We start from the raw sequence: 57,671 nt of genomic DNA, 5'->3' as shown, positions 1-57,671 counted from the left end.
GTTTTTAGTATTGACAGGCTTTTTCCTTTTGGTCTTAACAAACTTGCCTCCGAAATCTAAATCTCTACACACCTATGATTTTGGAGATAATGCATGTCAATTTATGTAGGTAATCTATCCTACGAGGTCACACAAGAAGACCTCAATTCTGTTTTTGCCGAACACGGTACTGTAAAACGGGTTCAGTTACCTACTGACCGTGAAACAGGACGGCCACGCGGCTTTGCCTTTGTAGAGATGGGCACAGAAGCAGAAGAAACAGCTGCCATTGATGCTCTTGATGGAGCTGAATGGATGGGACGCGATCTCAAAGTGAATAAAGCGAAACCAAAGGAAGATAGAGGTGGTTCTTTTGGTGGTGGCGATCGTCGCGGTGGCGGTGGCGGTGGATACAATAGATCGCGCTACTAAGCTTTAAGATCAAAAATTAAGTTTTAACGTCTAAAGGGCAGAATCATTATCTGCCCTTTTTGCGCTCCGGTCTACTGGATGGCTTTTATTGCCCAGTACCAATTAAGTAGGAGATGATAAATGACCCAAGTATTTGTGGGCGAAAATGAAGGAATTGAGTCAGCTTTACGTCGATTTAAGAGGGAAGTCTCCAAAGCAGGCATTTTTCCAGACATGAGAAAGAATCGTCACTTTGAAACACCTTTGGAAAAACACAAACGCAAAGAAGTCGCAAGACACAAACAACGCAAGAGAAATTTCCGTCCTAATTAATAATTAGCGATACCTCCGGTTAGCGTAGCTAACCCACTCTCTCATTAGATTCTTAGCTGTCGAAAAGGCGATCGCTGTACTCCAAAGGAGAATCTAATGAGCAAGTTTTGAACTTCGGCAACCTTTCCTGATATCAGCTATCTATCAAAATCATTATAAATTTGTTGGAGTTACTGCTGTTTTATATTAATCAGAATTTCCAGGGTTAACTAATTAGAAAATCAGTCAAAAATATTCTTAATAATAAGCTGTACCCAATACTGCTTGGTTAAAGGGAAAAGGAGTGGAAGGCAAGATATATAAGGTTTTTTCCCTTTTAACCCTTTCCCTTTCCCCCAAAACCAGACATCAATTTCTTCTAAGCACGAGCACGTGTAATCTGAGCACTATCAAAGTCTTGTAGCCGAGTCATAGTTCCACTGTTCTTATCAACAATAAACACAGCATTAGGAGTCTCATATCTCATAGCTCCAAAGGCGAGGAGTTGACCTGTTGCAGAGCAAACTAAGCTTTGTAAGCCATTATTCCATGCTTGACCATTAAGTTTCAATTGTCCTAGTCTGATAGGCTTTTTTTGATTTGGATCTACCTGTACCAGAGTTGTCTCACCATACTCACCAACTACAGAGCTATAAAGTATTCCATCTGGACACTCAGCTAGATTGCTGATCCGCTCATCCTCCAGGAATTTAACCTTACTAATAAAACTTATCTCTCCTGTTTGAAGGTCAATATCTACCAATTTGATTGGTGGTGTCCCGTTCTTCTTACCTACTAAACCAATGAGCCGCCCATCGTTAGTACCTAGCAAGCTTCCAAGCTGTTGATTTGGTTTAAGTCCTGAGAGTATCAAAGTTCTTACAGGCGTACCCAAAAATGTAATACGAGTAAATGTCGCCTGTCTCCGACTAATCGCAACCGGAGTAATGGCTACAACAAGTGTGCCATCGCTTAAAGAGGTAAAACCACTCAATATCTCATTAGGCTCTAATAGAGGTGTACTTTTATCCGTAAGTACCTGAGCCTTTCCTGTCATTAAGGATTGCAAAACTAGTCCTACAGGCTTAATATCTGTGCTTACACTGTTTAGGGCAGTGTTCTCTACTAATTCAGTGGTGTTTACCTCTGTAATAGCCGTTTGGTCAATAGTAACGATCGGGCTAGAACCTATACCGACAATATTTACACTTGGTGTTTCTGCCAAGGCTTTCTTGGTTAGATAACTCAGTCCAGATACTACAGTTCCAGCAAGTGCCAACTGTCCAAACCGTCGACGTGATAGCTTGTAATTCATATTTTCCTTCCTAAAATTAATGATTTTTATTAGGTAGCGGTGCGAACATAAACAGATAAGGCTAATATATTTGCGTCCAGGTTGCTACTGAGGGTGTTCCATTGTTGTCACTAATAAAAAGCATGTACCAGCCCGGTGGTGCAATATTTCGATTGTTTATGACCGTGACCTTAACAGAAGTAGCGTTTCTAGAAATAATGGGTGCATCCACTAACCTTTGTTCTGTATCGCAAGAATGGGTAGTTGCCATTGGTCTAATAAAACTAACCCATTTAATATTCGCAGCTTGGGGTGTCTGAATCGTAAATTGCTGCCCGTAGGTCACTGTTTGAGGAGCGCTCCGAATAACTGGACGCGATCGCGACATATACGCAGGACTGTAGATTTCTAATCGCAGTTCATTGACCGTCCGTTGAGGGTTCCCTCCAGCTGCTGCGACCCTACCATCTGGTAGCAGCAAGGCTACCGAGTGATATACGCGGGGAACAGTTTGTTTAGCTACTACTGTCCAGGTATTTGTCGCTGGATTGTAGATTTCTGCTGGCAGCATTGCTTGTGTTGTGTCCTCATTCATTTTGCTACCATTGCAAACAAACACTGTGCGATCGGGCAACAAAACTGCACTGTGATGCATCCTGGCATAGTTTAAAGGCTTTGCTGCTACGTAAGTTGGATTACTAGCTTTTAAATCGACAATATTTACCCTCTTGGTTGCTGTCTTACCACTACCTCCACCAAGAATCATCACCTTTTGATCTTGTGCAGGTGGTAAAAGCACACTGGCAGCTTGATCGCCAAAAGCTATGTCTTGCAGCCCTGTCACCACTTTTTCTGTAATGGATTGTGTAAATGTCTCTGGCAGGGTTAATATCCTTGGTGTCACTCCAGTAACACCCATCTGAGCACCTGAATAAAAAATTTTACCACTACTTAGTAGAAACAGATGTGCGTATGCTGGTAAGGCACTAGTTGTTGGAAAAGCGTTCCAACCATTTGGAAAGAAAGCAGAATAAATTTCTGGTTGTCTATTGAGCTTGCCATCTTTATCCGGCCCAGACACTGCTAAGACTCGACCGCTGCCTAGTGTTAACACAGTAGGATACCAGCGACCATTATTCATTGATAATATCTTGACCCATTTCTCAGCAATGGGATCGAACATCAGAGCATAGGGTGAACCATAAAATGGGTCATAGCGCAAAGTTCCACCTGCAACTAATAACTGACCATCAGGCCGGAAGGAGTGACCAGCGCAAAAAAGATCCATCGGTTGATTGTTACTATCCAATGGAGGCGCTTGACGGGAAAAGGTTCCCTTGTTTATATCCCAGACCACACTGTCATAGGGAGTATTTAACCGATTGGGATCGTTACCTGAGCCACAGAAAAAGAATATTTTACCAGTACGAAGTAGAGCCGCATGTATAGGTAGGATTGGAGCCTTGTACGACAATACTTGCCATTTATCTGTAGTAGTAGCTAGAGCAATGGAAGCCCCTAAATCTGTTGCCTCTTGGAGGTTAGTGTTGTTATTAGGTTGAGTCACTTTATTTACAAAAATCCCTACGTAAACTTCATTTTTCGTACTTTATTTTATTAATTTATTTCTCGATTTATATCTATACTTCTTTAGGCTTATTTAGCCTTAATATATGATGTTTTTCATAATCAGGAAATGTAAATTCAGCTGTTATCAATAGTAATTGTGCTATTAATCATACATCCTCTAGAGTATGTATATTAAGCCTTAACTACATTCCTACTCTCAATAATACTACATCTCATCCACGAAGTTTTCTTATAGGATATTTTCTCACAAGAGAAAATAAATATCTTTGGTTTTGCGGCCTAAATTGGTGAAATAAACGAAAATCTCTAGTCACTTTTAAACAATTAAATAAATTACTAAAAAGCTTGTATAGTAAGGGTTTTGTAGGTTCCAACTAGCAATATTAATTTGTGAATGTATATTAATCAAGAATAATTATCCAAGACCATCTCTATCCTACAACTATTTTATGTAGCGGATTACTTCAGCAACTGACCAAGCTTGAGCGATCGCTCCTCTGGGTGTGTGAGGTGAATCGCCATCAAAAATCTCAGAAATAGAACCAAGACAAGCATCAAAGAAAAAGTGATCTAGCAAAGGTTGCCAATCAAAAGGCAACGATTGTTGTGGATAAAAACGTTGCCAAGCCCGAATATACGGCCCAATTAGCCAAGTCCAAACAGTGCCTTGATGATAAGCGCGATCGCGTTGCTGTTGATTGCCCTCATATTTTCCTTTATATTCTGGATCTCCTGGATCGAGACTGCGAAGACCATAAGGAGTGAGCAAGCTGGTAGTTGCCAAATCTAATATCTGACACCCTTGCTGTTCGGAAAACCCACAATGGTGTAACGACAGTGCCAAAACGGCATTGGGACGAATTTGAAAATTCCGGCGATCGTCTGGTTCAATAGTATCGTACAGATAACCTAGCTGAGGATTCCAGAATTTTTGCAGTGAGGTTTTCATATGTTGTGCTTGGTTAGCATAACGCTGTGCTTGCTTAGTGAGACGCACTGGTGAGCCATATTCCATTTGGCTCAAGCGCTCTGCCCACTGACTCAGCCAACATAAAGCAGAATACCACAGTGCATTGATTTCCACTGGCTTCCCATAACGGGGTGTGACGGGGTGTGTCCCAATTACCACATCCATCCAGGTGAGAGCTACACCACGAGCATCCCAACTAACTAGTCCGTCGGTAGCATCCACCTGGATATTGAAATGTGTACCACCGACAAACGCTTTATAGATTTGCTGTACTACAGGGAATTGCTCTGCCAAAAAATCCCAGTCTTGGGTAGCTTCTAAATAAAGTCCTAAAGTTTCAATCCACCACAATGCCGCATCAATACTGTTATAAATTGGTTCGCCATTGAGATCGGGAAATGCATTCGCAATCAAACCGTGGCGACAATAATGCCCCAAAGTTCGCAATACTCCTTTTGCGAGGTCAAAACGCTGTGGAACTAATGCCAACCCCGGTAAAGCGATTAATGTATCGCGTCCCCAGTCATTAAACCAGTGATAACCAGCAATAACCGTAGGGCCTGCAATTGAGGCTCGATAGACGATAAAGCGATCGCTTGCTTTGAGTAGTTGTTGCCAGATTGGAAATTGGGCATAAGAGGCAGAGGTGCCAAGGGGAAAAGGGGCAGAGGGGAAAAACTTACTGCAACTTCTCCCCTGCTCCTTTGCCCCTCTGCCCCCCTGCTCCCCTGCCCCTCTACCCCCCTGCTCCCCTGCCCCTCTACCTCCCTCTCTCCATCCAAAAATCTGTGAGAGCCTTTCTTGCTCTGCCTCCACAGCTTCTGCGAAGGTTTTGACGGTGAGAACATCTGGTACTGAGTCGGGAAAACCTACTCGTGCTTCTAAAGTTACCGTATCTCCTGGTTGAAGTGTGACTATCAAGTAACCAGGACTGTGGAGGTCTTCTTTGTCGCCTAATCCCCGTTTTGTCTCCTCAGACAATCTATAATCCCAATACCAAACTGCATCTGGTTGATAATTTCCTTGTGTCCAGCGCAAGTGCCAAGGTATGCCGAAGCGCCCAGAATTGATTGCTTGTAAACAGACTTGCTGTTCCCCTAGCAATTGTGAAAACTGTAATTCTTGACTAGCAATCTGCTGGTGATGAAAGTCACGTTCTGCTATCAACAGTCGCAACCGTAAAATCGCTGTTTCAGTTCCCTCATAGCGATACTGGATTAAAATTCGATGGCAAAATTGGGGATTGGGGACTGGGGACTGGGGACTGGGGACTGGGGACTGGGGACTGGGGACTGGGCATTGGTTATAAATTATTCTTCCCTGCCCCTGCTCCCCTGCCCCCTGCTCCCCTGCTCCCTTGTCCCCTTGTCCCCTTGTCCCCTTGTCCCCAATCCCCAATCCCCAGCCTTCATTCCCCACCAAACCATAGGGCATCACAAATTGTCTGGTTAATTGCCAGTTATCTTGACCCCAAGTCCATTTAGGAACTGGGTTAATATCAAAACAGCGTAGCTGTTCATAGCCTGTTCGCTCAATCTGACCGTTACCCCAAACATTTGTCCCCAGTGCCACAACGCGCCCTAATATTTCCAAGCTAGCTTCTAGGTGCGAAAACAGCAGAGTCCTTCCAGAAGGTGGGTTTGTGGCGGCAAACAGCCAACCATGATAAGTACGCGTGCGGACATCAGAAACTGTACCGCTGGCAAAACTTCCTAAGCCGTTGGTAAGCAACCATTCTCTTGTATCTAAATCAGACATTTGCTACTCAAAATCGTTATGAGTATGATATAGTCGTAACAGATCGTAATTAAACTGTGAGAGCGTGGATGGGTAAATTTTACTTGACCCAAATTCCAACGCTACTAAACCGATAAAGGAGAATTAGGTTAATGTCCCTTACTTATGGAACCGAAGGAAGCCTCCGCGTTGGTCAACAAGCTCCCGATTTCACAGCGACGGCTGTGGTAGACCAGGAATTTAAGACAATCAAACTTTCCGATTATCGCGGCAAGTATGTCGTTCTGTTTTTCTACCCACTAGACTTTACCTTTGTTTGTCCTACTGAAATCACAGCATTTAGCGATCGCTACGAAGAATTCAAGAAAATCAATACTGAAGTCCTTGGGGCTTCGGTTGACAGTGAATTTTCTCACCTCGCTTGGATTCAAACAGATCGTAAGTCTGGTGGCGTTGGCGACCTGAATTATCCTCTAGTCTCCGACATCAAGAAAGAGATCAGCGCCGCTTACAACGTTCTTGACCCAGCAGCAGGCATTGCCTTGCGTGGTCTGTTCATCATCGATAAAGATGGTATTATACAGCACGCCACGATTAACAATCTAGCTTTTGGTCGTAGCGTTGATGAAACCCTGCGGACATTACAAGCAATTCAGTATGTTCAGTCTCACCCTGACGAAGTTTGCCCAGCTGGTTGGCAACCTGGTGATAAGACCATGAATCCTGACCCAGTGAAGTCTAAAGTCTACTTCTCTGCTGTCTAAATTTCGCTAGCTAAAAAACTCTAATCCAGCTTTTTGGAGTTGAAAGCAAAATCAATGAAAACCACAGATAAACAGAGATACACATTAAACAATGTCAACCTCCGTAAATATCTGTGGTTTTTTCTAAAATAGTATTTAAATAACCAAGGTTAAAAATATGTTGACTTCAACTGACTTTAGTGGCTTATTAAATGAGCGATTCTTCCGTAATTTTTTACCAGTTCCAGCTAGTAATCAACTTAGATTGGGAGTGGGAACACCTGACTTTCAATTGCCAGATATTACCAACGGAACTTTAGTAAAGTTGTCTGATTATAAAGGCAAACAACCAGTTTTACTTGCTTTTACTCGCATTTTTACCGAAAAGCAATATTGCCCTCTTTGTTTTCCTCACATCAAAGCCTTGAATAAAAACTACGAGCAATTCAAAAATCGCGGTATAGAAGTTTTAATGATTACTAGTACCGATGAAAGGCAAAGTCAAATAGTTGTCAAAGATTTAGGCTTAAAAATGCCACTTTTGAGCGATCCTAGTTGTCGAGTATTTCGTACATATCAAGCAGGGCAGGCACTAGGAGCGCCTTTACCAGCACAGTTTGTATTAGATAAAGAAGGAAAACTGCGCTACTGGCATTTATTTTCTTTTTTGGATCGTAATGCTAGTGTTGAGACATTGTTAGAACAATTTAATTGACTATAAATATTCAAAATAAATTGCGTTTAATGTTGAAAACTAGCTATTAGGAATTGGAACTCTTAAGATTTGAATGGTAATTTAGACCCTAATCATAATATCATCAAATCTTAATAGTTTCATTTGTTTGAAAAGTATTACGAATTACAAATTATCTTTGAGGATAATACTGAGGATTCGCAACCTGGGGCTGATAACCGTTTGTAGGTACTGTACTTCCCATGCCGTTAGGTACAGGAGTGGCAACAGGAGGCTGATAAATGCTGATGGGCGCAGTGCCTGTTGTAGCGTTAGGTAAAGCAGGATTCGCAACCTGGGGCTGATAACCATTTGTGGGTATGTTTGTAGTGGTGTTTGGTGTGACAACATTCTGGCTAAACTCTTGGTAGGCTGCACGAGAAATTGAGCTAATCAATTTTTCGGCGCGGGGATCGTTTGCTGGACGTTGTACCATTACAGACGCTATGTAGCGCTTGCCAGTTGGAACCACAATTAAACCTGTATCTGCCAACATTGTACCGATATCACCCGTTTTGTGGTATGCTCTTGCACCTGTTCCCAAACCTGCTGGTAGCAGAGTGTCTTTTTGGGTGCGACGCAAGATATCAAGCATGAGATCGCGTGATGGCATACTGACTAAATTTCCTTGACTCACAATTGCCATCAAATTCCCTAGTTCTTTGGGGCTAGTAGTGTTTGTCCCTTGCAAATCTGGGAGTTGATTACGAATTGTTGTGGTTGTCAATCCCCAGCTACGGAAACGCTGGTTTAAAGCGTCTATTCCTCCTAGTCGGGCAATCAGCATATTTGTCGCCGTGTTATCGCTGATTGTAATCATTTTAGTGACTACTTCCAAAGCGGCGTACTGAGTTCCTGGTGGTTTGTATTGCAGATTTCCTGAACCGCCAGCGACCATATCTTGTTGCATGGTCAGCATATCATCTAGGCGAATCTTCCCCGCGTCTACATCCTGGAAAAAGGCAATCAAAATCGGCACTTTAATCGTGCTAGCCGCCGGAAAACTCGTAGAGGCATTGATATCTACATAATTACCAGTATCCAAATCTACTAAGAAAATTCCCGGTGTAAGATTTGGGTTGGTGGCCGCCAAATTTTGCACGGCATTTTTCAAAGAGGTAATTTCTTGAGATAGGTAGAGACTCGAAGCTGCGGCTGGGGGAGTTTGGGTAGGTTGTGGTTGCGATCGCGCCACATTACTAACATTATTATTAGATTGCGACGCCGAATTTGTGCTGATGCGATTGGCTGGGTCTAATACTGACAATACAGTGCCCACAATTGCACCCATCCCAACACCCACAATCAATAACCGCAAAACATACAATACGGTTTTGGCCATTGGCTTTAACTGGGTTTTTCGCGATGAGCGTCTGCCTGTTTTTGGCTTTTCCATCCGCACTGTTTTAACCATCACAGCACCCGGTCGAAAGGGAGGAATTTTTCCCTTAACACTAGGTATTGGTTTTACTGCCGTTGGCATAACTAACCCCGATTTTACCCTACGTGTAGCGCCAATTGGGGGAGGACTGATTTGATTTTTTGGGCGTGTTAGTGCCCCTTCTTGTCCATTTGTAGTTTGCTGCTGACTGTTAGCTTTAACTCTTTTCTTTACCACTTTTTGAACTTTTTGTGGCTGCGGGCGGCGATTTAAGGGTTGACGCCGCGAGAAAGCTGTTAGTTCGCCACTTGATTCTGACACCGTTACTCCTTGTGACCCACTTGACTGTTTTCTTGCAGACTCTTGACCCCAAACTTAATTTTTAAGCAATATTAATACTCAAATTCCACTTTGCCACTAAGTAGCATTTTTGTGTTTAGTTTAAGCCATATTAATTATTTTGGGGAGATGATTGCGTATATATTAAACGAATAATTACAAGTTTTCACTATTCTTCTGGTTTTTCAGGGCCCATTCTACCTGCTGCAAAATTCCTCGCAGCATGGCCACCTCCCCAGTTTTCAAGTGAGCGCGATTATACAATTGGCGAAATTTTCCCATCCGACTAGCTGCCGTATGGGGATATACATAACCAATTTTCAGTAATAGTGATTCTAATTGCTGGTAGTATCCTTCCACAACATCCAAAGGTGCGAGTTCAGTTTGAGGTAAGGTTTGAATGTCAAGTTTTTGGGCAGATTGTGACAATTCATAACAACAAATTGCTACAGCAGTAGCTAAATTGAGGGCGACATAATCTTGACTTGTGGGAATGCCAACAAACCTCTGTGCATAATTTAATTCTTCATTGCTTAATCCCCGGTCTTCTCTGCCAAAAATCAGGGCTGTGGGTTTTTCTGGTTCCTCCAGTAACCAGGGTAGTGCAGTGCGAGGATTTTCTAAAGGTGTTTCTAAACTACGAACGCGACCAGTAGTAGCGATCGCCCGTACACATCCATGCAATGCTTCTGGTAAGGTTGCCACTATTTCCGCAGATTCTATAATTTCCTGAGCGTGAACAGCCATCATCAAAGCTTCCGTCGATAGCGGATCGCATTGGGGGTTCACTAATACTAAATTATATAGCCCGAAATTTTTCATTACCCTGGCGATCGCGCCGATATTGATCGGCCCAGCTGGTTCTACCAACACAATTCTTAATCCAGCCAAGCCCATTTTTTGCCTCCTGCGATCGCACCAGTACTTACAAACTAATTTTCAGCATCGTGGTTCTGCTGAAGAGTTTCCTTGAAATCATTTTAGCTGTGTAAGTGAATGCCTGCGTCAGGTCTGAAGAGTTCAGTGCAATCTTTGCCGTTGGGCTAGTCGTTCGTCGTTATTTAGAAGTTACCTGCTTTAATCATCACTACTAAGTGTTCAATACGTTCATATTCATCTAGTTCTTTCAACTCCGTGGGTGTGAGCTCACCTGCGTTACTGCGTGTTAGCAAGGTACGCAATCGTTCTTGCATTTCGGGAGTAGGTTTAAATTCAGCAATTTGTTCGGGAGTGGGGTTGCTAGCCAAAAAATCTAAGATATATCGGTAAACTTGTGCTGGTACAGCTGGTTGTTGGAGACTCAATGCAAGTAGTTCCGGTAAGCGATCGCCTACTTGTGCTAATTGTTGAGATAATTCCTCTGATACTTCTAGAATGATTCTTGGCATGGGGATTGCATTGGCAATTTACTATTATTAAATGATATATCTCGGATATATCTCGAAATCTTTCATTACTCTGGCGATCGCTCCGACATTACTCACCCCAGCTACTACCAAGACAATTCCTAATCCAGCCAAGCCCATTTTACATTTTATTGCCTTCTGCCTCCTGCCTTCTGCCTCCTGCCCCCTGTACCCTGCCTTTCTTGGCAATAACAGACTAACAAAATATGTCTCACATTCTGGTCGAAAATCTCAGGAAGACTTTCTTTGTGTCTGAACGTTCCTCTGGGCTTTTCGGTTCAATACGAGGACTTGTGCAGCGAAAAACTAAAGAAGTTTATGCCCTCAAAGGAGTTTCGTTTTCCCTGGAACGGGGAGAACTTGTAGGATACATTGGCCCAAATGGGGCTGGTAAATCGACTACGATTAAAATTTTAAGCGGCATTCTCGTACCTTCTAGTGGAAAATGCCTAATTGGCGGACGAACTCCTTGGAAAGATCGAATTAAGCACGTTAATCGCATCGGTGTAGTGTTTGGTCAAAGAACGCAACTCTGGTGGGATTTGCCAGTGATTGAGTCTTTCGATTTGCTGCGGGATATTTATCGCGTTCCCCAATCAGAATATCGTCAGACACGTGAAGAAATGATTGATTTGCTTGGTCTTGAAAGCTTTCTCTTTACTCCGGTGAGGCAGTTAAGCCTTGGTCAAAGGATGCGATGTGACTTTGCAGCCGCAATGCTTCACAGACCGGAAATTCTTTTTCTTGATGAACCTACTATTGGGCTTGATGCAGTTTCCAAGCTTGCAGTCAGAAAATTTATCAAAGCGTTGAATAAAACTCATCAAGTAACCACTATCCTGACTACTCATGATATGGATGATATCGAGGCATTGTGCGATCGCATAATTATTATTGGTGGAGGTGAAATCCTTTGTGATGGAACTTTAGCAGCATTGCGTTCTCAAGTTTCCTCGCGTCGGTACTTAAGAATCGACTTAGCAAAGGATGATTTCTTTTTTGAAGAAGAAGGAGTCAGTATTATCTCTAAAGAAGGTCGCACTGTAACTCTCGCCTTCGATCCCACAAAGCTTTCTGCTGCATCTTTGATTAGCCAAGTTACCTCACAACACGAAGTAGAGGATCTTTTTGTAGAAAATCCACCTATTGAAGAGATAATTGCGGAACTTTATGCAATTTCAGCAGGAATTGTCCCATGAAAGCATATTGGTCACTGTTTGTTGCTAGATTTACACTGCTGTTGCAATATCGTGCTGCTGCTTTGGCTGGCATTGGAACTCAGCTTTTCTGGGGGTTGGTAAAAGTAATGGTTTTACAGGCATTCTTTACTCATACAACCTCTGCTCAACCTATGACTTTTCAACAAGCTGTAGGATATGTGTGGCTGGGACAGGCGTTTTTGATGGCAATTGTCCCTTGGGGAGGTGATAGAGATATTCAAGAACTCATCCGAACTGGTGCTGTAGGATACGATCTTCTTCGACCCACAGACCTTTATAATTTTTGGTTTACTCGCGCTTTGGCACTTCGCACAACGCCCCTGATACTTCGTAGCATTCCGCTTCTTGGTGTCACAATTTTCCTTTTTCGCATTTTTGGGCTTGATGAATGGTCGCTTTCTTTTCCACCCTCCTTTGCTTCTTTTGTTGCCTTTTTTATCTCTTTTATTGGCGCAATTTTACTTTCATCTGCATTAACTATGCTTTTGACTGTATCAATGATGTGGACAATTTCGGGCGAGGGAATTAATAGCATTCTACCTACTCTTGTTAGTATCTTCTCTGGCATGATTGTTCCGTTGCCACTTTTCCCTGAGTGGAGCAAGCCTTTTGTAAATGCACTTCCTTTTTCAGGACTAATAGACAAACCTTTTCGTCTTTTTACTGGAAACCTTCAACCAAATTCCCTGTTTTATATATTACTGCATCAAGCTTTTTGGATAGTTGTCATTATTATCCTTGGGCGTATTCTTGTGAGATATGGCATCAGGAAGCTTGTAATTCAGGGAGGATAAGTCAATAATTCGTAATTCTTAATTAGTAATTAGTAATTTTTTAAGCATTAAAATAGGTTAAATAGTTTATTTTAGATAAGAATTACAACGCGACTATGAATGATTTTTTGCTTTACCTTCGATATATTTCTGTATCTTTCAAGTCGCAAATGCAGTACAAAGTTTCTTTCTGGCTGCAAGTCATAGGGCAGTTTTTAGTAACTGCTGTTGAATTTTTTGGAGTCTGGGCACTTTTTAGTCGTTTTAATAGTATTGGTACGTGGACTTTAAATGAAGTTGCTCTCTTTTATGGAGTAGTTAATATTTCTTTCGCTTGTGCTGATGCCCTTGGAAAAGGATTTGACTCATTTACAACAATAATTAAAAGTGGAGACTTTGACCGTTTACTTGTTCGTCCACGCACCACAGCACTTCAACTGTTAGGTAAAGAGTTTACTTTAAAACGAATCGGAAGACTTTTTCAAGGAATTGTTGTAATGTGGTGGTCACTTTCATCTCTCCACATCCCTTTAACTTTTAAAAATTTATGGCTTTTAGGGACTTCATTTCTTGGTGGGGTTGCGCTCTTTGTTGGCATTGTTATTATGCAAGCAACCATCACCTTCTGGACTATTGAATCTCTCGAAATTATGAATATCCTCACTTATGGAGGAGTCGAAACGGCTCAGTATCCTCTTGCAATTTATAGCAAGTGGTTTCAGCGATTCTTTACTTTCTTGATACCGCTTGCTTGCGTCAGTTATTTTCCTTTGCTTGCAGTACTTGAAAAAGAAGATGCTTTTTTAGTGCCTTTGTGGTTTTGTTATGTATCGCCAATCGCAGGCATTATCTTTCTAATAGTTGCGCTCCAGCTTTGGAAAATAGGAGAGCGATACTATTGTTCTACTGGGAGCTAAACAAAATTTTAGGTGTGTACTCAGACGTATTTTAAATGGACAGATTTACTTTTGTTGACACAGTTTGGTTTTATTGCACCGATTTACTTAAATGGGGAATTCCCCATATTTATGCTGATTTACGTGTAATTACATACGCATTGTCGAAAAAATGAAGTATAAAGTAACAGGGCAGAAAGAGAGTTAAAAACAAAAATAAAGATTCTTTTTAGAAAAAGTATTTTCGCCATCCTCCATTTCGATTGCCCAACTTTCACGAAACATAGTTGGAGATCATAGAATCTATGCAGCACGTATTTAAGCAAAGTTTTATACTTTCAGTCACTACTGCGATCGCTTTATTATTTGCAGGTTGTGGCGAAAGTAAAGTTGCTCAATGTAACAAAATCATAAAAGTTGCTAATCAGGGATCTACTCTAGGTCAGGAATTCGCTAAAAATCCCAATCCCGCAAAAGGTTCCAAAGCTCTAACTGAACTTTCTGGTAAGATAGATCCACTTGCCAAAGAGATGAAAGCACTGGAAATTAAAGATGAAAAATTGCAAGGTTTTCAAGGACGCTTTATCACACTTTATCAGAACATCAGCAAGCAATTGAATAATGCAGCAACAGCCATAGATAAAAAGAATCTACCAGCAGCAAAGGGCTTTTTGGTATCTCTGCAAAAGAGTAGTAGCGAAGAAAGTTCAATAGTCAATGAAATTAATAGCTATTGCTCTGGTAAATAACCAACTCTTGCTCCTACCTCTGCAATTATCAGTGCTGGATTAGGTAATCCTATGGGATTAATTACCACTCCAGACCAATAGGTGCGAATGGCTTGACCTTGACGCAGATTTTTGATTTTGAGGGATAGAGCATGAGTTACTGAGGTTAGATATTGGTCAATGAGTTACTCTGCATCACGATAGTTCCGGTTGGATAACGACTAGTTTCAGACAATTCCAAAGTCACGAATAATCCAGAGATACCTGTGTCATAAAAGTCGGCAGGCATCCAGAATTTATCTAGCACCTTTCCCTGGGGATTAATTTTCAGAGTGCCACAGGGAATTTTTTCGCCATCAGCGATCGCCCAAAGTCGATATACTTTTCCTGTGGGGGGAGCTGGCAGATTTTGCACGGCTAGAATCCCCTGTCTTTGTCCTAGATTCACCACAAAGCTACCCGTAGCGGTATCCGACACATTCACAGCCTTGAGAGAGAAAAGTTGTGTCTGGGACTGTTGCAGTAGGGTATTGATATCACTAGCCATACGGAAATCCTGTCGCAAGCGATAGTTATCCATTCCTAAATATAGAATTAGGAGTGCCGCGACACTACCCATGACGGTGTACCAGAAAAGCCGAGATGGTTTGGGCTGGGAGGATTGGAAAGTCGTGGTAGCGGCAGTCAGAATGGCAGATTGGAGATGAGGAGGCGGTTCAACGCTGTTTAAGCTGTAAACAACCTGGTCTAAAGTTGCCTGAAGCCGCTTCACTTCTACCACTAATGCTGGATTTTCTGCCAGCAGTTGCTCGAAAACTTCTAGTTCGGCGCGATCGAGGTCGCCTACAACATAGCCTGCTGCCAAGGTTTCGATTGCTTGAGGAGTAAGGGGTTCAGTCATAACCTTAGTCAATGGAGTGTTGTAAAATTTGCTTCAGTTTCAGGAGTCCCTGGCGAGTCCAGCTTTTCACGCTTCCCAGGGGTTTATGCAGTTGTTGGGCAATTTCTGATTGGCTCAGTCCGGCATCATACGCCAGTTCAATCACCTGTCGTTGCCGATCTGAAAGCTGGGTCAATGCCTGCCGCACTTGCTGCGATCGCTCATTGAAAACAGCCTGCTCAACCGGAGTAGGCGCGGGGGGTGCAGCAGTAACGTTCTGCCCCCAACGTTGCACCAAATTAAGGGTGCGACTGCGCGATCGCAGTTTGTCGATCGCCCGCGATCGAGTCATGACAATCAGGTAGCGCATCAAACGATCGTGGTGAGCCGGGTCAATCGGACGCTGCCATAATGACAGAAAAATTTCCTGGGTTAGGTCTTCGGCTTCCGGCTGGCTTTGCAAAACTTTCAGCGCCACTCCATACACCACGCTGCCGTAGCGCTGGTAGAGACACCTTAACGCCGTTGGCAGATGTGCCTTCAGGTCATCCAAAAGTGCAGCATCGCTCTTCGATGAAGGTTCTGATGAATGGGGATCGCGAGAACTTAGATCCATAGATTCAGGTGAATAGACCGAGGCTAATTTCTCTGCAAAAATGCCTAATGTATCTTGCAGCGTGAGTGCCAATCCTGATTTCATAACTTCTTTTGAGCATAGAGCAAACCTACTCTTATCTCTAAAACGATTGATGAAGCTAATTGGATGAGTCTAGCGTCGAAATTTTGGAGAAGCGGGTTATTTTGTTTTGATTTCTTAAGATTAGCTCGCACCCCAAACCAAACGAACCGCGAACATCTGCCAGCGAAGGCATTTGAAGAATTTAAATCCAAAATCAATTTCCAATCGTCTTAAAGGTAGAGACAAGTAAGTAACCTAATTAGCATTCTTTTCAGGCATAAGTTGCAACTAAATTTCTGAAATCATGCTAATTGCTTACCTGCCTACTCCTACAGCTTTTAAAACTCGGCATTGCACTGCAATGTCCCGACGAAATTTATATCGTCAACCCGCAAAGTCCTTCTTTAGGTTGTCATAATTTTGCACCTTTGGCAGTTTGGATTCAACCAATTTGCCTGAAAGTTTGTGCTGCATCCAAGCATTGAAGGTCAGTAAAACCACCCCAGAGGTAATTCTATGCGACGCTCTATTTCTACGATGTTAACAACACTGCTTCTGTGCGCTGCCATTTTGCCTGCTGCGGCGCAGTCCCAAACCGCACCAATCAGCCTCAATCCCTATGCAGTAAATGAACATAGGGCAAACCAGATCGGGCCTTTTAATCTGGCTTATCTAGCCTATCAAGGCTACTTAAAAGACCAAGGCATTCCCAGTAATGGTGTCCTCATTGACGCGATCGCTTCTGGAACGATCGCGGCTCAAGACATTATTGAAGCTGCTGTTAAAGCGAATCGACTACCTAAGCAAACACTAAGCGATCGAGGCTATCGCCATAACCTTGAAAATCAATTGCAAGGATTTACAGCAGACTAAAAAACTGGCGTTACTCAATTAATTATGATGAAAAACACATTTCGCAAGTACCATCGGCTAATTGCTACACTCTTTTGTTTGCCATTACTCTTTACTGCTCTGACTGGCTGCTTCGTTGCCATCGCAGACACATGGTTGCATCAAGAAGAACTGGCTGGATTTTTAATTACTGTTCACACCTTGCAAATCTTCAAACTCGATGCCATTGTGCCAGTTTTAAATGGGCTAGGTCTAATTGGCTTAGTGGCTACCGGAGTGAGCATGACTGGACTGTTTGCTAAACGCCATCAACCAAAACGGATGGAAGAACGCTGATGAAATACATTTCTTATTTTTTCATAGCGATCGCCAGTGCCTTCTTGGCCATCCTGTTGTCGTTGTCATCCTGTAGTCCAAACCATAAGGCAACGACTAACCAACCAATGGCGATGAAAGCTCAACCCAAGGAGCAACCCCAAACTACTCAACAAACTGCCGATACTACGGTCAAAATTCGTAATTTCAAATTTGAGCCAGCGAATTTGGCTCTAGCTGTTGGTAAAACTGTTCAATTTATCAATGTCGATGAAGAACCCCACACGGCTACGGCTACGGATGGTACTTTCAACTCTAAAGCACTGGATACCAATCAAACCTGGAACTACACCGCCACTAAACCCGGAACCTATCCCTATATTTGCTCAGTTCATCCCTTTATGAAAGGGACGCTGACGGTAACAAATAAGAAAAACTAACCAGAGGAATACCAATGCAACGCAGAAAATTTATTGAACACGTAGGCTGGACAGGACTCGGTATTGTCTGGGCTGTTGGTGGAAATGGCTTATTAACTGCCTGTCAGGTGGGAGAACCAAATGCTCAAAAATCATCCACGGCTTCACCGTTTTCCTTCGTTCAAATTAGCGATACGCACATCGGTTTCAAAAAACCTGCAAATGAACACGTGACCGATACACTTCAGAAAGCGATCGATGCGATTAATGCCTTACCTACTCCACCAGCCTTTGTCATTCACACCGGAGATATCTCCCATTTGTCTAAACCAGAAGAATTCGATCTGGCCAAACAACTGCTTTCTCAATTGAAAGTCCCACTATTTACCCTACCAGGGGAACACGATACGATTGGCGATCGCGGCAAAGCCTACGAGGAAGCTTTTAACCGCAAAGATGTCAAAGAAGGCTTACAGGTTTGGGATCGGGGGGGAATACACTTTGTCTCCTTGACCAATGTGCTGGACTTTGGGATAACCGGTACGGGCAAACTAGGTGAGGCGCAACTGGACTTGCTCTCCAAAGATTTGGCAAACCAAAAACAGGATACACCTTTAGTTGTTTTCAGTCATATTCCTCTATACGATCTTTATCCCAAATGGGGATGGGCAACTGCTGATTCGGCTAAGTTGCTTTCACTGCTATCTCGCTTTGCATCGGTAACAGTGTTAACGGGGCACATCCATCAAGTGATTGAGCATAGCGAAGGCAATATTCGCTTCCACACTGCTGCGGCGACTGCCTATCCCCTCCCCGCTCCCGGTGACGGCGATCAACCTGCTCCCGTCAAGCTTCCCGAAAATAATCTTTTGGCAGTGCTGGGATTCCGCACAGTTGAGGTAATTTCCGGGAAGGATACTAGAGTTGACCAACATGCTCTAAGCTAGAAATATAATTCAACAAATACTAAGAGCGATCGCATTCTGGGCGCTTTCGGATATAGTCCAATACGATTCAGTTAAGAATTATTGGTCTTTGAAGACGCGATTATCGCGTCTCACATCAGGTTTTTGGGCTTAACTGAACCGTATTGTTATATGAGCAGTGACAAAAGAAAGTTTTACAGACCTTAAATCAATCCTTATTAACCAACAACGCGAGCGAAGAAGCTCTTTTACGCTTGCGTATCGAGACAGCACCAAACATAGTGCAAGTAAACAGCGAACCTACAATTGTTGAGGGTTCTGGGACAGTATAGACGCTCACCTGATTACTTTTAGATTCTATTAAGGTTAAACGAGTTAACTTATCGAAAGTACGGGAATATTTACCCTTAAAGCTAGTCAAAGCATATTCCTGTGTTCCGCCAAAAGATTTATCAATAGTAGTCTGATTTGAATCAAGAGTTATGTTACTACTCGGTTCAAATACAAAAGCATCATTGTTACCTATAGTTGATAAATTTCCAGAAATCTTGAAATAGTCTAAAAGATTACCAGTATCGCTGTCGTATAACTGATATAAGAACTCTCCACGAGCATTTGCACGTTCAGTCACGGCATCATCAATGGATGTTTTCAGGTTAAATAAGCCACTGAAATCAAAAGAAAACTCTTTGTCAACTATGAAATCATAACCGATAATCCCAGCAAAGCTTTCCGCCGACCCTGTATAGCCATCACCCTGACCTTGAGCTTGGCTGAAGGACAAATTGGAGGCAGAGTTGTTTGTATCGATATTAAACTTAGCCTCAGCGTTAGCATCAGCAGTTACTTGACCACCTGTGCTAATTGCTGTGGTTACATTATCAGTCAAAGTCCTAACATCTGAAGGGCTAGTACTAAAGTTGTTGATGTTGAATTTTGACTCAGAATATGCAATGGTAGCAGCTTGGCTTGGTAAGGTTGCCAATATCGAAGTAGCGATCGCTGGAGTAGCCAATGCAAAAAAACGCTTTACAATTTTGGTGTAGCTTTTCATACAATTTTTTGTTTTGATTTAGAATGTTAAGATTGCAAATTTGTCATGCTTTTCTACTGCCTTACTGATAAGTAAGAACAAGTTATAGGCAAGCAGGATGGTCAGCTTAAGAACTTTTTAAGCCATGTTTGTCTTATGTAGAAGAAATCTTCTATTTCAGGACTAATTTTTATTTACCATCAGCGCAGTTTTATATAAGTAATAACCGTGTAAATAATTTAGTTATTAAGCTCAGTGCGCGTTCAATTGGTTACATATTTATACTAATCGTGCATCCACTAGTTTCTTGTAAAGCTAAAGTAAAAAAGAGCGTTTTTTAATTGGAATTTACGTAAGGATTCCGTAGGGAAAAGTTCACAAATTCAGTAGAGAGGAGTTCATATAAGTTCATATAAGTGATGTTGGTGCCAGAGCATCCTTTGATGAGCAAGCAAGTCACTGTAAAATCAAGCAACGATCGCCTGTACCAATTGTCGAAGTCGGATTGGTATCAATGCGGTTTGCTTAAGATGCACAATCCCAAGATTCTCCTTAGTCCCCCTTAAAAAGCTACGGTGTACACGCAAGTCCTAAAAACCTAGCTTGATAAGACTTTTCTCCTTCCCAGTCCGAAACTGGGAATGCATTGATTGAATCTCTGACTCAATATCTGACTGGAGGTATAAGACCTTGCGCCTCTACGTTAGCGGAGTGCCCCGCAGGGATGGGATATTTTTTAACTAGAAGTCCTTTAGGGGCTGGGATTAAGTCTATATTCAATTTCCAGAGAAGTAAAAAAGGTGATTGAATGCCTAATTCAGAGGGTTATAGTCTGAAAGCAGACGATCTAAAAGCTTACGTTCGTATGGATTTAAAGATGAGGCAGATGTTCCGAATTCCTGTAATTTATGGTAAATAAAATCACCTTCAAATGTTTCGATACGTTCTTCTAAGTCTCCATAGAGTTCCTGAAAGGTGAACTCAGTTGCTAAAGCTAAAGTAATTTGTTCTCGGTCTTTACCAAGTGACCGACCGTTAAATTGATAATCACCTTGAGAATTCTGGGATAGTAGCCGAAGAGCGATCGCTAACAGCAAAGTTTGATAAGCTAGTTTTAACTCTCTACCAGAACCAATTTCTTCTGGGATTAAATCAGGAATGTTTTCGTCTTCATCGATTTGTTCGCTCTGAGTCCGTTCATAGCAGTCTCGATAATACTCAATTTGGCTGAGAAAATAAGCCGGAAAGCCCAAGGAACGAGTCAAAATACACAACCGTTGCTCATCTTCAGCTACCAAAGCGGTTAAACTACGACTAAATCGGCTGTAAAACGCAAAAATTTGTTCTTTATCTTTTGCTCCTACCCAGAGGGTAATCTCCCGTTGAGAAGTTGGGTTTAAGTTAGTGTCAATATCTTGAATTCGTAGTAACAAATTAGCGCTATCATAAAGTTGATTCAAACGCAAATTAGCTGTATTGGCGGCAATTAAATCTGATTGCTTTAATACTTCGCCAATAGACAAATTACCCAATTGCTCAAACTGCTGGCGAGCAAAGGGTATAAGTTTATTCTGAAATTCTTCAGCAGAAATTTTCCACGATTGAGAACGGCTAACCTGTTCCTGAGTAAACTTTTCAGTTGGTAATGTGGAAAGAAAACTTTGGTAATAAGTATCAATATCCGCATCAGTTAGAACCGTGAGCCGAGTTTCGGAGAACTTTGTGGTAGCTCGATCGCGTTGAGCAACCAAATTATTGTATATCTCAGAGAAATCGGACAGACTTTGACGTAAGGTTTCAGTTCTTTGTTTAGCTGTTTTAATCAAATAATTTAACGCCTCGACACGGAGATTTTGGGCGTATAAATCGTACTCTAACTTTAATTGTTCGTTATAGCTGCGACGTAATTCGACGGCGGTTGCTTTAATAGTGCTTTCTAACCGTTTAATTTGTTTCTGAACCTTCTGAATGCGATCGCGAATATTAGTGCTGTACTTGAGCCAAACTATACCTAAGTAAGTCAAAATTGATACCGCAGTCCAAAGCAGATAACTAACTAAGTTAGCCCAAAATTTTTGTAAAAATAGCCATAGTGTTGATTGACTGAAAATTCCGGTCAGAACCAGCAAGGCTAATAAAGCACCAGTAACCAAGGTAGGATAAACGATCAAATACTGTGAACGAAAACGGTTTTCTTCCGTTAGCAGTTCATCTAAGTTATCTGTGGCTTTTTCGAGTTGATTTTCAATGGCTGTTAAGTGGTTCTGAGCTACAACGAGCGCAGCTTCAGCTTGTTCACGAGCGCGAGTGATCGCCATAAAGCGAATTTGTCGAGCTTTTTCGATTTCGGCATTTAACGCTTGACGATAGTCAGCAACTGCTATTTCTAGCTGTTTCTGAGTTATTTGTAACTCTTGCAGTTGTTCTTCAGATTTTCTTTCAGCTAAACCATCTTGTAATTGTTGTTGCCGCAATTTTAAGGATAGAACTTGGTTGAGCAGCTTTTGAGTCTCTTCTCGATCAATTGTTACCTGCAATCTTGAGTCGAGAAATGCTTCAGCCGCACGTAGTTCTGTAACCAGATTTTGGGATTGATCGCCAATGGCATCCGTTTGCAGTTCCAAATACAAAAAGGTCAATATGTTTAATAGCCTAACTCCTTCATGTAAGCCTCTAGGTGTAGCATCAATATAGCTATTTATGCTGCGATCTAAAAAGCTGGTGAGGTTTCCTTGTAGTTGTTTACAACATTTTTCTAACGTGCGCTTATAAGAAAGTAGCTCTTTATTTTCAAACTGCCGATAAGCACGTTGCAATTCCATCCCATATTCCCGCGCCATGCCAGCATGGATGTCAATACGCGGATTAAAATCTTGCCAAACTGGTTTGCCGTTGTCTCGTTCTAATTGCAGAAAAGCATTACTGAAATCTTCGCTGAGAACAAATCCTTTAGCATCTAATAGGCATTTGCGACTTGCTTCGGGAGTGAATTCTGCCTTCGGTAAAAACTGCTCGATGATAATATCGGCAGCAAAGCCAGCACTCAAACGGTTAATAGTTGTTTCTCCTGCGAAAAACAATTCTCCATAACCAAATGAACTATAAGCGGGTATTTTTCCCCGCACTTTTTGTGCGCCAAGCAATAAGCCGTTGGTTTCCGGTTCCACGGTGAGAAAACCTGCCAAAGCATCAGCATAGCTAGGCAAATTATCCTTCAGTCCCCCAATTCGCTCGTCCATCAGCCAGCAGTTATCAAAAGGTGGTACTTTTTGGGCACCTGTAATTACAACGCCACTGATCATTTTGTAATCTAATTCTTTCAGGAAGGCATAAGCAGCACCGTAATCAGCAGTTGTGGCTTGGGTAAATAACCCTGGTAATAGCAATAAAGCTTCTAAGCTGTAAGGAATATCTGTAAAGTACTTAGAAAATAGCCAACGAATCAAGCGTACTATGTCAAAAACTATTCCCCTAGCAAATTGATTGCTGCCTGAAAGCATCAGATATACTCGATGACTGCTGCTGATTTCTACTCCTTGACGTTTCGCTGCGATCGCTTCTTTGGATTGACTAGCCGTTTTCAATAATTCGATCAGTGCAGTTTGCAGTTCGCCAGTCGCTTCACTGAACTGGGTACGAATTTTGGAAACATAAGCTTGTTTACTATGAGTTTGAGCCAGCTCAAAACTCGTGTCAGCAAACTGATCTAACTCGCCACTAAAGCCAAAAGTTTGACCATCCCAAGTTAAATTATAAGTTTGGATTAAACAGGTTTGATCGGCTGGAAATTTTTGCAGTTGCCGTTTAATGGCTGTACAAAAAGCGGCACTGTAAGGATCGAGTGCAAGTAAAATAGTTGGTTTTGGCATGGGGACACTCTCAGAGTGCAAACTATAGGGCTAAATAATCACATCTAAATCTTCCAGGTAAGCTTCAATTTCCTGGATTTCCATTTCTACCTGTTCTTGAATCTGGGCATCAACCTTGCCTCCCTTTAAAACCTGATTGAGGTGATTGATGTAGTTTTGCAAAGTAGATTTGGCTTTGTCTTGGTCTTCGTGGGTAATCTGCTCAACTTTGTTAGCAATTTCCTTGACTAAAGGCAAGTTACTTTTGAAAGCTTTAAATGCTGATTTGCGATCGCCTCCCAATGGCAAAACTCCGCCCTCTAATCTTTTCGCTTGTTCTGTAGAAACAAAATATTTTTTACTCTGATTGACAACCAATTTATAAGGATCGGGTGCTAGCGCTAATGCAAACCAACGCAACGCCCCACCATCATCTTCTGGAGGAATTAAATTAGCTAAGTTTGTCCAATTGCGATGTAAGTGCTTGAAGACTTTATTCGGATCTAGGTAAGCTGACTCCAGTTCCCTCATTCCGTTGAAAGCAAATAAGGGAACACCGACTTCCACCCGAAACAGCATCACTTTATGGGGTTCGCCTGTCGGTACAAAAGAAGGATTATTATTTCCTTTAGGCAAGCGATTAGAAAGAGGTGGATCGCTAAAAATTGTGTTGTTGCTCTCTACTCCGTAGTAATAAAATTCTGTGATTAAGTGCTGCTGTTGAATGGGAATTTCCGAGACTTCATACTGCCACAGAGGAACTGCAAGTTTGCCAAGTTGTTGCAAATCTTGCCCCGCATCTTCGGGATTGCTATCTGCTAAAACCTGCTCAACAGTCATACTGGTGAGAGGATAGTAAGCTTCATTTACAAATTTCAGAATTTCGTTCTTGACATCTTCAGCTTTTTTCTCAGACCAATTCGTTAAAGTTTGAGACTGTTCTCGATGCCAACGGATAAAATCTTCGCCAGTAACTTTGGGACGTTTCGATTGGATATTGATGCGCTGAATGGTGTGAATAAAGGGATTATCGTTACTTCCTTGACGATTGACCTCGTGATAACTCTGTTCTATATCTCGGTAAACTTTATCTAAGTTGCTGTGTAAACGCTGACACTTTTCTTGGATTTGCTCTACCTTAGCCCGTAGTACACCATAGAGTTCAGCCGCTTTATCACACCGTTTCCAATGTAAATAAGTTTTCCACTTTTGGTCAGCCCGTTCTTTGTATCTCTGACAAGCTGCTTGGATCGTGTTTTTATTTGGGAACCAAGTTTCTGCGGCTTCTTTAATTTTTTCTTCCTGAGCTTCTAATTTCAAAGCATTGAAACTGGATTGCGCCTCTTGCGATTTTTGCTGCACACTTTGCTGTAATTCGTCTAATTTTTGGGAAAGTTTGCTCAAAAATTCCAAAACATAAGCTAGCCCATTGGGACGGTTAAGACCGCGTTCCCAGAAAGTTGCGATCGCAGCAGATGCAGTCTGCTCTAAGCGATAAAAACTCAATCCCAGTTCTTGAGCCGTCCGTTGTTCAAATTGATCCAGCTGCCGTTTATAGAGTTCTTTGATTGTCGGTAAAGCTGTGCGATCCTGACGGATTTCGCCAATTCTAAATTCGGGTTTCATCTGTCCGCCGCGATCGCTTTCAGTCAACGCATTCAGGAGAGTAGTCGCTTCTGCTAACTTGCAATCTTCCAAAAAACGGGTGATGTCGCTTTCTAAATCGATTGTTGCGGTAGATGCCATCAACTCATTCTTCAGCAAACTTTGAGCATCTTCTAATTTCATCCGCTCATATTGCTGTACTGGCAGAGTTAGGGTAGCAAAGCCGAAACTACAATAATTGATATTGCGTCCTCGAACTTTTTCACCAGTTGCCAGATAAGCGCGAATATTATCAGCAACGTTAGCAGCGTCTAAACCGATTTGAGAACCAATTTGGATATACAAACCATCTGCAACTAAATTTTGCAAATCGTCTGGACGACCGACTACAGTTCCATTTTTATTAACCCCGTCAATCAAAAATACAGCATCAAAGGGAGGGCGATCGGCTTTGATTTTTTTGGTGCCATAATCAATCTCAATGCTATTAGAGGGTGACAATCCCCAAAAGTGTTCGATTTCCTTGAGAGCGCCATAGGCATTAGACTTCACCAAGTGAGTTTGGGGAATATTGGCAAACACTCTGGGTAAAACAAATACGCCTGTAATATTAGAAAAATTATTCAGATGTTCTCGTGTTAAAAAAGCCGTATCTAAGAATGTGCCACTGCCCGTCCCACCAGCCAAACTGCCAACAATAAAAACTTCGACACCATCCCGGCTGGAAACTTGAAAGTTCTCTGAAAATGCTTGTTTACTAGTGCGAATTTCGCGGACAGTATTGATGGCTTGAGCAATTAAAGCGTCAATATCGCCGACTTTCGCAAATAAGGCGAGCCGTCCCCGGGCCCGAATCTGTCCAGCGCCACTGATTAGGCTGGCTGCGGAAATATCCCTAGGCCACCATTCAGCGATGTGGTCGTTACGTGTTAACGGTAGGGGATTTGCGACAGAAATTGCATAAAGTTCATTAGGTTCTAAGATAACCTTAGTTCCATCAGGTGATTTTTCTCGTTCTTGGATATTTTCAGTAGTATCAATAGAAATAAAACGAATAACTTCTGGAACTGAACCGTAAATATCTATAAATCGCTTTTTAAGTTTGAGTACGACTTCATAACCCGTTCCTCCTAGCCCGATAACAACGGTAGGACGAAAAACAACCGTGGGACGCACAACCGTGGGACTTAACATTCACTTTCCTGTGATATTATTCAAAAGTTTGTCTGCCCACTGCCTGGCTCAGAGGGTCTTTGGTGTTCAATCCAGTTAAATTGCAGTTTAACGTTGCCAATCTGGATGATGTCCTCGTTGAAGAGTTCATCTGTATTTATATTTTTAGTATTGACAAAAATTACACCTTTCAAACACCGTAAATCTATATTCTTTTTGCCTAACCGCCAAACTGTGACTAACTCGGCATCAGAATTTGTCGCAGCAATGGCTGGTACCAAATCACTCAGGCATACTCTAACCTTTTGTAGGTGAGTGAGACTAATCTCTTCGTCTTCCGATGATTGTGGCAGTGGTTCTAGCACTACTAACGCTCCTTCTAAGCGTTTACGGTTGCGGAAATCTTCGACTAATTCCAAGGGGGTTTTGCGTTGAATCAAACAAACTACTATCAGGGCAATTAACAACACCAATAGCAGTAAGAGCAACCAAATAACTATTTTTCGCCATAATTGCATCAAAATATACAGACGGACTTCCGCACTGACAGGAGTAGCAATTGAGCTATCTGGGGTTAGGACTAAAGTGAAAGTGCGATCGCCTGCAAAACTACTATCAGTAATCTGCAACTGCACAGGAATTTTAGTTTCTCCTGGTTGTAAGGATATGGCTGCTGAAAGTTCTGCGATAGAAATATCTTTGAAATTGCCTTGCAGTTGTAAGCTAGCTGTTCCAGATATATTGCTGCGAACTACAAAAGTTTGGGTTTCAGTAGTTTTCCCTGCTTCTATTGAGCCAAAATCTATCTTTGTCGGTTGTATTTGTAGTTGTGACTGAATGGTTACAGGTAAGTCAATTTTAATTGGTGCGATCGCTTGATCTGTGCTGATTAACACCAAGCGCAAGCTACTAGCGCCCCCCTTTGCCTCCGGTGGTATCTGTAAACGCACAGGAATTACTTTTGCTTGATTAGCAGCTAAGTCGATGGTGCGATCGGGTGAAATTAAGCGAATACCACTTTGCTGAGGGTCTTCTAGTTGCAAACTTACCTTAGCATTAACATTACTTATGCCATTAATATTGAGTGGTTCAGTAGTTGTTCCCGGTAATACGGACGGCAAATTTGTAGTAGGTAAATTTACATTAAGCTTGGGTGTAATCAGCACTGGTCTGATATTTTGAGCCAGTTGATTTAGCTGAACTCCTCCAGGATCTCGCAGTACTTTACCCTTGCCACAAAGCGCTGGATTACTAGCAAAGTCATTTAGTTGCTTTTCGTGTTCTTTTAATCCTAAAGACACAAAAAATATGTAAGGCTTGCATTGTTGTTCACGTAGAAATTGGGTATTACCAGGAATAGAATCAGGATTAGGAATACCACGCACATCTTCTAATCCATCTGTCATAAATACGATACTCACAGTACGACCAAGAGCGTCAGCACGTTTATTTAACAGAGCAGAATGTTGCAAAGCCTTTTGCACAGCCTTACCTGTATGAGTACGCACACCCTCGGCTTTAAGAGAGCTAATTATTTGCTTGAGTTTACCTCTGTCTGGGTTACTGTTAATAGTGATATCATTAGCATTTAGAGTGACATCTCGATCAAAGCTATAAATAGTCACTGTGTCGCCTAATCTGGCCGTATTAACAAATTCAGTAATAGAATTTTTGACTGGTTCAAAAATATTTTTTGTTCCACCTACACCACGCATAGAAGCAGAAGTATCTACGACTAAAATCCAGTCAATTCCCCCTTTTGGAGTAATCTGAGCAGATGCAGTATATAAGTTAGGAATTGATATTAGAGCCAAAACAATAATGCTTCGGATTGAACCAAATTTAAACCAATGCTTGAAGTATCTAAAGCTCATTGATGATTCCTCCAAGCATATAAATTCTATATTGGTCTTCCTCAAAGCGGTAACTTAAGAGTTGACATTTAATCCTATTGATTATTAGAAATATTTTATAGCATCCATAGAATTCTCTTGTTTGCAAACTAAGAATCCATAAACCGACAGTTAGAATTTGATACACTGATTCCATCTTATTAACTAAAAAATGTATACTCAAGCTAGTATTAGTATTACAACATCAACATAAAAATTAAATCTGCAAATGCAATATGTAATTCCAAAGTTTTATTTTATATTTAATCATTTATGCAAGATATTAAAGATTATTCGAATACTCAGATAGTAATTAAATCCTGAAAAATTAATTTTTAAAAAATTGCAGTTTAATAATATTTCCAATAGAAACAATTAATATCAAACTTGATTTGGCAAAAGCTATCCAGATAATTATTTTTCTCTGAATAAAATTAATAATAGTGTTTATCGGCATTTTATCAAGTTATATGTTAACCACTATTTTCAAAAATGTCACGTTTTTTCGTAGATATTCAAGTTACTAAAAGCTACCTGTTTAACTCTTGATAGACTCAGTAAATCTATACAAAATAGTTAAGATAATTGCCAATATAATTTTATATTTACGTTTAATTAGCCTTGACAGTGACAAAGACAAATTGTTAAAGCTTGTAGTTATAGCAGTTCTCGTACAAGTAAAATAATTAACCACAGTGCATTTGTACTACTCTTCCCTGGGGTAATGTGAAGCGCATCTGCGTTTAAATTTCAACATTCAATTTGCCGCGATTTTAGGCAAAGCTGCACTAAGAATCATGAATAGCTAACGGCAACAACAAGCGACTGACTACCCGATTATCTGGTAACTGATAGAAATTCAACTCTCCTCCTAGTTCTTGCATGAGGTTTTGGCAGATCGCCAGATGTAAAGCTGGTGGTTGGTCGAGGTTGGAAGGAACAAGCACATCTTTCGGTGTATTATCATCTAGTTCCGTGAGTAGCTGTGGTTCGATCGCACCGTTATATGTGATTGATAATTCTAAAGATGTCTGATGTTCAGCCCCTCCAGTTGTAGAAGAAGAATATTTTATATCTAAGGGTTTTGACGCATCTAAACGGCGACACCAAATATCAATTCTGCTACCGGTTTGAGAACGGTTACAGGCAGTAACCAATAATTCATGGATCACTAATTCAATTTTGACAATATCACCAGCGATCGCCATTGCAGATTGAGCGCTGGAGGGAGGAACGCCTCTAACTAATGAAGAATTCTTGGGTACTTCTTGCTCGTCAATTGGTTGTCCCAAACCATGTACACCAATCCACAGCTTTTGTTGTTTGAGTAAATTTTCAATCCGTTCGAGCGATCGCTTCAGTAAACTGGCTATGGGCATAGTTTCCCAACTAATATGTAGCTGCCAGTGTTCGAGTTTTAGCATTCCACTCATGGAGGTGGCTGTATGGTCTAACTGCCGCAGCAATAGCTGGTAGCGCATCTGAGTCAACTCATTAGCAGGAATGCCCAAATCGTGTATTTGTTTCAGGGAATGGGCCGTTATTCTTTGAATTTCCTCTAGACGACGATGTTTGTACCAGTTGAGTTGTCGTAATTCTTCGGTTGTGGATTCTAAAAGTCGGGTAATTTGCTTTTCACGACGCCACCAAGCTAATTGATAAATCAGAGTTGCTGTTGCACTGAGGTTTTGTTCTGACCAGCGACGCTCTTGATAGTCTACTAGCAATACTACACCTGTAGTTTCATAATCAGCAGTTGTACGTAATGCCATTACCAAAATTTGACTTTTTTCTGGAACATTCAACCATTTCCGGGTTTCTGGAGGTAAATTATCCACCTTCAAAGTCAGATAATTCTCCGTAACAAGTGCCCACTGAATTAAGGCTTCAGCCTGGATAGAAATAGATACATCAGAAAAAATCCCAAATTGGCTATTGTCAATCACTCCAGGAATAATTTCTGCGCGACTTTCACCAGGTGCCCAAGATAGCATTAGCGCTAGGGGACAGCCCAAAATTGAGGCTATTTGTTCGAGTGCTGTACGTTCTAAATGCTTTTTTTCGACCTCAATGCTGTTCTGGGATTGTGTCAGGATGCGTAAGCATTGCTCAAAAGCCTGGGAAGTTTTTTGCTGCTGGGTAGTGCGGTTATGTAATTGCCACTGACGAACAATTACACCAATCTGTTGACTGACAGCCCACAGCAATTCTTTTTCTAGAGTTGTCCAAGAACGATGGCTTTCATGAGTAATTACCAAAAGTGCTGCTGGTATATGCTCGTGAGTACATTTACAAACAAGCAGCGATCGCACATTATTCTCTAATAACAAGGGTCGCCAGTTAAAAAAGCGTAAATCTTCATCTAAGTTCTCAATTTCCACCGCCTGTGTTAAACCTTGCAAAAGCTGCCCATCTAATTCTTTGAGAGTATGAAGAGTAAATGTCAACGGTCGACGATTTTGGGGCTGACTTTGGTAAGTAAATTGATAATTCTTCTGCTCGGCGTCGTACTGCAACAGCAAAAAGCGGGTAGCACCTAATCGAGCTAAAACTCTTTTAGCACAACTGTGTAAAGTTACCTGAAGGTCATGTTCGCTATAGATACCTTGAGCAACTTGGCTAGTCAGTTGAGCATCTTCTTGAATCTGTTTAATTGTACCTTCCATGCTTTCGGTAGGTACAACTAGAGAAATTAAACCAGCAACACCCTGGACAAAATTTTTGTCTGTGTCTGTCCAGATACGAGGTTCGTTGCTTTCCACCGCCAGAAAACCGACTAAGTTCTTTTGCCAGAAAATCGGAGCTGCCAAAAGCGATCGCACCTGCAAGCGTTGCAACAATTTTGCTGTAAAATGGCTTTTTAAAGAACTGCGGGCATCACCAATGGAGACTATTTGGTTAACTGCCAAAGCATAATAAAAATCGCTCAAGTCCTGTACAGTCATTCCCGCTGCTTGCTGACTGCTAGAATTGCGATCCATTTTGACCAGCTGATTGCTCATTCGACACCAAAAGTAGCGCCCTTCGCGCTCAAACCAGTAAACATTTGTCCGGCTGGGGGAGACAAATTTATGAGTTGCTTGCACCGCTGTTTCAAGTCTTTGATTCAGGTTACTGAGGGTGCGTAAATTTTCTAGCAATTCTAATAATGGCTCGTCAGTTCGCCTGGTTTGCTTTTGGTGCTTATGCATCTCATTTTGATAAAGCACTGCCCCCAGTTCACCTAAAACCATCATCAAACGTGCTTTTGTTTCTGCTGTCAGTAGGTAGCCCCAGCGTTCTGAACCCAGTAATACCAAGCCCAAGCAACGGTCTTTGTAGCGAACCGGTAAAATAATCGTTCCCTGGATGTGGAATTTTTCGGCAACTTTTCGCCATTCGGCGGCGCGGATTTCAGTTTGCAAATCAGCTACGCCTAAAGGATGCTGTTCAATTACTACTTGCTCTAATAAATCCCCAGGACTGAGAACAACTCTTTGGCGTAAAAAGCTCATGTCGCGATCGGGTGTGATGCCTCCTTTGCCAAATAATATGTGATTCAGGCGATCGTAAAGAGCAATCCAAATCAGTTTGTAGTCAAACTCTTCCTTGAGATAAGAAATAGTAGTTTCAATCAGAACGTCAACATCATCTTCTTCTCTGAGACTCTGGAGGACGCGCCCCAAAGAGAGGATTTGCTGTTCGGCGGCTATAGGTTTTTGTGGCTGCCCCATCTGATTTCTTGGTTAACATAACTTGTAATATATAAGATGCCCAGAAAAGCACCTTGACTAATATCGCCACAGGTGTTTGCTGAAAGTTATAGCTAACAGGTAGCTGAAAGTTACATTATGGAGTGCGAAGGAAATGGGTGAATCTGCGTCCGATGCTCAAGAAGAGCAGCGACAAGTCTCAGAGGAAAAACGAGAGTCTGCTGAAGATAACAGGCTCTTGCAAGAGAAGGAGCGAGAGTCTGCTGAAGATGTCAGGTTATCACAAGAGGAGCAGCGACAGCTTGCTGAAGAAATGAGAAATTCTGCTGAAGAAACCCAATCCCTTGCTGAAGAAGTCAGGAAAACTGCTGAAAAAATGCGGCGATCTAAAGAAGAACTCCGACAAAGTAAAGAGGAAGCGCGGCAGTATAAAGAGGAACTCCGACAAGCTAGAGAAGAACTCCAGCAAGCTAGAGAGGAACTCCGACAAGCTAGAGAGGAAGCGCAGCAGTCTATCGAATTCGCGTAGTGTAAAGATTGAAATGGATATTTATCAACTTGCTATTCGTCCGCTTTTGTTCAATGTGGTAAAAACCGATTCGGAGTGGTTACACCAGCAGACAATTCGCAGTTTTAGCTGGCTATCAAAAACCCCTGCTAGTTGGGCAAACCAACGCTTACAAAAATCTTTATGTTTGTACGATTCGCGTCTAGAACAAAATTTGTTTGGGCTAAACTTTCCAAATCCGGTAGGATTAGCAGCTGGCTTCGACAAGGATGGAGTAGCTGCGGGCATTTGGTCTAACTTGGGTTTTGGCTTTGCAGAAGTAGGAACTGTAACCTTTCACGCACAGCCAGGAAATCCGCGTCCCCGTTTGTTTCGCCTACCGTTGGATAAAGCTGCTCTCAATCGGATGGGCTTTAATAACAGTGGTGCAGTAGCAATGGCGGCACGTTTGGCACAAGAAAAGCATGAGCTTACCCGATCGATACCCATAGGGATAAATTTGGGTAAATCTAAGATAACTCCCCTAGAAGCAGCTGCACAGGATTATCTCGATAGTTTTCGTTTACTCAAGAATTTGGGAGACTATTTTGTTGTTAATGTCTCTTCTCCCAATACACCAGGGTTACGATCGCTCCAAGATGCTTCTATGCTCAGTGCCATTTTAGATTTATTACAACAAGAAAATACTGCACATAAGCCAATTTTTGTCAAGATTGCGCCAGATTTAGATTGGGTTGCGATCGCTGACATCATAACTCTTGCTAAAACCTACCAACTGGCGGGAATTATCGCCACTAATACAACCATCAGCCGTGATGGACTCAAAACCCAGGTGATTGACCAAACAGGCAAATCACCCCAGGATGAAGCAGGCGGAATTAGCGGTGAACCATTGCGCGATCGCTCCACTGAGGTAATTCGTTTTATTTGGCAGCAAACTCAAGGTCAAATCCCAATTATTGGTGTTGGTGGTATTTTTTCTGCTGAAGATGCTTGGGAAAAAATTACTGCTGGTGCTAGCTTGATTCAGGTTTATACAGGCTGGATTTACGAAGGGCCAATGATGGTACGCCGAATTCTAGCTGGTTTACTTTCCAAGCTAGAACAAAGCGGATTAAATTCCATCAACGAAGCTGTGGGTTTACAAACAAAAATTCCAAAATTCTAATTACGAATTACGAATTACGAATTACGAATTGTTTTACCCTTCTTCCTCCACTGGGAAAAACTCTTTAGTTTTTTCCGAGAATGACCAGGCAATACCATCAGGGTCTTTGCTGCGACTCCACTCAGGAAATTCTGGATCGTTTCGCCGTTTATAAACCGTGCTGGAATAGACATTGAGCCGTTTCGCAAGTTCAGATTGAATCAGAGAGCCAAAAATTAACTGTTTTTCCAGCGATCGTTTAACTTCCTCATCTGTTGGCTGTGGAAGTGATTCGGTTTCTGGTTCTTCCTCCTGCGGGGTTGGTGGTGGTGCTAATAGCGATCGGGCTGTTTTAGTAACTGGTTGAGCTGGAAGTTCTTTAACAGGCTCACTACTATCAAGAATATTGCCGAGAATGCTGGCAGTTATAAAGTAATAAGACTGCCCTGCATCTTCAGAGTTGACTATACTAGCTCCAAATTCCGAGGCTTTACTATCCAAGTAGCGTTTTGCCGTTGTTCCAGGAAAATTGCCCCTGATTGCCAAGTCCATTGGCGTCAGTCTGCCCTGATTTTCACGAACCAATTGATGAAAAATTGGGTTAACTCGATAAGTCCACTGTTGCCATTGATATTCCTGCCAAAGCTTGAAGGCAATTACTAGCACAATTACCGCCAGTAAAATTCTCCAGGTAGTAACTAGGAAAATAATCAAAAACGAGATGGGCAAAAGTAGAACGAGAAAAGCCTTGCCGTTACCTTCTATGGGTTTCTCACTCATGCCGATTTTTGCCAAGTGAATTTTGGGAAATAATATTATTATATTGGCAAAAATTGAGACACTTTTTTGTATCTTTTGGCAAAGTCGCGGCAAAATTTTCGGCAAAAGCTTTATTCAGTAAGTGTTATAGGCTTATTAACTTTTTGCTCATATAAGATTGGTCTGCGATGCCTACGGCGGTAAACTACGCGCAAAAGTTTTTACCAGAAAAAAGAAGGGGGTTGAGATGTATGGCGATCGTAATACATATCAGCTTTTCTTTCCAAAGCAATAATTCTAAATTAGCTTGTCAGACCCTTGACAACAGATAATACGTATACTACATTAATAATACAAGTCAACTTTCATGAGGAAGTTAGCTTTCACCAGTAGCGAATAGCTCAAATGGCAGAGCGCCCACCTTGCCCGGAAGGGCCGACGTATCGAGGGTTATCGCATATAACTAAAACACCCCCGATCAAACTTCTGGAGGTGTAGGTAAAAATCCTACTTCGTTACAGCAAATTTAATGCTGAATTTTGAATTTATATGTAGTGGGTAGCCAAGTGGTAAGGCGCTTAATATCCTTATTCACCCCTTGCCTGCAAAGGCCGACGAATTGAGGGTTATCGTTAAAAACGAGCATTCGCGGGTTCAAATCCCGCTCCACTACACCAAATCTAGTCCTGAATTTTGAATTTTGAATTTTAAATTTTGAATTTTCATGTGGCGGGTAGCTCAGAGGTAGAGCGCTAAACATCCTTGTTCACCCCTTGCCTGCAAAGGCCGACGAATTAGGGTTATCGATTAGGGTTCGAGAGGTCGCAGGTTCAAATCCTGCTCCGCTACACCAAATAATTTTGATAAATTTAAAATCCAAAATCCAAAATTTTCATGTGGCAGATAGCTCAGTTGGTAGAGCGCCGAAAAACATCCTTGTTCACACCTTGCCTGAAAAGGCCGACGAATTTAGGGTTATCGCCTGATAAGCCGGATGTCGCGGGTTCAAATCCTGCTTTGCCACCTTTCATTTTTGCCTGCAAGGGCCGGGAGATGAAGCGATGAATTACAATTTTTTCACTAAAAAGAAGACAACTACACCCCAAAATCAACCTATCCCCGGACGAGAAGCAGAAATGGTTCAGGGACGTTCCGGCGGCTGGATGTTTGATGCTGGTATTTGGAAAATGCTGCGCCGTTGCTTATTGGTTGGCACAGCAAAAAGCACTTACTACGCTGGTAAACAGGAATTAACTGAGGATTTTGTGACAGTTGTAAGACTTGCTGTTGCCGAAAATCCTGGTCGTGTAGCAGAAGAAATTTTGTATGCTAGCGATGGACGCGCCATCAATAACAGCGCGCCTATCTTGGCTTTAGTGTTGCTATCGATGGGTGAAGCACCAGCAGCAAAACAGGCGTTTGGTGAAATTTTCCCGCAAGTTGTCCGCACTGGCAGCCACTTTTATGAATGGTTGAACTACACCAAATCTCTGCGGGGATTTGGCAAAGTAGTGCGGGAAGCTGGTAAAACTTGGCTCTCAAGGGAAGATGTCAAGGGTTTAGCTTATCAACTGTTGAAATATCAACAGCGTCAAGGCTTCTCCCACCGGGATGCGTTGCGGTTGTTCCATGTCAAACCGCCTACAGAAAATCACCGTCAACTATTTGAGTGGGTAGTTAGAGGCTGGGAAGAATTGCCAGCAGATATCCCCTCAGAAGCGTTAGCGCAGATTTGGTGGTATGAGTGGCTGAAGCGGAATCCTACCCAAACCCATGAAGCTATTTCCCAAGGACGCTTAACCCACGAAATGGCTGCACCAGTGGGCAAAATGGACAAGCTTGCTTGGCAGTTGCTATTTCAGGAAATGCCAATAGGTGCAATGTTGCGTAACTTGGGTTCTTTAACCGAACTGGGTGTGTTGCGAACTGACGAAACTGCCAATTTGCTGCGAGTGGAAGCAGTTCTTAACAACAAAGAACATCTGCGTAAAGGTCGCATCCATCCAATTGATGTTTTGAAAGCACTCAAAACATATCAATCTGCTGGGACATTAGGACGCAGTAAGAAAACTTGGAATCCAGTTCCTCGGATTGTAGACATTTTAGAAAAGGCGGTTGAACTGTCTTTTGATGTTGTGCAACCCACAGGTAAAGTATTCATGCACGCCGTAGACGTTTCTGGTTCTATGGGTAGCATGGTTGCAGATATGGGGCTAACTTGCTGTGAAATTGCCACCACAATGGCACTGGTGACAGCAAAAGCAGAGAAAAACTACATGATTCGCGGTTTTGCTACCGAATTCCGGGAATTAGATATTACTGCCAAAGATAGTTTTAGTTCTGCGGTTCGCAAAGCTAGCAATCAAAACTTTGGTGGAACGGATGCATCTGTAGCTTATGACTGGATGATTAAGAATAAGTTTAAAGCTGATGTAGTCTGCTTTTGGACTGACTCGGAAAGCTGGGCTGGGTATAAGCATCCAAGTCAAGCGCTGAAGGAGTACCGCAAAAAGGTAAATCCCAACGTCAAGGCGGTGTATGTCACCTTGACACCTTACCAAATTACTTTGGTAGATCCTGAAGATTCGCTGTCTTGGGATTTGGCAGGGTTCGACCCAGGTACACCTCGGATCGTTCAGATGCTAGCTACGGGTGAATTGTAGAGATTGCTGAAGGGTAAAGGATGAAACACTTTATCCTTCATACTTCATGGCGGGTTATCCTTGTTCGCAACTTGCCTTTCGGGGCCGAAGAATTTAGGGTTATCGGTTACGTCTCCACCATTGTGGGGATTAGCGGGTTCAATCCCCGCACCCGCCTTTGTTTGATTTTTTCCTTACGCAAAGAAGAAAGCGATTTAATTTTTGAATGGTCGTTTTTCTATTTCAGCGATGGGTAAGAGTAGGGTGTCTTCGATGTGCGTAGGCGCAGCCCGTCGTAGACATCGCTATTTTTAGAAGCACAACGATCGCTTATCATCTATTCACCGACTCAATGTTAATTAAATCAATGTCCCCAAAAAACCGATAATTGGTTTCCAAAAGATACCAGTTAACACATAAGGAGCATATTCTAAAAGCGGTAAACTTGAGTGCTTCGAGGGCTTCAGCGGTAAACACTCTAAGAGAAAAGGCACTATACAAGTGAGTCCATAGGCAGTTGCTAAGGCTATATTCCATTTCAGTTCATCTGCTGGTATGGGGCTACAATAAATACCCAGTAGAATGAAAGAGATCATTAAAAACTGCTTACAAAAAAACCAGGATTGGGGCGATAGAAAATAAACTAACTGGAGAAAGCTTTTGTTATCTATTTTTTGTCGCATTCCCATTAATACAGCCCAAGTCGCAGCCCCAACTACGCCATCATCTTTCAGTCCATAAGTTCTTTGAAAGCGTTTAACACCTCTTTCAGTTTCCCTACTAAAATACCCGTCGGGTTCTTTTTTGAAAAATCCTTCTTCATTAAGGATAGTTTGCAGTTCCTTAATAGCATCCTGTAATTTTGGCGACATACTTTTTTGATTGCGATAAAGCTTTGGGTAGAAAAGGCAAGCCCAACTCAGTGGGCCAACGATTCCATCCACCTGAAGATTATTGGCTTTCTGAAAATTTATTACAGCCTCTTCTGTTTCTATGTCAAATTTACCACTAATAGTTGAAAGAAAACCCTGAGCTTGCAATCGCTCTTGTAGTTCATCAATTGATTCCTGTGCAGAGTTTGGCGAAAAGTCTCGGTATAATATGGGACGTTTATTGAATACACAGACTTGTCTTTCTTCTGGGAAATAACGCCGAGATTGTTTTAGTCCAAACAAGAAGGTTAAAAAGCTAAACGCTTTATTTGTCATAATTTTTTAGAAGTCGATTTATCTAGAGCAACTCCTAGCTATTAAAGACTAAAATCGATTTAGATATCTACTAACATTCACTATTAACAGCAACTCAAAAGTTACTAAAATGTTAATACTTGTGGATTTAATAGTTGTTTATAGAATATGTCAAAATTTTGCCGTTAAAATGTTCATTATAAAACATTTAATTAAAGACAAATAGGTGATATTTATGTCAGATCAGTCAGATGGTGGGAATCTGTCGGAAAACTGGTATCAAAAGGTTTCACACGACTGGGATATAGATCGTTTACTGACTGACTTGGAGTCTAAAATTCAAAAGCGATACAGACAAAATACCAAGAAAGACCTGTTACTTGGGTTGCTATGTGGGTATAGCTTGACAAAGATAAGTCAGGACTTGTACAAAGATAACGCTGGTGTAAGAGTAGTATTGAGCAATATCTATCGAGATATTGAAACTTTGACAGGAGAACCCGATAACAGCGTCAGATCGAGCAACCTTATTTATATTCTTGAGAGATATGGATATCGCAGAGGTGTTGCTGCATCTAGTAGCGAAAGCACCTCTATCCCTCACAATCTGCCATCACCAACCTACACAGAATTTATTGGGCGCGAGGCAGATATGAAAAAGCTACTGGAACGCCTTTCGCCAGAGCATGGCGCTCACATGATTACAGTTCATGGTATTGGTGGCGTAGGGAAAACGGCGCTGGTGTTAGCAGCTGCTTACCTGTGCTTAAAAGCTAGTAACGAAAACAGTTCTGATGCACCTAAATTTGATGCGATTATTTTCACTTCAGCCAAACAACAAGAACTGATTCCCGATATGATTTTGCAACGGCAGCAAGGACAGCGTAACCTGCGCGAGATTTTTCGGGTGATTGCCAATGCCTTAAACGACTCTACTATTATTCAATCTCCTCCCAATGACCAATTTGAGCGTGTCCGCCAATGTCTTTCTAAACAGCGAACGCTTCTAATTGTGGACAATATGGAGACTATAGAGGACAGGGATGAGGTTATAGAATTCCTATACAATTTACCCATTTGCGTCAAAGTAGTAATTACTACCCGCGAACGAATTGCCCTGCTACCAATCAGTCTGCGAAACTTGCCTCTGAATGATGGTTTGCAGTTGATTCAGCAACAAGCTGAAGAGAAAGGTATAACTATCCAAGATGCAGACTCTAGCTTGCTCTACGATCGCACTGGAGGAATCCCCCTCGCTATTGTCTACGCACTCGGTCAAGTCTCCAGTGGCTACTCTTTGAACTTCGTATTGGAGCAGTTAGCCTCCGCTACAGGCGATGTGGCTCGTTTTTGCTTTGATGAATCAGTGCAAAATATCAAGGGACAGCCACCCCACAAGTTACTAATGTCATTGGCGATTTTTCCTGACTCTCCCATCCAAGCAGCTGTGGCTGAAGTAGCTGGACTGACATCTGCTCCTGATTCTGTCAATAATGGCCTGGTACGTTTGCAGCAACTCTCATTAGTGAATCTGAACTCAGAGACTAAACGATACGAAATGCTGTCTCTGACTCGTGAGTATGCCTTAGCACAATTAGCTGCTTACCCAGATTTTGAGAAAGAAGCACGGAAACGGTGGGTGAAATGGTATCTAAATTTTGCTTACAGATACGGCGGAGAAGATTGGGAGAACTGGATACATTACGACAGGTTAAAGGAAGAGGAAGGAAATCTACGGGCAGTACTTTATTGGTGTAAAAACCAAGACCATTATGCAGAAGTTAGGGATTTGTGGTTGCTCTTGAACCACTACGCCAATCTCTATGCTTATTGGGACGATCGCCTTGATTGGTTGCAATGGCTGATAGAACAATCAGAACTACGTGGTGAATGGTCATCTTTGGTGAAGTTCATGATCCGCAAAACCTGGCTGTTAATTCGGGAGTGTTCGCCTCAAAGTCTCACACAAGCAGACGAAATATTGCAGCGGGCATGGGTTTTACGCGACCATGCAGATTCATGCGTTCAAGCTGACTTAGCCGAAAGTATGGCTAGACTGCGAATCAGACAGAATAATTATATAGATGCACGCCACTGGCTAACGGTAGAAGAAAAATTAGCGATCGAGGCGAATCTAGACGGGCGACAGCACATCCGCTATTTTATTCCGGTTCTTTATCATCGGGCTGAAATCTTTTATTCAGAAGGGGAATATTTTTCAACCAAGAAGCTATTTCAAGATGTGATGAAAAGTGCAGAAAAAATAAATTGGCATCGGGTGATTAATTCTGCTCAAAATTGGCTTGCTGATATTGCCATCGACCAAGGCGATCGCGATGAAGCTCAAAAGCTATTAATTAAAGGCTTAACTGTCGCCGAAAGTAGCAATAATAAACGGCGTTTGGCTCGTTATCAACGTTCTCTTGCCCGTTGGGAGAGAAGGTGGGGAAGTGTCCAGAAAGCCTGCCAATTATCAACTCAGGCTATTAATAGTTTTGAGCGTTTGGGAATGACAAGGGATGCAGAGGAGATGCAAACTTTACTTGATTGCCCATAATTGTCTGTAAATATCGCATTTCCAGTTGTTTTCTAGCATGGCTGCTGCCCAAATTAGGCAATGGGTTACACCTTGTCGTCAGCGATCGCACTTCTAAGTTTTGCTCATGATAAAATACTTTATTTGTCAATAAAGTGTAATATAACTTAGTAATCATTGGGCGATCGCTATTCTTTTCGATTTAATACTATTAATGCGGCAATCTGCGAAATATTAGCCAGGTTTCATCCCAAATTGTCCACCCAAAGACAGTAGATGAAGTTTTGTGTGAATAACTATAAGGTATGAAATAGCTCTGCATTCCAAAAAGTGAAAAAGGAACAGATTTTTATGACATTTGATTACGATTTGTTTGTCATTGGTGCTGGGCCTGGGGGATTGGCAGCAGCTAAAAAAGCCGCTAGTTATGGTGTACGTGTCGCCATTGCCGAACAAGAAGCTATTGGTGGCACCTGTGTAAATCGCGGCTGCGTTCCAAAAAAGCTGATTGTCTACGCTGCTGACTTCGCCCTCAAAAATCAAATCGCACAGAGTTATGGGTGGAGTGACTGTCAAACATACTTTGACTGGACATTATTTATTAAGTCAGTACATCAGCATATTGACAGCGTTAACCAATCCTATTTTCAGCAATTGCAAAAAGCTGGAATTGAATTAATTTCTCAACGTGTCACTTTCATCGATACCCATACGATCGATATTGATGGACGCAAAGTTACAGCCGACAAAATTTTAATTGCTGTGGGAGGACAACCCCTTAAGCCCAAAATCCCAGGTATAGAATACGCCATCACATCCCGCGAGATGTTTCAGCTACCCTATCTGCCAAAACGTTTAGCAATTATTGGCGGCGGCTACATTGGCGTAGAATTTTGCAGTATGATGCACGCTTTCGGTTGCGAGGTGACGGTGATTGAAAAAGACGAGATGATTTTATCGGGGTTTGACGATCGCATTTGCTCTGCTGTACAACAGGGGTTGATTAAACGCGGAATTAAGTTTTTCACCAATAGCACTGTTCAAGAAATCAAATACTCAGAAGAAGGTTTGTTGTTAACTATTACTGGTGAGAGCCAAGAAATAATTACAGCAGATACCATCTTAGTTGCCACAGGTTACGCTCCAAATACCAAGAATCTTGGTTTGGAAAATGCCCATGTTGAACTTGGCGAAGATGGTGCAATCAAAGTAGATGAATACAGTCGCACCAGTCAAGAAAACATTTTTGCTGTGGGTGACTGCACCAGCCGCGTGCAATTGACTCCAGTGGCTAAGGCAGAAGGTATTGTCTTTGCCGATACAGTTTTTGGGAACAAGGCGCAAAAACTAAATTATGATTATGTGCCCACTGCTGTTTTTTGCCGTCCAGAAGCGGCTAGTGTGGGGATGACGGAGGCGAAAGCACGAGAAAAATTTGGTGAATCTGTAGAATGCTACTGCACCGAGTTCCAACCACTGTTGTATCAGATGATCGAACAGGATGAGCCAACCACTATAAAGTTAGTGGTAAATAGTGATTCTGGGCAAGTTTTGGGCGCTCACATGGTGGGCGAACATGCAGCAGATATCATTCAAAGTTTAGGTGTGGCAATTCGCAAGGGCATTACCAAGGAAGATTTGGATGAAACAATAGGCATTCATCCCACGACAGGAGAAGAATTTCTGTCGTTAAATTAAATCATGTGCAGGACTGAGTGAAAAAGCCACAAATGAGAAGGGGGAAATCTTTCTTCTCATTTTCCTATTTTCCTGCCCGATTATACTTTGACAACTCCAAAAATTAATACCAGTTCAATTAATGATTGCAACACATCTTTGAGTAAAGACGCGATGAATCGCGTCTCTACAAATAGTCTATTTGTCGCATTATTTTTTCAAACTGGTATAAAATATTCAAATTTTTGTATCCAATACAACTATCAGATTTGGCTTTGCCTACTTAAGAACAGTTTCCAGAGTGATTGGAGATTTTTTTATTTGGAAGTTTCTTGTCCTTCTGAGTAAGATTTTGTGGGTATGTCTAAATCGTCTAAAGTATTCATTAATAAGTCATCTTCTGGAATATAGTCTCTCTGTTGGAAATTTACCAAATTGTCAAGAGCTTTAATAGCTTCAAGATCCTTAAGAGCCTCTGATGCAGACTGATATCGCTCTTTGAAGTCAGCCACCACCATTTTACTGAGAATCTGAGCTAGGGAGTGGCTGACCTGAGTGCGTAGTTTACCGCCGTAGGCATCTCTCCATTTGATTTCCCCCTTAGCGTCTCTATCTAGCTCACGGGGTGCTACACCAGTCAAGGCTTTAATCCCAACCATGCCAACTGCATAGATATCACTACTGTACTGTGGACGCCCAAAACATTGTTCGCTTGGTGCGTAACCCTGAGTACCAATACCAATGGTGAAAGGGGTGGACTCTTGAGGATCGAGCTGTTTGATGCCGACTTCTTTAACGGCTCCAAAGTCAATCAACACCAGTTTTCCGTCTGAGTGTCGCCGGATGATATTGCTGGGTTTAATATCCCGATGAATCACGTGGTTTTCATGGACAAATGTTAATGTTTGCAATAAGTCCCTGATGATTTTGATCGCGGCAATTTCATCAATTGCTCTACCTGCTGGAAGTTCTTGATTTAAAGGATGACCAATTATCTGTTCTTGGACTAAATAAAATTCTTCATCTTCTTCAAAATAGGCCAAAAGTTGAGGAATTTGAGCGTGCCTTCCCAATTTTTCTAGTGTTTGTGCTTCTGAGTGAAATAAACGTCTGGCAAGTTGCAATCCTTCTGGTTTGGTGTTGGCTGGTTTTAGTTGTTTGACAACACATCGCGGATTTCCAGGACGTTGGGTATCTTCGGCAATGTAGGTTTCACTAAATCCACCGGAACCGAGAACTTTGACAATTTTGTAGCGTCTTGCCAAGACTTTCCCTGATAAGGCTAAATCTCGTTGCTGGATTAGGTGTTGGAAGTCATCTTGTTGGCTGATAATCTCTTGGACAACGGGTGAAGTTTTATACTTCTGAAAAATGTCTACTAATTGGCGTTTTCTGATGCTTTCTCTGATGACTGAAGTTGCCAAATAGGAAATTCCGGTCATGGCGATCGCGATCGCTGGTACGCTAGTGGGAAAAACTAACTGACCATAGACAAATAACCCATAACTAATTCCTCCCCAAGCGCCAGACAAAGCGAGGCTATAGAAAAATCTATGGATGCTACGTTTGCGTCTGCTAATCATCAAGGCTGAACTGCCAACTAGCATTAGCACAAACAAACCCTGCAATGGTGGACTCTTAATTCCTGGGGCGATCGCTTTTCCTGTCATCAAAGTGGCGATCGCATTGGCGTGAATTTCCACCCCTGACATCGGTTCAGTACTATTACTACCAGCAACTGGATAATAATCATTATGTAACCGATCTGTTGCACCAATCAGCACGATTTTGTCTTTGAACACCTTTCCTTGCTGCAAATAGCTGTTCCAGTTTTGCGGATCGAGTACGTGCCAAAAAGGTTTTTGCTCAAATGTACCCGCAGGCCCCCAAAAATAAATGCGATCGCCTTTTGGTCGGGGATAATTTACTTGCGCTGCCTTCAGCGCGGCTTCATCAAAAGAGAGTCGCTTTTTGGTAAATAAATTATCTTCACCTAATAATTTGGGATACTCACTCGCTAATCGATGAACTTTTCCATCTACTTCTAAAGGAAAATTAACTGAACCAATGGATACTGACTTTGTACGAAACATTTGTTGTGGGTCTGTCAGTTGCGTAAAAGACCCTTGGTGCGTCTGGGAGTTTTCGTAAACGGCTGCTAAGGTAACTTTATTGCCATATTTTTGCAGTACTGCCTGAAATTGGCGATCGTCTGCAACTCCATAGCTGCTTGCTGTATCAAAAACTACATCTAATGCTACAGCGCGGGCACCTGCTTCGATTAATTTTGTAATTACCTGGGAGTATGCAGCCCGTTTATAAGGATAAGATTTCAGTGTTTCTAAGTAGGCATACTGTTTCGGATCTGTTTTATAGTACTGTTCGGGAACCGATATTGACTGGTCGTCTATTGCTAAAATTACGATGTCTTCTGGAGGCGCGATCGGGCCGCGCAGTTGAAAAAAGCCAGAAAGCACCTGATTTTCCATCAATTGAACCGATTCCCCACCAGAAGCGCTCAATAGTGCGCCCCCAATTGCCCAAGTACCTGCCAGTAGATGACCTAAGCGAACCATCCAGCGAGAGTGGCGAGCAGATGCTGTTGAAGTCACTTTTGTTGGTTTACTTGACAGTCTATTGGCAGTAGAGACATAGTTTTTAGTTAAGGTAGATGTAGGTTCTTCTGCCATATCGTGTTACTGATTGATTTTAGTCCAACACTTTTATTTATTCAGACCGCGTTTTAGTGTAAGCACATTGAAATAAGACTTAAATGATAATCTTATACATTTGTAAAGTATCTTCTATTCATCAACAAAATTTTATTGGCAGAGCCAGCCCCCAAAAAATTCTTACTCAACCACTACTTAATTTATTCTTTTTCTGGTGAATGAGTTACAAGTAGTGATTGTCTCATAGATCGGAGTCGGATATACTCTACCAGTGCATTTGGTTCTGGCAAGATTTTACCCTAACCTAACCAACAAGTACGTTACTAACTGGGTGCCTTACCATAAGCAGTCCAAGGCTGTCTTCTGTCTCTGGCGCAATGTTGGTAATCTCCACAAAGCGTGTCCTGATACTGACAGCTTTAGCGAAATATAGGGTTTAATTTATATCTTACCTTAAGCCGATGTGATACCTCTTTAGGAGTAAACTTTAGGGTTATGCAGCGATGAATGCTGTTATTGGGTCAATTTTCTGGGTGGATTTTGATCGCCGCGTGGCTCTTGCTGTGCTGGGTGAATCAGGTTAACATCCTGGATCTCAACTCCAATATTGCAAGCGTTTTTATGTCTTGAAAGAGGTAGGATAAAAGCTATAGATAAAGAACTACGTTATAGATATTAGCAAACAAGGCATTTGAAAATTGCTATAATCTATTGTTCCATCTAAATTCATATATATTATTAGGTGTAAATTTGTATGGGTTCTCCAATGAATCGTCTATCTATTTTTGTAGATGGAAACAATATGTTCTATGCTCAACAAAAAAATGGCTGGTTTTTTGACCCGCGACGAGTCTTAGAATACTTCAAACATGAGCAATCAGAAACAACATTAATTAATGCCTTCTGGTACACTGGCTTAAAAGATCCACAAGACCAGCGAGGTTTCAGAGACGCTCTAATTAGTCTAGGATATACAGTACGAACTAAAATTCTGAAAGAATATTATGATGATACGTCAGGTCGTTACTCGCAAAAAGCGAATTTAGATATTGAAATTGTTGTAGATATGTTTAATACAGTAGACCAGTATGACCGAGTAGTATTATTCAGTGGTGATGGAGATTTTGAAAGAGCAATCGAACTATTACGCTCAAAAAATACACATATAACGGTAGTATCAACAGAAGGAATGATTGCTAGAGAACTACGCAATGCTACAGATAGATATATAGATTTAAATGATATCAGAGATCAAATAGAAAAAACTGAAGGTTAGTAGCTTTAACAATTATTTACAAAAATAAGAGTAAAAGAAAAACTAGGGTTGAAGATATATTAAGCCACAAGTAAACACTAAACACTAAACAACAAACGGCAAATGAGAAACAAAACAGATCGAATCATCATTTTTGATACAACATTGCGAGATGGAGAGCAGTGTCCGGGAGCGACTTTGAATATAGACGAAAAGCTAGTTATTGCCAAGCAATTAGCGCGTCTAGGTGTAGATGTAATTGAAGCAGGCTTTGCGTTTGCTAGTCCCGGAGATTTTGAAGCAGTCAAGAAAATTGCTCAAATTGTCGGGACAGAAAATGGCCCGGTCATTTGTAGTTTGGCAAGAGCGATTAAAGCAGATATTGAAGCGGCTGCGGAAGCATTAAAACCAGCAGTTAATGCCAGAATTCACACATTCATTTCGACTTCTGATATTCATTTAGAGTATCAATTGCGAAAGTCACGGGCAGAAGTGTTAGCGATCGCCGAAGAAATGGTCGCTTATGCCAAATCTTTCATGACAGATGTGGAATTTTCGCCGATGGATGCGGCTCGTTCCGATCCAGAATTTTTGTACCAAGTGTTAGAGCGAACGATCGCAGCTGGTGCAACAACAGTTAACATTCCCGATACCGTAGGTTACACAACCCCTAGCGAATTTGGAGCCATAATTAAAGGCATTATCGAAAATGTCCCCAACATCGACCAAGCGATTATTTCCGTTCACGGTCATAATGATTTAGGCTTGGCAGTTGCTAACTTTTTAGAAGCCGTAAAAAATGGCGCACGGCAACTAGAATGTACGATCAATGGCATTGGCGAACGCGCCGGCAATGCATCACTCGAAGAATTGGTAATGGCGTTGCACGTGCGGCGGCAATATTTTAACCCTTATCTCGGCAGACCAGAAGATTCTCAAGAATCGCTGACAAATATCGACACCCGACAAATTTACAAAACCTCACGCTTAGTTTCCAATTTGACGGGAATGTTGGTACAACCAAATAAAGCGATCGTGGGGGCGAATGCCTTTGCCCATGAGTCTGGAATTCACCAAGATGGTGTATTAAAGAACAAGCTAACTTACGAAATTATGGATGCCCAATTGATTGGCTTAACAGACAATCAAATCGTTTTGGGCAAACATTCCGGGAGAAATGCTTTTCGGACTCGGTTGAAAGAATTGGGCTTTGAACTGTCGGATACTGAATTAAACAAAGCATTTGTCAGATTCAAAGAAGTAGCAGATAAAAAGAAAGAAATTTCCGATTGGGATTTGGAAGCGATCGTTAACGATGAAATCCAACAAGCACCCGATTTGTTCCGGGTAGAGTTGGTGCAAGTTTCCTGTGGTAGCAACGCCCGTCCCACCGCTACAGTTACTCTGCGCACCCCAGAAGGTGAAGAATTAACCGATGCTGCGATCGGTACTGGGCCAGTGGATGCAGTTTACAAAGCTATCAACCGTGTGGTGAATGTACCCAACCAGTTGATTGAGTTTTCTGTGCAGTCAGTAACAGGCGGTATTGATGCCATTGGCGAAGTGACGATTCGTTTACGTTATGAGTCTAAAGTGTTTTCTGGTCATGCAGCCAATACAGATATCATCGTGGCATCCGCGCAAGCTTATGTAAATGCGTTGAATAGGTTGTATGCATCTTTGCAAACTCAAGAAAAGCCAGAGGAAGTAACTGCACAGAAAGTCTAAGATCGGAATCTGTGAAACTGCCAGTTTTTAGCTGATGCTAACAAACTCTTCTCCAACTTTAGCTACGGTGTACACACAAGTCTGAAATAGCTGATTAATCAGGGTTTTACCCCACCCTAACCCTCCCCTTGCAAAGGGGAGGGAACTAGATAGATTTTCTTGTTTCCCCCCTTGCCAAGGGGGGATTAAGGGGGGTAATTCGACTTCTGTGTACACGGTAGCCAACTTTGGGGAGGAGTTATTTGTGATTTCTAAAAAATTGTTGGAAATTATGCTGACAGAAAAACATATAACTATCAGAGAAGCCACCAGCAAAGAAGATTCAGTGATTGCACAACACTTTTATCAAATGTGGCTAGATATTGGTGTTGATGAGAGTAATCTACTTGTGGAGTGGCAGAATATTACCCTCCAATTTCTAGAAGATGCGCGTCGAGATTTGTTTTACAAGGCTTTTATTGCAGAGGTTGATAATACAGTTGTGGGTTCTGTAAGTTGTCAACTTTTTGCAGGTTTATACCCGAATGTTTTCAAAGATGAATACCGCAAATTTGGATATATTTGGGGCGTTTATGTCGAACAATCTTACCGCAGACAAGGAATTGCCAAATCTTTAACTAATAGAGCAATTGAATATTTAAAAGCGATCGATTGCACGCGGGTGGTTCTTAACGCCTCGCCATTGGGTAAACCAGTTTACTCCAGTCTCGGTTTTTCTGAAGGAAATTTAATGCAATTAGATTTGATTTAAGGACAGCAATTTGTTGCCTTGTAGTGATGATCGAGCAACTTAAATTGATGTAAAAAGATATTTGTCAAACTTACGTTAAATAGGATAGCTTAAGTGTTCAGATGTATGTAGTTACTATTATTCTGATTTGTACTATAAGTCAAGTTTATTGAGTTGATTATGAATATTGTTTACTTTTTTGGACTTTTCGATTTACTTGATAAGCATAAAACTTTATTCTGAAAAACGATGTTTATAGTCAGTTAGCTTGTATGAGTAGCGAAAAGACAACAGAATTGCCACTCTGGGTACAAGATAGAGATATAGTTATTGCTCGTGATGAAGAAGTACAGTGGCGAGAAGGAAAACGCCCGGATTATTCATACACCAATGAATTTCTTCATCAAGAGAGTAAATTTCAGCATCCAGAAGGTTCTTTAGAAGCGATCGCTCAAAACTTAGTCCGCACTTTTGAGATGGAAGCTTCTAATAAATCTAATCCTCAACAGTGGCTTTCGATTGTTACCGAGAAGTTTAAAATGAGTACCAATGGCGGACAACAATTCACTGCTCAGGATGTTGCAGATGAAGGTACTTATAACCTGTTTTTGGGTAAAACTGAGCAATATGACTCTGAAACAGAAACCTTTGAATCTTCATTTCAAGTTTTTCATACAGCCTTTCCCAATGGCTTCCTTTGGGAATTAACAGAAGTTCTTTCGGGGCCGCCTAATGTTACCTTTAAGTGGCGACATTGGGGAACATTTAATGGTTCCTATAAGGACTATGCACCCACAGGTGAAACAATCGAAATCGTCGGAGTTAGTATTGCTCGCGTCACTGATGATTTGAAGATTGAGTCTTTAGAGCATTATTTTGATAATAATGTCTTTCTTCAGAAATTAACTGTAGGTGGTTGCCCTTTCCATTCCTAAAATCAGTAGATATAGTGTGCGTTACGCCGTAGGCTAATACCATTTCACTATAACCCTGATACATATAGATTTCGCGTAGGGGCACAACATGTTGTGCCCCTACCAACGTATTTGTATCATAATTCAAGAACGCACCTTGAATTGTTGACAGTGCGTTGCAGCAATCTGATTCGCCTAACTCACGATCGCAGCGATCGCCCACCCATCCAGTGTTATCCTCAAGAACATTAGGAATTAATTACCAAGGCAGATGACTATTACTGTCAACCTGACTTAAGCAACTGCCAAAACATTACGATATTAGTCACCAACATTACGATATTAGTGAGTAATTTTACCACATTAGTCATCAAACATTACGATATTAGTGACGAATATTACAATATTAGTCACCAACATTACGATATTAGTGAGTAATATTACCGCATTAGTCATCAAACATTACAATATTAGTCACCAACATTATAATATTAGTCATCAACATGAAAGCGATCGTGAATAAACTGAAGCTTGTATAAAGTTCAAATATATTATCTCTATAAAAATTAGCATCTAGTTCTTGACTTCAGCAAAACCACTGGAATTGCCTACAAATATTATTAGAAAAAATATAATGATTTGCGAGTTTTTCTGATACAGAATACAGCTTAATTGAGGCAAGCTAGTTCTATAAATATCTTCAAGGAGTACATCCATGCCTCGTACAAAGCGGACATCGCGGATTCTAGAAAAAGCTGAATTGAGAACGTCTGGATTTAAAGCAGTTGATTCAAACATGGATTTTGGTAATAGTTGCGATTTGGAAAATCTGACTCAATCAATTGAGGAGTTTCGCACTATGCTTGATACTTATAACAACGCTTTAGCTGTGGTTGACTCTACTAAAACGAAAATCGATGAAATGGAAAAAAAGCTAAGTAAACTTTCAGATAAGATGCTGAAGGGAGTTGGTTTCAAGTATGGCACAGACAGCAGCGAATATGAAGTAGCAGGTGGCGTTCGTGACAGCGAACGTATACGCAGAAGCAGGTTGACTCGCTTAAAAGGTAGTGCAGGGCAGACATCAGACGAAAATAAGAAATCTGCCTAGTTCTCGCATGGGTAAGCTACAGAAAAAAATAGTTAACCATAGATAAATATACAGCAGATTGCAACAGGCGTGAGATACAGATAATCGTAGGGGCACAACATGTTCATACGTGTCAACTTAACGTTAAAAGGGCGGTTAGAAACCGCGTCTACACAAACGAAACCCGCCTGCGCGGGTTAAAAACATTAATTTTCTCTTAGTCCGCGCAGGCGGACTTTGTTTGTGTAGCCGCGAATTGCATTCGCACAGGCTTAAGTTGACACCAGTGCAATATGTTGTGCCCCTACCCGTGTACTTAATTTACCTAAAATATGCTGTACCTGCATTTCTCACAAGCGGTGCGTAGCTTGCCAACCTAGGCATCGCCAAAATTATTACATTAAGTGATTACCCTGAGTTTGACCGCTTATTTGACCGCTTATTATCAGGTGTTGATACAGAATTAGAGTAAGCAAATGGATATAATAACTTTGACTACTTTCCTGACTCCTTTTTTACCGTACTTACTGAAGGCAGGAGAGAAAGCAGCTGAAGAAGCTGGTAAGAAATTGGGTGAAGGGTTTGGTGCTAATGCCTGGGAAAAAGCTAAGGCTTTGTGGACTAAGCTGCAACCAAAGGTAGAGGCAAAGCCAATGGCGAAAGGTGCAGTAGAAGAATTGGCCAATTCTCCTAATGATGCAGATGCGAAAGAAACACTCCAGAAGCAACTCAAGAAATTTCTGGATGAAGATAAAAATTTATATGCTGAGATTGCCCGTTTGATGCAAGAAGATTCAGAGGCAATCTCTAAAGTTGTTAATAGTTTTAATCAAACAATATCTGGTGATGACAACGCAGTGCAAAACATTGCGGGTGATGGTAATAAGGCGATTGGCACAGTGGGAGGTGATGCAACTATCAATTAGTCAGAAAACTAGAATAATAGGAAGTTAAAACTGTGCAGAAAAGAAGCCTGAGAAGGTTATGGAAGCAGATAATACTTTTTTTATCTAACTTAGCTGGCTTTTTGAGAGGGAATCGTCGGAGATTAAAACGTAGGCGACATCTACTTAGAGATGAAGTTGCTCAAAGCCGTTTAGATAAGCATATTCAGTCTCAGGTTGAACAACCAATTTTAGGTAACGTAGAAAACAATAAAGCTTCTGTAACCAGTTTAAATCCTGATATTAAATCTCAGTTTAAACAAACAATTTCAGGTAATAAAAATGTTGGTCAAAACGTTGAGGGTGACAACAACATTATTGTAGGTCAGGTAGAAGGCAGCCTCACTATTAATTATCATCGCCCAACTGACAGACCTTTTCAAGCACCGAGTTTACCTGCCCATTTTGTCGATCGCCCACAAGTTACTGTAGAAATTAAAGCTCGTCTACTGTCAAATACATCTAATGCTGGTGCTTTGCTCATCAGTGCTATTCACGGTTTAGGTGGCATTGGCAAGACAACTTTAGTTACTGCCCTTGCCCATGATGAAGATATCCAAAAACGTTTTTCTGGTGGTGTGCTTTGGGCAACTTTGGGACAGGAACCAGATATTCTCTCTGAGTTGAGTAAGTGGGTACAAGCTCTAGAAGGAGACTATAAGATTAGCGCAACTAACATAGAGACTGCTAAAGCCCATTTGCGAAGTTTACTACATGATAAAGCAGTTTTACTGATAGTTGATGATGCTTGGGAACCAGATAAAGTTAAACCCTTTCTGGTAGCAAGTTCCCAATCCCAGCTATTAATCACTTCGCGGCGTGCTGATGTGGCTGATGCCGTAGGTGCTTCTTTGCAACAATTGAATTTGATGACACCAGAAGAATCTCTGGAATTAATTTCTAAGTCTTTAGAACGACAAATAGAAGGAGAAGAGAAACAAGAGGCTTTGAGAGTAGCCAAGACTGTAGGATACCTACCCATCGCACTGAATTTGGTAGCAGCAAGAGTTAAACGGGGAGTTGCATGGGTGAAGCTGGAAACGGCTTTGAAACAAGAGGTTGCAAACTTAAAAATATTATACGGGCCGCGTCAAGAAAACTTTTTAGAAGCAACCTTTAATTTAAGCCTGAAAGCTTTGAGGGACTTTAACGAACAAGCTTGGGAAAATTTTATTTGGTTGGGAGTTTTGCCAGAGGATGTAACAATAGCCGTACCAATGGCAGTCACGCTCTGGAATATGGAATCGCAGGATGAAGTTGATGAGCGTTTAGAGCTACTTTGGAATGATGCCTTACTTCAGTCTGATTCACCTGTATTTGTCGGGGGTGTTGAGTGCAAAGGCTATAGGATACATGACTTATTGCATGATGTAGCTCGTAGCCTATTAATTAAATCTCCGCCTACGGGAATGGGTTTTAATTTACTCAATGCTCACAGCCAACTGCTAGAACGGTATCGGCTAAAGACTGAAAAAAATCTTTGGCATACCCTGCTTAATGATGGTTACATTCATCAAAATTTAGTTTGGCATTTAGAAAAGGCTGGACTGGTAGAAGAGATTCACCAGTTATTACGGGAAGAATCGCAGGCAGGAAACAATGGCTGGTATGAAGTGCGAGAAAAATTAGGGCAAACTGAAGGTTACATAACAGATATTTCTCGTGCTTGGGAACTAATAGAAGCGAATTGGACTGAATCACCCCTACCCCAAGTTGTGAGTTTGCAGTGTCGCTATGCTTTGATCACTGCATCCCTAAATAGTTTGGCAGCAAACGTACCAAAAGAACTGCTAGTTGCATTGGTCAAAAACAATATTTGGACTCCTGAACAAGGACTAAGTTACGCCTTGCAAAACCCGTATCAAGAGCAAAAGGTGTATTTACTTACAAAACTAGTTGACTATTTGTCACCAGATTATAAAGAAATAGCGCTGCAAAAAGCCCTGGCGACAGCAAGGACAATTCAAGATGAGTCTTTTCATGCTTTTGCCCTAGCAGTCTTAGTTGAAAAATTGCCAGAGTTGTTGTCAGAAGCACTAACCGCAGCAAGGGCGATTCAAATTAACGAGTATCGTGCCTCTGCCTTAACTGTCTTAGCCGAAAAATTGCCAGAGTTGTTGCCAGAAGCACTAACCGTAGCAAGCTCGATTCAAATTGAGGAATATCGCACTGATGCTCTGAAAGCCTTAGCTAAAAAACTACCGGCAGAGTTGTTGCCAGAAGCACTAACCGCAGTAAGGGCAATTCAGAATGAGGAATATCGTGCCTCTGCTCTTTGTGCCCTGTCTAATAAACTACCAGAGTTATTACCAGAAGCGCTAACGGTAGCAAAGACCATTCAAAATGAGTATTATCGTACTGAGGCTTTGAGAGCTTTAATTGATCAACTGCCAGAGTTGTTACCAGAAGCACTAACGGCAGCAAGAGCAATTCAGGATGAGTATGATCACGCTTATGCATTGATAGGTTTAGTTGACAAACAGCCAGAGTTGTTAACAGAAGCATTAACGGCGGCAAAAGCAATCCAGGATGAGGAGGATCGTGCTGATGCCCTTTGTGCTTTAGCCGACAAACTGTCGTTGCAGTTATTGCCAGTAGCACTAACGGCAGCAAGAGCAATTCAGTATGAGAGTTATCGTGCTGATACTTTAAGTGCCTTAGCTAATAAATTGCCAGAAGTATTGCTAGAAGCGCTGGCAGCTGCAAGAGCGATTCAGGATGAAGAGTATTGCACTTCTGCTCTACAAACAGTCTTAACCGACAAACTGCCAGAGTTATTATCAAAAGCCCAGGTGGCAGCAAGCTTGATGAATGATGAAGATCATACAGTTAACCTTTGTGCCTTAGACGACAAACAGCCGCCACACTTGTTGTCAAAATCAAAAGCTCTTGCCGCAGCAAGAGCGATTGAGGATGGGTATTCTCGCGTTAATGCTCTTATAGCTTTAAGTGATATGCTCCCGGAACTCTTGCCAGAAGCACTGACGGCAGCAAGAGCAATTCAAGATAAGGAGGATCGTGCTGATGCTCTTTGTATCTTAACTGACAAACTCCCAGAGTTGTTGCCAGAAGCGTTAGCAGCGGCAAGGGCAATTCAAAATGAAAATTATTTTGTCTCTGCGCTGAGAGCTTTAGCTTTTGGTTTATCACAGATGTCATCTGCTGAACTTTTTCCCCTTTGGCAAGATATACTTCATCAATTGTCTCTTAGTACTCGCCTTCAATTGCTCCAAGGTATAAAAGCATTGTTTCCGGCTATTTTTGTATTAGGTGGCCAAGCAGCAAGGACAGAAATTGCTCGTGCTATTCAAGATGTGGCACGATGGTGGCGATAAAGAGACGTGGATATAGGGGAACAGGAAGATGCAAAGACGGAGGGATGCAGTATTTATAGTTTTAGGCAAAGTGCGATCACTATTTACAGCTACTCAACCCAGTTCTCTAACAACAGCGTAGGAATGCGAGGTATCTAATTTACAAACTCTCTCTGGTGTCCATGAGTGACCGATCGCAATTAGTCATAAAATCATCGGAGAAATCGTCTAAACTGTCGATGAGCGATCGCCAGGGGTCGGAGTCAACCACCAACTGAAAATCAAACCACTGTTGCAGCAATTACAGGCAGAATCACAACCTGGCAATTAATCATGGTATTACTGTTTGCACAGTACTAACTGGTGTATTGACTGGAGGTGTAAACCCAGCGAGTTTACCCAACTTTTGGGGTACAAAATCTGTTTCTTTGCTACCTTGAACCTCAGATAAGTAGCAATCTCGCACTGCTAACAACAAGCCTTTGATGGCATCTGGTGCGCCTGTTTTAACTAAATCGTCTGCCTTTTTGAAAAAATGCGATCGCCATTTGCCATCGTTATTGCCATACAATTCGATTAAATACCAACCTGCAAGATACTCAGCTAAAGGGTCAAGACAAAAACGAATTCTATCTTTGGCAGAACCGATAGTTTGAATTAGGTGTAGGCGTTTTTCCAGATAATTGAGGTGTGCTTCCGGGTCATCAATACCCAAAGCTGCTAATGCAGCAACCGCATCTGCACGCTTGGCGGTTCCTGGTTGATAACTTTGCTGCAAACATTCCCAGGCGATGGTTTTGGCAATTTGATGAACAGTGCGGTCATCAAATTGATTGTCTGTAACATCACGATTAAGTTCATTGATATAACCCAGCATCAAATTAGGAATATTCTCTGGCAACGCAGAAATATTCGATGCAACCTCTTTACTGGCAATTAACTGTTCAGCATAAAGTTTAGCCAGCAAGACAGTGATATTATTTTGACCAACCATGAGAGATAGGCGGTTGCAAGCGTCAAAAAATTCTTGATCGGTAAAGCGATCGCGTTTACCTCGCTGCATGAGATAAGCTTCCATAAAGGACGATAGTTTATTCGCCTCAATCCGCAAAGGTTTAATTATCGTCTTATTAACCCGCCCCAGCTTTTCCTCAATTCGGGAAGTGATCGCTAATGCATTCACCGGAAACTCTGGCGACTCCGGCTCAATTGCTTCTCGTGTAGTGGCATTCATTTCTGAGAATCGGTCTACAATTACTAAAATGCGTTTCTTTCTTAACAAACGTAACAGTAATTCTTGACAAATCGGCTCTGGCTCATCAATTAAAGCTTGCAACTGTCCTCTGATGGCTTCTAAAAGCGGTGACTTACCTTCAGTTAGCCGAAATTCTTCTTCCAAAAGCACAGGTAACATCAAATGTTTGCAGAGTTGTTGGTCTTCATCTTCAGCCATTGCCCAGCCAGCGATTCGACACGCTAAACTGGTTTTACCTACACCTCCTTCCCCACCAATTACTAGACAGCTACGTTGTTTCTCGAAAGTTGAGCGCAAATTCTCATTCATCAGTTGGGGAACTGTTGTACCATCCAGAACAACGGGAATAGGAATGTAACAGGCGCGACTGCTAACTGTATCCTTTTTGGGAAATTGTTCGCGGGCTGCTTTGATATATTTAGCTACCCACGCATCTAATACTCTGGGATGGTAATGAAACCAGCCAACAAATAGCACATATCGCAGAGGTACATTAACGCTGATAAATGGGAGAGAAAAATCTGTGTAGGGTTTGAGGGCGTTGTTAATTTTCAACAACCATAAAGGGGCTACCCGCAAGAGAATTAACCAAATACAAGGCAATAAGATAAGGTAGGCGGCAATTCCCAAAAGTAATTTATGCTTAAATAGCGATTCCAAAACTCTATCAAAGAGGCGAGTTTCTTTTTCTGCTTTCAGGGCATTGAGAGGGCGACGTATCAGCCTAATGTCCGTCTCTGTGAATTTATCTTTGTATTTTTGTATAGTTGCCAATACCTGCTCAAAGTCTGAGATGACTTTCTGCAACTTCGAGGTAGGTAAAGCATTGGCCTTGTCCTGAAAGCCTGCCGCGATTCCTCCTAAACCTTTGATAGCACCTAAACGCACGTAAAACTGGTTATCATTCAACAGGGCAATTAAATTCGGGACAGAAGATACTGCATCTGTACCCATTGCACCCAGAGCGTAGGCAGAATTGTAACGTACAGTGGGGTTCTTATCTTTTAAGGCAGCAGTTAATACTGGGACAGCTACTTTTGCTTCGACACCAATTTTTCTGAGTGCAGAAGGAACATAAATGCGAACGAATTGCTCCTTGTCTTGTAATGCCGCCATCAACGATGGAACTGCTGCCTTGGCTGCTGTACCAATATTTCCTAAAGCTAAGGTGGCGTACAGGCGGACTTGTCCATCTTCATCTTGCAATGCCGCACTTAAGGCTGGGACTGCTGGTGCTGCTTCTGCACCCAAATCTCCTAAAACCGAAGCGGCGTGCCAACGAAGATTAATATCCTGATTTTTCAACGCTTCAATCAGAGATGGTACTGCTGCCGAACCGATATTAACTAATGCATCTGCTGCAAGGCTTCTGATGTGGGCATCGTTATCTATCAGCTTCTCAATCAGAGGAGAAATTTTGCTGTCAGCAGTGATTTGCGCCCAACTATTGCTTGTGCATAGTAGGAACAGTGTCAGGCATAAGACAA

General features: G+C 41.8%; 43 protein-coding genes and 3 tRNA genes (1 of these 46 only partly in view). 29 read left to right on the top strand and 17 right to left on the bottom strand.

Going from position 1 to position 57,671, the window contains the following annotated elements:
- Window positions 1-93 precede the first annotated feature (93 nt).
- Complete coding sequence (locus RMZ42_RS17495) at window positions 94-411, top strand: RNA-binding protein (protein WP_322672574.1); 318 nt, start codon at window positions 94-96, stop codon at window positions 409-411.
- A 120-nt stretch (window positions 412-531) separates the two neighbouring features.
- Window positions 532-723, top strand: a complete 192-nt coding sequence (gene rpsU / locus RMZ42_RS17490; protein WP_322672573.1) for a 30S ribosomal protein S21 — start codon at window positions 532-534, stop codon at window positions 721-723.
- A 358-nt stretch (window positions 724-1,081) separates the two neighbouring features.
- On the opposite strand, the gene RMZ42_RS17485 is transcribed toward rpsU, so the two are convergent.
- The 3 genes from RMZ42_RS17485 to RMZ42_RS17475 all read right to left on the bottom strand — a co-directional run bounded on the left by RMZ42_RS17485 (window position 1,082) and on the right by RMZ42_RS17475 (window position 6,314).
- Entirely contained in the window at window positions 1,082-2,017 is a 936-nt protein-coding gene (locus RMZ42_RS17485) for a hypothetical protein (RefSeq protein WP_322672572.1), read from the bottom strand.
- Window positions 2,018-2,078: 61 nt separating this feature from the next.
- The gene (locus tag RMZ42_RS17480) at window positions 2,079-3,563 is read right to left on the bottom strand and encodes a galactose oxidase-like domain-containing protein (RefSeq protein ID WP_322672571.1); all 1,485 of its coding nucleotides are present in this window, start codon (window positions 3,561-3,563) and stop codon (window positions 2,079-2,081) included.
- Window positions 3,564-4,028: 465 nt separating this feature from the next.
- Window positions 4,029-6,314 carry an amylo-alpha-1,6-glucosidase gene (locus RMZ42_RS17475; RefSeq protein WP_322672570.1) on the bottom strand — a complete coding sequence of 762 codons (2,286 nt, stop codon included), beginning with the start codon at window positions 6,312-6,314 and terminating at the stop codon, window positions 4,029-4,031.
- 131 nt (window positions 6,315-6,445) lie between these two features.
- Between RMZ42_RS17475 and RMZ42_RS17470 the strand changes: the two genes are divergently transcribed.
- Complete coding sequence (locus tag RMZ42_RS17470; RefSeq protein WP_069068387.1) at window positions 6,446-7,057, top strand: peroxiredoxin; 612 nt, start codon at window positions 6,446-6,448, stop codon at window positions 7,055-7,057.
- Between the two features lie 157 nt (window positions 7,058-7,214).
- The gene (locus RMZ42_RS17465) at window positions 7,215-7,751 is read left to right on the top strand and encodes a peroxiredoxin (RefSeq protein ID WP_322672569.1); all 537 of its coding nucleotides are present in this window, start codon (window positions 7,215-7,217) and stop codon (window positions 7,749-7,751) included.
- A gap of 151 nt (window positions 7,752-7,902) precedes the next feature.
- Here RMZ42_RS17465 and RMZ42_RS17460 read toward each other — a convergent pair whose 3' ends face one another.
- From RMZ42_RS17460 to RMZ42_RS17450, 3 genes are all read right to left on the bottom strand, one after another.
- Window positions 7,903-9,471, bottom strand: coding sequence for a serine hydrolase (locus RMZ42_RS17460; protein WP_322672568.1), 1,569 nt, complete (start codon window positions 9,469-9,471; stop codon window positions 7,903-7,905).
- Window positions 9,472-9,645: 174 nt separating this feature from the next.
- On the bottom strand, window positions 9,646-10,386 hold the full coding sequence (locus RMZ42_RS17455; protein ID WP_322672567.1) for an RNA methyltransferase: 741 nt from the start codon (window positions 10,384-10,386) through the stop codon (window positions 9,646-9,648).
- 164 nt (window positions 10,387-10,550) lie between these two features.
- Window positions 10,551-10,877, bottom strand: a complete 327-nt coding sequence (locus RMZ42_RS17450) for a hypothetical protein (protein WP_322672566.1) — start codon at window positions 10,875-10,877, stop codon at window positions 10,551-10,553.
- 224 nt (window positions 10,878-11,101) lie between these two features.
- On the opposite strand from RMZ42_RS17450, the gene RMZ42_RS17445 reads away from it, so the two are divergent.
- The 4 genes from RMZ42_RS17445 (at window position 11,102) to RMZ42_RS17430 (ending at window position 14,533) form a co-directional block, all read left to right on the top strand.
- Window positions 11,102-12,094: an ABC transporter ATP-binding protein gene (locus tag RMZ42_RS17445; RefSeq protein WP_322672565.1), complete on the top strand. Its 993-nt coding sequence runs from the start codon at window positions 11,102-11,104 to the stop codon at window positions 12,092-12,094.
- Entirely contained in the window at window positions 12,091-12,909 is an 819-nt protein-coding gene (locus RMZ42_RS17440) for an ABC transporter permease (protein WP_322672564.1), read from the top strand. Before RMZ42_RS17445 ends, RMZ42_RS17440 begins: the two co-directional genes overlap by 4 nt.
- Window positions 12,910-13,058: 149 nt before the next feature.
- A complete protein-coding gene (locus tag RMZ42_RS17435; RefSeq protein ID WP_322672563.1) occupies window positions 13,059-13,805 on the top strand; it encodes an ABC transporter permease in 747 nt (248 codons plus the stop codon).
- Between the two features lie 284 nt (window positions 13,806-14,089).
- Window positions 14,090-14,533 (top strand): hypothetical protein, encoded by a 444-nt coding sequence (locus RMZ42_RS17430; protein ID WP_322672562.1) that lies wholly within the window; start codon window positions 14,090-14,092, stop codon window positions 14,531-14,533.
- Window positions 14,534-14,678: 145 nt separating this feature from the next.
- Here the strand turns inward: RMZ42_RS17430 and RMZ42_RS17425 are convergent, their stop codons facing one another.
- Both RMZ42_RS17425 and RMZ42_RS17420 read right to left on the bottom strand, forming a co-directional pair.
- A complete protein-coding gene (locus tag RMZ42_RS17425; RefSeq protein ID WP_322672561.1) occupies window positions 14,679-15,413 on the bottom strand; it encodes an anti-sigma factor in 735 nt (244 codons plus the stop codon).
- Between the two features lie 4 nt (window positions 15,414-15,417).
- Window positions 15,418-16,092, bottom strand: coding sequence for a sigma-70 family RNA polymerase sigma factor (locus RMZ42_RS17420; RefSeq protein WP_322672560.1), 675 nt, complete (start codon window positions 16,090-16,092; stop codon window positions 15,418-15,420).
- 495 nt (window positions 16,093-16,587) lie between these two features.
- Between RMZ42_RS17420 and RMZ42_RS17415 the strand changes: the two genes are divergently transcribed.
- Genes RMZ42_RS17415 through RMZ42_RS17400 form a run of 4 tightly spaced genes read left to right on the top strand, consistent with a single transcriptional unit; the run spans window position 16,588 to window position 18,604 of the window.
- Window positions 16,588-16,944 carry a hypothetical protein gene (locus RMZ42_RS17415; protein WP_322672559.1) on the top strand — a complete coding sequence of 119 codons (357 nt, stop codon included), beginning with the start codon at window positions 16,588-16,590 and terminating at the stop codon, window positions 16,942-16,944.
- Window positions 16,945-16,968: 24 nt separating this feature from the next.
- Window positions 16,969-17,259: a peptidase gene (locus tag RMZ42_RS17410; protein ID WP_322672558.1), complete on the top strand. Its 291-nt coding sequence runs from the start codon at window positions 16,969-16,971 to the stop codon at window positions 17,257-17,259.
- Complete coding sequence (locus RMZ42_RS17405) at window positions 17,259-17,678, top strand: cupredoxin family copper-binding protein (RefSeq protein ID WP_322672557.1); 420 nt, start codon at window positions 17,259-17,261, stop codon at window positions 17,676-17,678. The genes RMZ42_RS17410 and RMZ42_RS17405 overlap by 1 nt, the downstream gene beginning before the upstream one ends.
- A gap of 14 nt (window positions 17,679-17,692) precedes the next feature.
- Entirely contained in the window at window positions 17,693-18,604 is a 912-nt protein-coding gene (locus RMZ42_RS17400) for a metallophosphoesterase family protein (RefSeq protein ID WP_322672556.1), read from the top strand.
- A 187-nt stretch (window positions 18,605-18,791) separates the two neighbouring features.
- Here the strand turns inward: RMZ42_RS17400 and RMZ42_RS17395 are convergent, their stop codons facing one another.
- From RMZ42_RS17395 to RMZ42_RS17375, 5 genes are all read right to left on the bottom strand, one after another.
- The gene (locus RMZ42_RS17395) at window positions 18,792-19,637 is read right to left on the bottom strand and encodes a PEP-CTERM sorting domain-containing protein (RefSeq protein WP_322672555.1); all 846 of its coding nucleotides are present in this window, start codon (window positions 19,635-19,637) and stop codon (window positions 18,792-18,794) included.
- A gap of 791 nt (window positions 19,638-20,428) precedes the next feature.
- The gene (locus RMZ42_RS17390) at window positions 20,429-23,485 is read right to left on the bottom strand and encodes a hypothetical protein (protein WP_322672554.1); all 3,057 of its coding nucleotides are present in this window, start codon (window positions 23,483-23,485) and stop codon (window positions 20,429-20,431) included.
- Between the two features lie 30 nt (window positions 23,486-23,515).
- Entirely contained in the window at window positions 23,516-26,263 is a 2,748-nt protein-coding gene (locus RMZ42_RS17385) for a tubulin-like doman-containing protein (protein WP_322672553.1), read from the bottom strand.
- A gap of 20 nt (window positions 26,264-26,283) precedes the next feature.
- Window positions 26,284-28,116, bottom strand: coding sequence for a vWA domain-containing protein (locus tag RMZ42_RS17380; protein ID WP_322672552.1), 1,833 nt, complete (start codon window positions 28,114-28,116; stop codon window positions 26,284-26,286).
- An 806-nt stretch (window positions 28,117-28,922) separates the two neighbouring features.
- Window positions 28,923-31,847 carry a GAF domain-containing protein gene (locus RMZ42_RS17375; protein WP_322672551.1) on the bottom strand — a complete coding sequence of 975 codons (2,925 nt, stop codon included), beginning with the start codon at window positions 31,845-31,847 and terminating at the stop codon, window positions 28,923-28,925.
- 133 nt (window positions 31,848-31,980) lie between these two features.
- On the opposite strand from RMZ42_RS17375, the gene RMZ42_RS17370 reads away from it, so the two are divergent.
- Complete coding sequence (locus tag RMZ42_RS17370) at window positions 31,981-32,355, top strand: hypothetical protein (protein WP_322672550.1); 375 nt, start codon at window positions 31,981-31,983, stop codon at window positions 32,353-32,355.
- A 13-nt stretch (window positions 32,356-32,368) separates the two neighbouring features.
- A complete protein-coding gene (locus tag RMZ42_RS17365; protein WP_322672549.1) occupies window positions 32,369-33,502 on the top strand; it encodes a quinone-dependent dihydroorotate dehydrogenase in 1,134 nt (377 codons plus the stop codon).
- Window positions 33,503-33,535: 33 nt separating this feature from the next.
- Here the strand turns inward: RMZ42_RS17365 and RMZ42_RS17360 are convergent, their stop codons facing one another.
- Entirely contained in the window at window positions 33,536-34,261 is a 726-nt protein-coding gene (locus tag RMZ42_RS17360; protein WP_322672548.1) for a hypothetical protein, read from the bottom strand.
- A 530-nt stretch (window positions 34,262-34,791) separates the two neighbouring features.
- Between RMZ42_RS17360 and RMZ42_RS17355 the strand changes: the two genes are divergently transcribed.
- From RMZ42_RS17355 to RMZ42_RS17335, 5 genes are all read left to right on the top strand, one after another.
- Window positions 34,792-34,917: transfer RNA gene (locus RMZ42_RS17355), tRNA-OTHER, on the top strand.
- A gap of 49 nt (window positions 34,918-34,966) precedes the next feature.
- A tRNA-OTHER gene (locus RMZ42_RS17350) sits at window positions 34,967-35,093 on the top strand.
- 44 nt (window positions 35,094-35,137) lie between these two features.
- Window positions 35,138-35,264: transfer RNA gene (locus RMZ42_RS17345), tRNA-OTHER, on the top strand.
- 37 nt (window positions 35,265-35,301) lie between these two features.
- Entirely contained in the window at window positions 35,302-36,903 is a 1,602-nt protein-coding gene (locus tag RMZ42_RS17340) for a TROVE domain-containing protein (protein WP_322672547.1), read from the top strand.
- A gap of 20 nt (window positions 36,904-36,923) precedes the next feature.
- The gene (locus RMZ42_RS17335) at window positions 36,924-37,139 is read left to right on the top strand and encodes a hypothetical protein (RefSeq protein WP_322672546.1); all 216 of its coding nucleotides are present in this window, start codon (window positions 36,924-36,926) and stop codon (window positions 37,137-37,139) included.
- 102 nt (window positions 37,140-37,241) lie between these two features.
- Here the strand turns inward: RMZ42_RS17335 and RMZ42_RS17330 are convergent, their stop codons facing one another.
- Window positions 37,242-38,090 (bottom strand): peptidoglycan-binding protein, encoded by an 849-nt coding sequence (locus RMZ42_RS17330; protein ID WP_322672545.1) that lies wholly within the window; start codon window positions 38,088-38,090, stop codon window positions 37,242-37,244.
- Window positions 38,091-38,304: 214 nt separating this feature from the next.
- On the opposite strand from RMZ42_RS17330, the gene RMZ42_RS17325 reads away from it, so the two are divergent.
- Both RMZ42_RS17325 and gorA read left to right on the top strand, forming a co-directional pair.
- The gene (locus RMZ42_RS17325) at window positions 38,305-40,626 is read left to right on the top strand and encodes an NB-ARC domain-containing protein (protein ID WP_322672544.1); all 2,322 of its coding nucleotides are present in this window, start codon (window positions 38,305-38,307) and stop codon (window positions 40,624-40,626) included.
- A 330-nt stretch (window positions 40,627-40,956) separates the two neighbouring features.
- Window positions 40,957-42,303, top strand: coding sequence for a glutathione-disulfide reductase (gene gorA / locus RMZ42_RS17320; RefSeq protein ID WP_322672543.1), 1,347 nt, complete (start codon window positions 40,957-40,959; stop codon window positions 42,301-42,303).
- Window positions 42,304-42,599: 296 nt separating this feature from the next.
- Here gorA and RMZ42_RS17315 read toward each other — a convergent pair whose 3' ends face one another.
- On the bottom strand, window positions 42,600-44,972 hold the full coding sequence (locus tag RMZ42_RS17315) for a CHASE2 domain-containing serine/threonine-protein kinase (RefSeq protein WP_322672542.1): 2,373 nt from the start codon (window positions 44,970-44,972) through the stop codon (window positions 42,600-42,602).
- A gap of 736 nt (window positions 44,973-45,708) precedes the next feature.
- Between RMZ42_RS17315 and RMZ42_RS17310 the strand changes: the two genes are divergently transcribed.
- From RMZ42_RS17310 to RMZ42_RS17275, 8 genes are all read left to right on the top strand, one after another.
- Window positions 45,709-46,230, top strand: a complete 522-nt coding sequence (locus RMZ42_RS17310; RefSeq protein WP_041565194.1) for an NYN domain-containing protein — start codon at window positions 45,709-45,711, stop codon at window positions 46,228-46,230.
- 102 nt (window positions 46,231-46,332) lie between these two features.
- A complete protein-coding gene (locus tag RMZ42_RS17305) occupies window positions 46,333-47,937 on the top strand; it encodes a 2-isopropylmalate synthase (protein WP_322672541.1) in 1,605 nt (534 codons plus the stop codon).
- 244 nt (window positions 47,938-48,181) lie between these two features.
- Window positions 48,182-48,688, top strand: coding sequence for a GNAT family N-acetyltransferase (locus tag RMZ42_RS17300; protein ID WP_322672540.1), 507 nt, complete (start codon window positions 48,182-48,184; stop codon window positions 48,686-48,688).
- A gap of 251 nt (window positions 48,689-48,939) precedes the next feature.
- Window positions 48,940-49,602 carry an ester cyclase gene (locus RMZ42_RS17295; protein WP_322672539.1) on the top strand — a complete coding sequence of 221 codons (663 nt, stop codon included), beginning with the start codon at window positions 48,940-48,942 and terminating at the stop codon, window positions 49,600-49,602.
- A gap of 93 nt (window positions 49,603-49,695) precedes the next feature.
- Complete coding sequence (locus tag RMZ42_RS17290) at window positions 49,696-49,833, top strand: hypothetical protein (RefSeq protein ID WP_322672538.1); 138 nt, start codon at window positions 49,696-49,698, stop codon at window positions 49,831-49,833.
- Between the two features lie 463 nt (window positions 49,834-50,296).
- Entirely contained in the window at window positions 50,297-50,692 is a 396-nt protein-coding gene (locus RMZ42_RS17285) for a hypothetical protein (RefSeq protein ID WP_322672537.1), read from the top strand.
- A gap of 455 nt (window positions 50,693-51,147) precedes the next feature.
- Window positions 51,148-51,597 carry a hypothetical protein gene (locus RMZ42_RS17280; RefSeq protein WP_322672536.1) on the top strand — a complete coding sequence of 150 codons (450 nt, stop codon included), beginning with the start codon at window positions 51,148-51,150 and terminating at the stop codon, window positions 51,595-51,597.
- Between the two features lie 32 nt (window positions 51,598-51,629).
- Entirely contained in the window at window positions 51,630-54,950 is a 3,321-nt protein-coding gene (locus RMZ42_RS17275; RefSeq protein WP_322672535.1) for an NB-ARC domain-containing protein, read from the top strand.
- A 310-nt stretch (window positions 54,951-55,260) separates the two neighbouring features.
- Here the strand turns inward: RMZ42_RS17275 and RMZ42_RS17270 are convergent, their stop codons facing one another.
- A protein-coding gene (locus tag RMZ42_RS17270) for a HEAT repeat domain-containing protein (RefSeq protein ID WP_322672534.1) crosses the window boundary here: on the bottom strand, window positions 55,261-57,671 show its 3' portion. 46 nt of this gene lie beyond the right edge of the window; only the last 2,411 of its 2,457 coding nucleotides appear in the window; its start codon lies beyond the right edge, outside the window; its stop codon occupies window positions 55,261-55,263.

This window comes from Nostoc sp. DedQUE05 (assembly GCF_034530955.1).
Classification (GTDB): Bacteria; Cyanobacteriota; Cyanobacteriia; order Cyanobacteriales; family Nostocaceae; genus Nostoc.
Note: the sequence above shows the minus strand (reverse complement) of the source record. Positions and strands in the feature narration are given on the sequence as shown.

What these genes read in the sequence shown, in the direction of transcription:
- RMZ42_RS17495 (WP_322672574.1), top strand. Translation starts at nt 94, where the DNA reads ATGTCAATTTATGTAGGTAATCTATCCTACGAGGTCACACAAGAAGAC.
- rpsU (WP_322672573.1), top strand. Translation starts at nt 532, where the DNA reads ATGACCCAAGTATTTGTGGGCGAAAATGAAGGAATTGAGTCAGCTTTA.
- RMZ42_RS17485 (WP_322672572.1), bottom strand. Translation starts at nt 2,017, where the DNA reads ATGAATTACAAGCTATCACGTCGACGGTTTGGACAGTTGGCACTTGCT.
- RMZ42_RS17475 (WP_322672570.1), bottom strand. Translation starts at nt 6,314, where the DNA reads ATGTCTGATTTAGATACAAGAGAATGGTTGCTTACCAACGGCTTAGGA.
- RMZ42_RS17470 (WP_069068387.1), top strand. Translation starts at nt 6,446, where the DNA reads ATGTCCCTTACTTATGGAACCGAAGGAAGCCTCCGCGTTGGTCAACAA.
- RMZ42_RS17465 (WP_322672569.1), top strand. Translation starts at nt 7,215, where the DNA reads ATGTTGACTTCAACTGACTTTAGTGGCTTATTAAATGAGCGATTCTTC.
- RMZ42_RS17455 (WP_322672567.1), bottom strand. Translation starts at nt 10,386, where the DNA reads ATGGGCTTGGCTGGATTAAGAATTGTGTTGGTAGAACCAGCTGGGCCG.
- RMZ42_RS17450 (WP_322672566.1), bottom strand. Translation starts at nt 10,877, where the DNA reads ATGCCAAGAATCATTCTAGAAGTATCAGAGGAATTATCTCAACAATTA.
- RMZ42_RS17445 (WP_322672565.1), top strand. Translation starts at nt 11,102, where the DNA reads ATGTCTCACATTCTGGTCGAAAATCTCAGGAAGACTTTCTTTGTGTCT.
- RMZ42_RS17440 (WP_322672564.1), top strand. Translation starts at nt 12,091, where the DNA reads ATGAAAGCATATTGGTCACTGTTTGTTGCTAGATTTACACTGCTGTTG.
- RMZ42_RS17435 (WP_322672563.1), top strand. Translation starts at nt 13,059, where the DNA reads ATGCAGTACAAAGTTTCTTTCTGGCTGCAAGTCATAGGGCAGTTTTTA.
- RMZ42_RS17430 (WP_322672562.1), top strand. Translation starts at nt 14,090, where the DNA reads ATGCAGCACGTATTTAAGCAAAGTTTTATACTTTCAGTCACTACTGCG.
- RMZ42_RS17425 (WP_322672561.1), bottom strand. Translation starts at nt 15,413, where the DNA reads ATGACTGAACCCCTTACTCCTCAAGCAATCGAAACCTTGGCAGCAGGC.
- RMZ42_RS17420 (WP_322672560.1), bottom strand. Translation starts at nt 16,092, where the DNA reads ATGAAATCAGGATTGGCACTCACGCTGCAAGATACATTAGGCATTTTT.
- RMZ42_RS17415 (WP_322672559.1), top strand. Translation starts at nt 16,588, where the DNA reads ATGCGACGCTCTATTTCTACGATGTTAACAACACTGCTTCTGTGCGCT.
- RMZ42_RS17410 (WP_322672558.1), top strand. Translation starts at nt 16,969, where the DNA reads ATGATGAAAAACACATTTCGCAAGTACCATCGGCTAATTGCTACACTC.
- RMZ42_RS17405 (WP_322672557.1), top strand. Translation starts at nt 17,259, where the DNA reads ATGAAATACATTTCTTATTTTTTCATAGCGATCGCCAGTGCCTTCTTG.
- RMZ42_RS17400 (WP_322672556.1), top strand. Translation starts at nt 17,693, where the DNA reads ATGCAACGCAGAAAATTTATTGAACACGTAGGCTGGACAGGACTCGGT.
- RMZ42_RS17395 (WP_322672555.1), bottom strand. Translation starts at nt 19,637, where the DNA reads ATGAAAAGCTACACCAAAATTGTAAAGCGTTTTTTTGCATTGGCTACT.
- RMZ42_RS17390 (WP_322672554.1), bottom strand. Translation starts at nt 23,485, where the DNA reads ATGCCAAAACCAACTATTTTACTTGCACTCGATCCTTACAGTGCCGCT.
- RMZ42_RS17385 (WP_322672553.1), bottom strand. Translation starts at nt 26,263, where the DNA reads ATGTTAAGTCCCACGGTTGTGCGTCCCACGGTTGTTTTTCGTCCTACC.
- RMZ42_RS17380 (WP_322672552.1), bottom strand. Translation starts at nt 28,116, where the DNA reads ATGAGCTTTAGATACTTCAAGCATTGGTTTAAATTTGGTTCAATCCGA.
- RMZ42_RS17375 (WP_322672551.1), bottom strand. Translation starts at nt 31,847, where the DNA reads ATGGGGCAGCCACAAAAACCTATAGCCGCCGAACAGCAAATCCTCTCT.
- RMZ42_RS17370 (WP_322672550.1), top strand. Translation starts at nt 31,981, where the DNA reads ATGGGTGAATCTGCGTCCGATGCTCAAGAAGAGCAGCGACAAGTCTCA.
- RMZ42_RS17365 (WP_322672549.1), top strand. Translation starts at nt 32,369, where the DNA reads ATGGATATTTATCAACTTGCTATTCGTCCGCTTTTGTTCAATGTGGTA.
- RMZ42_RS17360 (WP_322672548.1), bottom strand. Translation starts at nt 34,261, where the DNA reads ATGAGTGAGAAACCCATAGAAGGTAACGGCAAGGCTTTTCTCGTTCTA.
- RMZ42_RS17340 (WP_322672547.1), top strand. Translation starts at nt 35,302, where the DNA reads ATGAATTACAATTTTTTCACTAAAAAGAAGACAACTACACCCCAAAAT.
- RMZ42_RS17335 (WP_322672546.1), top strand. Translation starts at nt 36,924, where the DNA reads ATGAAACACTTTATCCTTCATACTTCATGGCGGGTTATCCTTGTTCGC.
- RMZ42_RS17330 (WP_322672545.1), bottom strand. Translation starts at nt 38,090, where the DNA reads ATGACAAATAAAGCGTTTAGCTTTTTAACCTTCTTGTTTGGACTAAAA.
- RMZ42_RS17325 (WP_322672544.1), top strand. Translation starts at nt 38,305, where the DNA reads ATGTCAGATCAGTCAGATGGTGGGAATCTGTCGGAAAACTGGTATCAA.
- gorA (WP_322672543.1), top strand. Translation starts at nt 40,957, where the DNA reads ATGACATTTGATTACGATTTGTTTGTCATTGGTGCTGGGCCTGGGGGA.
- RMZ42_RS17315 (WP_322672542.1), bottom strand. Translation starts at nt 44,972, where the DNA reads ATGGCAGAAGAACCTACATCTACCTTAACTAAAAACTATGTCTCTACT.
- RMZ42_RS17310 (WP_041565194.1), top strand. Translation starts at nt 45,709, where the DNA reads ATGGGTTCTCCAATGAATCGTCTATCTATTTTTGTAGATGGAAACAAT.
- RMZ42_RS17305 (WP_322672541.1), top strand. Translation starts at nt 46,333, where the DNA reads ATGAGAAACAAAACAGATCGAATCATCATTTTTGATACAACATTGCGA.
- RMZ42_RS17295 (WP_322672539.1), top strand. Translation starts at nt 48,940, where the DNA reads ATGAGTAGCGAAAAGACAACAGAATTGCCACTCTGGGTACAAGATAGA.
- RMZ42_RS17285 (WP_322672537.1), top strand. Translation starts at nt 50,297, where the DNA reads ATGCCTCGTACAAAGCGGACATCGCGGATTCTAGAAAAAGCTGAATTG.
- RMZ42_RS17280 (WP_322672536.1), top strand. Translation starts at nt 51,148, where the DNA reads ATGGATATAATAACTTTGACTACTTTCCTGACTCCTTTTTTACCGTAC.